The organism is Veillonella parvula (assembly GCF_018378075.1).
GTDB lineage: Bacteria > Bacillota > Negativicutes > Veillonellales > Veillonellaceae > Veillonella > Veillonella parvula_K.
Genome location: NZ_JAGZYE010000011.1, coordinates 1 through 45153 on the forward strand (window position 1 = coordinate 1; position 45153 = coordinate 45153).

42 protein-coding genes, 1 rRNA gene and 1 pseudogene are annotated in these 45153 nt (G+C 39.7%); 41 read left to right on the top strand and 3 right to left on the bottom strand.

Translation table 11 applies throughout. The features are described from left to right. The first annotated feature begins 409 nt into the window (after positions 1 to 409). The 11 genes from KH286_RS08860 to KH286_RS08910 all read left to right on the top strand — a co-directional run bounded on the left by KH286_RS08860 (position 410) and on the right by KH286_RS08910 (position 16044). Entirely contained in the window at positions 410 to 1222 is an 813-nt protein-coding gene (locus KH286_RS08860) for a Cof-type HAD-IIB family hydrolase (protein WP_038125899.1), read from the top strand. A 12-nt stretch (positions 1223 to 1234) separates the two neighbouring features. Next, positions 1235 to 2149: an RNase adapter RapZ gene (gene rapZ / locus KH286_RS08865; protein WP_008715762.1), complete on the top strand. Its 915-nt coding sequence runs from the start codon at positions 1235 to 1237 to the stop codon at positions 2147 to 2149. Positions 2150 to 2161: 12 nt separating this feature from the next. Continuing rightward, positions 2162 to 3511 (top strand): gluconeogenesis factor YvcK family protein, encoded by a 1350-nt coding sequence (locus KH286_RS08870; RefSeq protein ID WP_038125898.1) that lies wholly within the window; start codon positions 2162 to 2164, stop codon positions 3509 to 3511. A 15-nt stretch (positions 3512 to 3526) separates the two neighbouring features. Continuing rightward, positions 3527 to 4474: a DNA-binding protein WhiA gene (gene whiA / locus KH286_RS08875; protein WP_008715758.1), complete on the top strand. Its 948-nt coding sequence runs from the start codon at positions 3527 to 3529 to the stop codon at positions 4472 to 4474. 12 nt (positions 4475 to 4486) lie between these two features. Next, positions 4487 to 7480, top strand: coding sequence for an ATPase (locus KH286_RS08880; RefSeq protein WP_278617836.1), 2994 nt, complete (start codon positions 4487 to 4489; stop codon positions 7478 to 7480). Between the two features lie 352 nt (positions 7481 to 7832). Further along, complete coding sequence (locus tag KH286_RS08885; RefSeq protein WP_278617837.1) at positions 7833 to 8783, top strand: aspartate carbamoyltransferase catalytic subunit; 951 nt, start codon at positions 7833 to 7835, stop codon at positions 8781 to 8783. Then, complete coding sequence (locus KH286_RS08890; RefSeq protein ID WP_004695537.1) at positions 8767 to 10053, top strand: dihydroorotase; 1287 nt, start codon at positions 8767 to 8769, stop codon at positions 10051 to 10053. The genes KH286_RS08885 and KH286_RS08890 overlap by 17 nt, the downstream gene beginning before the upstream one ends. Next, positions 10053 to 11120, top strand: coding sequence for a glutamine-hydrolyzing carbamoyl-phosphate synthase small subunit (carA, locus tag KH286_RS08895; RefSeq protein ID WP_004695539.1), 1068 nt, complete (start codon positions 10053 to 10055; stop codon positions 11118 to 11120). The genes KH286_RS08890 and carA overlap by 1 nt, the downstream gene beginning before the upstream one ends. A gap of 1 nt (position 11121) precedes the next feature. Then, positions 11122 to 14322, top strand: coding sequence for a carbamoyl-phosphate synthase large subunit (gene carB, locus KH286_RS08900; protein ID WP_278617838.1), 3201 nt, complete (start codon positions 11122 to 11124; stop codon positions 14320 to 14322). 4 nt (positions 14323 to 14326) lie between these two features. Beyond that, the gene (locus tag KH286_RS08905) at positions 14327 to 15094 is read left to right on the top strand and encodes a dihydroorotate dehydrogenase electron transfer subunit (protein ID WP_008715751.1); all 768 of its coding nucleotides are present in this window, start codon (positions 14327 to 14329) and stop codon (positions 15092 to 15094) included. Beyond that, on the top strand, positions 15094 to 16044 hold the full coding sequence (locus KH286_RS08910) for a dihydroorotate dehydrogenase (RefSeq protein ID WP_278617839.1): 951 nt from the start codon (positions 15094 to 15096) through the stop codon (positions 16042 to 16044). The genes KH286_RS08905 and KH286_RS08910 overlap by 1 nt, the downstream gene beginning before the upstream one ends. A 188-nt stretch (positions 16045 to 16232) precedes the next feature. Here the strand turns inward: KH286_RS08910 and KH286_RS08915 are convergent, their stop codons facing one another. Continuing rightward, positions 16233 to 17123: a LysR family transcriptional regulator gene (locus tag KH286_RS08915; RefSeq protein ID WP_004695545.1), complete on the bottom strand. Its 891-nt coding sequence runs from the start codon at positions 17121 to 17123 to the stop codon at positions 16233 to 16235. Positions 17124 to 17318: 195 nt separating this feature from the next. On the opposite strand from KH286_RS08915, the gene KH286_RS08920 reads away from it, so the two are divergent. Beyond that, positions 17319 to 17504, top strand: a complete 186-nt coding sequence (locus KH286_RS08920; protein WP_004695548.1) for a hypothetical protein — start codon at positions 17319 to 17321, stop codon at positions 17502 to 17504. A 23-nt stretch (positions 17505 to 17527) separates the two neighbouring features. Here KH286_RS08920 and KH286_RS08925 read toward each other — a convergent pair whose 3' ends face one another. Continuing rightward, positions 17528 to 18181, bottom strand: coding sequence for a YigZ family protein (locus tag KH286_RS08925; RefSeq protein WP_215675935.1), 654 nt, complete (start codon positions 18179 to 18181; stop codon positions 17528 to 17530). 411 nt (positions 18182 to 18592) lie between these two features. Here KH286_RS08925 and KH286_RS08930 point away from each other — a divergent pair, with 411 nt between their 5' ends. Both KH286_RS08930 and KH286_RS08935 read left to right on the top strand, forming a co-directional pair. Next, complete coding sequence (locus KH286_RS08930) at positions 18593 to 20767, top strand: heavy metal translocating P-type ATPase (RefSeq protein WP_120055757.1); 2175 nt, start codon at positions 18593 to 18595, stop codon at positions 20765 to 20767. Positions 20768 to 20974: 207 nt separating this feature from the next. After that, positions 20975 to 21502, top strand: a complete 528-nt coding sequence (locus KH286_RS08935; RefSeq protein ID WP_008603416.1) for an ECF transporter S component — start codon at positions 20975 to 20977, stop codon at positions 21500 to 21502. A 188-nt stretch (positions 21503 to 21690) separates the two neighbouring features. Here the strand turns inward: KH286_RS08935 and KH286_RS08940 are convergent, their stop codons facing one another. Continuing rightward, positions 21691 to 23016, bottom strand: coding sequence for an FAD-containing oxidoreductase (locus KH286_RS08940; protein WP_278617840.1), 1326 nt, complete (start codon positions 23014 to 23016; stop codon positions 21691 to 21693). 299 nt (positions 23017 to 23315) lie between these two features. Here KH286_RS08940 and ylxM point away from each other — a divergent pair, with 299 nt between their 5' ends. The 27 genes and pseudogenes from ylxM to KH286_RS09080 all read left to right on the top strand — a co-directional run. Beyond that, complete coding sequence (gene ylxM / locus KH286_RS08945) at positions 23316 to 23651, top strand: YlxM family DNA-binding protein (RefSeq protein ID WP_004698456.1); 336 nt, start codon at positions 23316 to 23318, stop codon at positions 23649 to 23651. After that, positions 23641 to 24993, top strand: coding sequence for a signal recognition particle protein (gene ffh, locus KH286_RS08950; RefSeq protein ID WP_012864101.1), 1353 nt, complete (start codon positions 23641 to 23643; stop codon positions 24991 to 24993). Before ylxM ends, ffh begins: the two co-directional genes overlap by 11 nt. Before the next feature lie 60 nt (positions 24994 to 25053). Further along, positions 25054 to 25317: a 30S ribosomal protein S16 gene (gene rpsP / locus KH286_RS08955; protein ID WP_004695565.1), complete on the top strand. Its 264-nt coding sequence runs from the start codon at positions 25054 to 25056 to the stop codon at positions 25315 to 25317. A 21-nt stretch (positions 25318 to 25338) separates the two neighbouring features. Further along, positions 25339 to 25566, top strand: coding sequence for a KH domain-containing protein (locus KH286_RS08960; protein WP_004695567.1), 228 nt, complete (start codon positions 25339 to 25341; stop codon positions 25564 to 25566). Positions 25567 to 25580: 14 nt separating this feature from the next. Next, positions 25581 to 25988 carry a YlqD family protein gene (locus tag KH286_RS08965; RefSeq protein ID WP_004695569.1) on the top strand — a complete coding sequence of 136 codons (408 nt, stop codon included), beginning with the start codon at positions 25581 to 25583 and terminating at the stop codon, positions 25986 to 25988. After that, positions 25988 to 26485 (top strand): ribosome maturation factor RimM, encoded by a 498-nt coding sequence (gene rimM, locus KH286_RS08970; RefSeq protein WP_004698509.1) that lies wholly within the window; start codon positions 25988 to 25990, stop codon positions 26483 to 26485. Before KH286_RS08965 ends, rimM begins: the two co-directional genes overlap by 1 nt. A 120-nt stretch (positions 26486 to 26605) precedes the next feature. Beyond that, entirely contained in the window at positions 26606 to 27421 is an 816-nt protein-coding gene (gene trmD, locus KH286_RS08975; RefSeq protein WP_278617841.1) for a tRNA (guanosine(37)-N1)-methyltransferase TrmD, read from the top strand. Then, entirely contained in the window at positions 27418 to 28464 is a 1047-nt protein-coding gene (locus KH286_RS08980) for a DUF4178 domain-containing protein (protein ID WP_278617842.1), read from the top strand. The genes trmD and KH286_RS08980 overlap by 4 nt, the downstream gene beginning before the upstream one ends. 44 nt (positions 28465 to 28508) lie before the next feature. After that, the gene (locus KH286_RS08985; RefSeq protein ID WP_105087066.1) at positions 28509 to 29081 is read left to right on the top strand and encodes a hypothetical protein; all 573 of its coding nucleotides are present in this window, start codon (positions 28509 to 28511) and stop codon (positions 29079 to 29081) included. A 14-nt stretch (positions 29082 to 29095) separates the two neighbouring features. Then, positions 29096 to 30403, top strand: coding sequence for a glutathionylspermidine synthase family protein (locus KH286_RS08990; protein ID WP_278617843.1), 1308 nt, complete (start codon positions 29096 to 29098; stop codon positions 30401 to 30403). Positions 30404 to 30505: 102 nt separating this feature from the next. Further along, entirely contained in the window at positions 30506 to 31576 is a 1071-nt protein-coding gene (locus KH286_RS08995) for a hypothetical protein (protein ID WP_128114277.1), read from the top strand. 10 nt (positions 31577 to 31586) lie between these two features. Further along, a complete protein-coding gene (locus KH286_RS09000) occupies positions 31587 to 32018 on the top strand; it encodes a DUF350 domain-containing protein (protein WP_021147921.1) in 432 nt (143 codons plus the stop codon). Positions 32019 to 32029: 11 nt separating this feature from the next. After that, positions 32030 to 32590: a hypothetical protein gene (locus KH286_RS09005; protein ID WP_024060984.1), complete on the top strand. Its 561-nt coding sequence runs from the start codon at positions 32030 to 32032 to the stop codon at positions 32588 to 32590. Positions 32591 to 32648: 58 nt separating this feature from the next. Next, entirely contained in the window at positions 32649 to 33221 is a 573-nt protein-coding gene (locus KH286_RS09010) for an RNA methyltransferase (RefSeq protein WP_024060983.1), read from the top strand. A 9-nt stretch (positions 33222 to 33230) separates the two neighbouring features. Next, positions 33231 to 33968, top strand: coding sequence for a YebC/PmpR family DNA-binding transcriptional regulator (locus KH286_RS09015; RefSeq protein WP_004698429.1), 738 nt, complete (start codon positions 33231 to 33233; stop codon positions 33966 to 33968). A 203-nt stretch (positions 33969 to 34171) separates the two neighbouring features. After that, complete coding sequence (gene ruvC, locus KH286_RS09020) at positions 34172 to 34666, top strand: crossover junction endodeoxyribonuclease RuvC (RefSeq protein WP_004695586.1); 495 nt, start codon at positions 34172 to 34174, stop codon at positions 34664 to 34666. Next, on the top strand, positions 34666 to 35274 hold the full coding sequence (gene ruvA / locus KH286_RS09025) for a Holliday junction branch migration protein RuvA (protein WP_105087070.1): 609 nt from the start codon (positions 34666 to 34668) through the stop codon (positions 35272 to 35274). The genes ruvC and ruvA overlap by 1 nt, the downstream gene beginning before the upstream one ends. A gap of 2 nt (positions 35275 to 35276) precedes the next feature. Continuing rightward, positions 35277 to 36281 (top strand): Holliday junction branch migration DNA helicase RuvB, encoded by a 1005-nt coding sequence (gene ruvB / locus KH286_RS09030; RefSeq protein ID WP_004695590.1) that lies wholly within the window; start codon positions 35277 to 35279, stop codon positions 36279 to 36281. Positions 36282 to 36283: 2 nt separating this feature from the next. Beyond that, on the top strand, positions 36284 to 37933 hold the full coding sequence (locus tag KH286_RS09035) for a SpoIID/LytB domain-containing protein (RefSeq protein ID WP_278617844.1): 1650 nt from the start codon (positions 36284 to 36286) through the stop codon (positions 37931 to 37933). 11 nt (positions 37934 to 37944) lie between these two features. Next, positions 37945 to 38970, top strand: a complete 1026-nt coding sequence (gene queA / locus KH286_RS09040; protein WP_004695592.1) for a tRNA preQ1(34) S-adenosylmethionine ribosyltransferase-isomerase QueA — start codon at positions 37945 to 37947, stop codon at positions 38968 to 38970. Between the two features lie 8 nt (positions 38971 to 38978). Then, positions 38979 to 40094: a tRNA guanosine(34) transglycosylase Tgt gene (gene tgt, locus KH286_RS09045; RefSeq protein WP_008603393.1), complete on the top strand. Its 1116-nt coding sequence runs from the start codon at positions 38979 to 38981 to the stop codon at positions 40092 to 40094. 77 nt (positions 40095 to 40171) lie between these two features. After that, complete coding sequence (gene yajC, locus KH286_RS09050) at positions 40172 to 40462, top strand: preprotein translocase subunit YajC (protein WP_004695596.1); 291 nt, start codon at positions 40172 to 40174, stop codon at positions 40460 to 40462. Then, the gene (locus KH286_RS09055) at positions 40462 to 41028 is read left to right on the top strand and encodes a 5-formyltetrahydrofolate cyclo-ligase (protein WP_004695599.1); all 567 of its coding nucleotides are present in this window, start codon (positions 40462 to 40464) and stop codon (positions 41026 to 41028) included. The genes yajC and KH286_RS09055 overlap by 1 nt, the downstream gene beginning before the upstream one ends. A gap of 18 nt (positions 41029 to 41046) precedes the next feature. Next, on the top strand, positions 41047 to 42321 hold the full coding sequence (secD, locus tag KH286_RS09060; RefSeq protein ID WP_004695600.1) for a protein translocase subunit SecD: 1275 nt from the start codon (positions 41047 to 41049) through the stop codon (positions 42319 to 42321). Further along, positions 42318 to 43211, top strand: coding sequence for a protein translocase subunit SecF (secF, locus tag KH286_RS09065; RefSeq protein ID WP_004695602.1), 894 nt, complete (start codon positions 42318 to 42320; stop codon positions 43209 to 43211). The genes secD and secF overlap by 4 nt, the downstream gene beginning before the upstream one ends. Before the next feature lie 231 nt (positions 43212 to 43442). Then, positions 43443 to 44618: pseudogene (locus KH286_RS09600) on the top strand (MFS transporter). A 463-nt stretch (positions 44619 to 45081) separates the two neighbouring features. After that, a 16S ribosomal RNA gene (locus KH286_RS09080) occupies positions 45082 to 45153 on the top strand; the annotation flags it as partial.

A 45153-nucleotide genomic window follows, 5' to 3' on the forward strand; every position in this document is an offset into this window, starting at 1 on the left:
ATACCGACCCGTTTACGGGTGAGCCGGTAAAATAGGCAAAATAAAAGCCCCCGAGTAGGGGGCAGCCAGTGGTAATAGAGTGGTTGTCAGATCATTCAAAGCCCTCTTTAGAGGGCCACCACTAGAGAAAGACCCTTATAGGGTCAGAGCAAACCACCCGTTCTACGGGTGGTTATGATTAATATATAGATTCCTATAATTAATTGATATAGAATACCCTTTATTATGCTATTTTGATAATTTATTGACAGTTTTGTCGTTATATATAGCATAAATTGTATGATTTATAAATACTGTTATTGGGTTGTACAAATATTTTTATATTAGTGCATTACTGCATATTCTATCTATATAAGCACTATAAATGGTATAATAAAGAGTATTAGATTTTCTTGTGAAGGAGGTAAGAATGAATCCTTCTTTTTCTCATATAAAAATGGTAGCCATCGATTGTGATGAGACGTTAGTTCGAAGTGATAATACAGTTTCTGCGTATACAGTTGATGTATTGCATCGCTTGCAGCAGAAGGGAATTGGTATAATAATTGCAACTGGACGCATGTATCAAACGGCAAAACCAATTGGATTAGCATTACAACTTGGTAATGTTCCTATGATACTGTTCTCTGGTGGTTTAATCCAGGAGTTAGAAACGGGATATAAGCTATTTGAACAAACTGTTCCTATAGATGTAGTACATCGTGTTTTTCAACTCGGCCAACAATATAGTTGGCATATACAATCGTATGTAGATGATCATTTACTATGTCATCATAAAAATTGGCAATCCGATCATTATGAACAGCAAACAGGGGCTGTAGCTGAGTTTTTAGGTGATACAATTTATACACTTTCTTCAGAACCTAATAAGCTCATTGCTATCGATACAAAGGAAGGAATCGATATAATTATTGATATCTTGACCCCATTAGTTGGTAATCAAGTTACATTAGTGCGTAGTCAACGAGATTTTCTCGAAATCACTGCACCGAATGTATCAAAAGGGCGTGCATTAGCTCGATTAGCACTAGATAATAATCTTAGCTTTGAAAATATAGTTTCCTTTGGAAATGCAGAGAACGATATTTCTATGTTAAGTGAAACGGGATATTCGGTAGCCGTTTCAAATGCAACAGAACATGTAAAATCTGTGGCTAATGAAGTATGTGGTCATCATAATGAAGATGGTGTAGCTCACTGGATAGAAAAGAATCTTTTATAATGGAGTAAAACTATGGAAGCATTTCGTTTATTAATTGTTACAGGCATGTCTGGTGCCGGCAAAACTCAGGTTCTACAAGCATTAGAGGATATGGGCTATCTATGTATTGATAATATTCCTCCTATACTGATTCCTAAGCTAAGTGAAATTTGTCGACAAGGTGGAGAACGTACAAACCGTGTAGCTTTAGTTGTAGATATTCGCGGTGGTGAATTCTTTGAAGCCCTTTCATCATCTCTTGAAACATTAAGAGAAATGAAGGTAGATTATGAAATTGTCTTTATGGATGCTACAGATGAGACGTTAATTAGACGATATAAAGAAAGTCGTCGCAGCCATCCACTGGCTCCAGATGGGATGATCACTACAGGTTTGAAAGAAGAACGTCAGATATTAAATTCTGTACGACATAAAGCAGACTTCATTATTGATACAACGAATATGAAAACTGCGAGCCTCAAAGAGTATTTAAAAACTCGATTCACTCAAGTTGACGAAGGACATGGCATGTCTATTACAGTTGTAAGCTTTGGCTTTAAATATGGATTACCATTGGATGCGGATATGGTTTGGGATGTTCGATTTTTACCAAACCCATTCTACATTCCAGATTTTCGTCATAAAACAGGTCGTGTGAAAGCTGTAAATGAATATATTCATTCTTTTGAAGTTACAGAGGAATTTAAAAAGCGTTATTTTGATACTATTGATTTTCTTGTGCCTAATTATGAACAAGAAGGGAAGTCTCAATTTATCGTTGCTGTAGGCTGTACAGGTGGTATGCATCGATCTGTGGCTATGGCAGAAGCATTATATTCTCATCTATTAGAAAACGGCTATCGCGTTTCTGTAGAACATCGAGATATGATGAAAAATAATGTAGAAGAAGATTATAATCCTCATGAAATTAAAACACTTGGTAACTAGATAGGGGTTCATATGTTGCGAAAAAGATGGTTTCGGTGGCTTATTCCGGGCCTAAATATAAAACGTTGGCTTGCCCTTTTTAGTTGTGGTGTAGGTCTTTTAATCATTGGTATTTCATTGATGTTTAACTATCAATGGCTTGCCGTTCTTGAAGATATTGTATTAGCCTTTTCTTATAATATGACGGGCTTTTACAATTATAATGTGCTCATTGCTGTAGGCGTTGTTGTACTATCGATTGGCGCTGTTTTAATGTTAATCGGTACGAGTAAGGTTATTAAAACGATTATTCGTGCTGTATTACCTAATCCTGATAGTAAGGTGTCGGATATTATTTTCCAAAATATACGCCTCGATAAAGGTCCTAAGATCGTTGTTATCGGCGGTGGTACAGGGCTATCAAATTTATTACGTGGATTAAAAATACACACCTCTAATTTGTCTGCTATTGTAACCGTAGCTGACGATGGTGGTTCCTCGGGACGCTTGCGTAAAGATTTTAAAATGATTGCTCCTGGCGATTTACGAAACTGCTTGATTGCATTAGCTGAACAAGAAGGGGTTATGGAAAATCTTTTCCGTTATCGCTTTGAAGGAGAAAATGAACTATCTGGGCATAGTTTTGGTAACCTCTTTATCACAGCACTTGCTCAAGTATATGATGGCGATGTGGAGGAAGCGCTTGAAGCGGCTAGTAAATTGTTGCGTGTACGAGGTCGTGTAATTCCGTCGTCTACTGAGTTCATTAAATTAGTAGCGGAGATGACCGATGGTACTATCGTAGAAGGTGAAAGTAATATTCCTAATTCTGGTAAACGCATTCGCCATATGTATAGTGAGCCAGCACAGCCAAAACCAGAAGGTGCTGCGTTACGTGCTATCGATGAAGCAGATGTTATCATCTTTGGACCAGGTAGCTTATATACAAGTATCATTCCGAATTTGTTAACTGATAAAATTGCATCTCATGTACGCGCTAGCAAGGCAAATAAAATTTACATTGCTAATGTTATGACTCAACCTGGTGAAACATCGGGCTATACACTTAGTGATCATGTGGAGGCTCTCATTGCACATGGTGGTGAAGGCATTGTAGATACTGTACTTGCTAACGATGGACCACTACCAATTCAAATGGTAGAACAATATAGTGCTGTAGGTTCAGAGCCTGTAGTATTAGATACTAAGAAGCTACAAGCTAAAGGAATACGTACGATTCGGGCTACATTGATAAGCCCTAAAAAGCCGGCTGTTCATGATCCTGAACGGTTAGGTAAAGTAATTATGGATATTGTGCATGCTATGCAATCAGATACTGAACCACATATCCTAGAGTATTATCTCCAACGAGATGATCATTAATGAGAAGGGATACCTATGTCATTTGCTGAAGATGTAAAAAATGAATTATGCCAATATGAATCCTCTAGTGATGCAGATTTGGCCATGAAAATTGAAGCGTCTTGCTTATTGCGCATGGGTGGATCTATCATTCTGGGGATGAAGGGTGCTGTTGGTATTAGATTGGCTACTGCAAATAATGCAGTAGCTCGTCGCTTGTTAGGCATATTAAAAAAACAATATGAATTACCTACCAATGTATTAGTACGACAAGGACTAAACTTGCGTAAGAAAAATATGTATACTTTATCTGTAGAGCCATCTATAGAAGGGCGAAAGGCGTTAGAAGATCTTGCTTTATGGCCTGTAACTGAACAAATTCCTCGTAGTTGGCTTAAATCTATGGAGGCACGACGTGCTTTTTTACGGGGTGCTTTTTTAGGCGGTGGCTCTGTTAATAAGCCACAAAGTGACTATCATCTCGAGTTTATGACGGGGAATGAGAATTTTGCAAAGGAAATTATTCATGTATTGCGGCTCTTTCACATTCATGCAGGATTGACGGAGCGTAAAGAAGAATATGTGGTATACCTTAAAGAAGGCGACGCAGTCACGAATTGCTTGCAGATTATGGGGGCTCAATCAGCACTGATGGAATTTGAAAACGTGCGCATAATGAAAACTGTGCGAAATCAAATTAATCGACAAGTAAACTGTGAGACTGCAAATTTGCAAAAGGTTGTAGATGCTGCAGTACGCCAGGTGAAGGCTATTCGAATTATCGATAGAGAAATTGGTATTGATGAGTTGCCTGAAAAGTTGCGGATTGTAGCAAGATTGAGATGGGACAATCCAGAAGCGAGTCTGAAAGAACTTGAAGAATTGATGGATGGCGAATTATCTAAGTCGGGTATTGGACATCGTTTAAAGAAAATTGAAGCATTAGCACTTACGTATGACCCTATGGGGCTTGAAGAAATATAGAGGTATTAATATATGTTTTCTTATAAATCAAAATATTGTGTAGCCGCAGCGATGGCCGCCATGGCTGCTCTTACAGGCCATGTAGAGGCTCGTGATATAGATTTACAATCAATTGGATATTTTCAGTTTTCTCCGTTGCCACCAAGCTTGGTGTCTCAAACGGATACATTGCTATTATCAGATAGCCCTGAATATGTAGGACCAGTAGGCGGTACACTTAGTGCTGGTACTATTAATGGGAATGGCCGCATTTATTTTTATCACGTAAATGAAATGGATCAGCCCCATAAGATTGCTATCGTACTAGAAAATCAAACGGCATATCCTAATACTGTTCATGTAATGAGACAGTTAAAATCTGTGGCAACGCCAGACTATTTTGCTGCTGGTCGCGATTTATCCCGCAAGGATTTAGAGCATCCTTTAGATGAAAGTCCCAATGCGAGACCATTATACTCCCTAAGCATTCCTCCCCAAGGGCGCCAATTAATCTTTACTGATTTGGAAAATACACCGGTATATCAAGATGCGTTATTTACAGGCATTGTAGATATTAAAACAGAGGCGCCAATCTTTGCCCGCGTTATGATGCTACCTATGGGCATGGATGCCGTCGATGCATCACATTGGGCTAAGAACTTACCTATTGATGAAATTCAATTGCGCGGTACATATACTGGTTCAAAGCGTAATATGGAGGTTACTACACCTTTTGATACAGCCTTAGGCGGTGCTTTTGTTGAAGTTGGTAACGACCGTGAGGATGCCTTTATCAATGGTGTAGATGAAATGCAAAATAAAGCATTTGTTCGTGACCGTGGTAACTATGGTGTTTCATACACTTTAAAAATTCCTACAAAGGGTAATGAACCGTTTAGATTGTATTTTAACCCTCTTGGTGGGCCATATTCTGGCTCCTTTACGGTAAAAGCACTTCATCAACAAGGTGCCCGTAGAGGTCAAACCGATACGCGTACCTATCATATCGGTGGTGCTGATGGGATTACTGCACTAGGGGACGGTACTATATTAGATAGCCGTCTTATGGGTAATTATAATGCAGGCGATTTGTTAACATTAAATTTCATGCCGGCAGGTGCATCTAATTTGCCAATACGATTCTTATTGATTCCTGAATCTCTTGCAAATCCGCAAAAACATCAGACTATTGCGGTCAATGTACCAAAAGATGTAAAAGATAGTTTAGGTCATCCAACGCAAAGTGGTACACAAATTCCTGTAGGTCCTATCAATGGTAAAGATACTAATAAGGGAACTGTAGATACATCTAAATCTACTATGACTCCTGCAAAACAGGCAGAAACAATTGCTCACGAAGAAACAAAAAAATTGAGTGTTAAAGCTGCGGCAGATGCTAAAAAAGAGGCACAACTCAAAAAAGCAAAAGATGCAGAAGAAGCATTAGCGCGTAAGAAGGCTGAAGAAGCTCGTATAGCAGCAGAAAAGGCCGAATTGGCGCGTAAAGCAGCAGAAGCAAAACATGCTGAAGTGGAGCGCAAACTAGCAGAGAAAGCTGAGGCGAATCGCAAAGCTGCTGAATTGAAGGCGGCTCAAGAAGCACAAGCTGCAAAAGAAAAAGCTGCATTAGAAGCTAAAAAAGCTGAAGAAATGCGCCAAGCAGAAGAAGCTAAACGACTAGAAGCTGAAAGAAAAGCTGAGCTTGATCGAAAAGTAGCTGAAGCACGTAAGGCCGAAGAAGAACGTAAAGCTGAAATGGCTCGTATTGAAGCAGCACGAAAGGCTGAAGAAGCTAGACAAGCCGCAGAAGCCAAGGCTCGATTTGAAGCACAACGGGCAGCAGAAAAGGCAGCGTTAGAGGCAAAAAAAGCTGAAGAAGAACGCTTAGCAGCTGAAGCGAAAGCGCGTTTAGAAGCACAGCGAAAAGCAGAACAAGAAGCATTAGAGGCACGCCGCGCAGAAGAAGCACGTAAAGCTGCAGAGGCGAAAGCGGCATTAGAAGCACAACGTGCAGCTGAACAGGCTGCGTTAGAAGCGAAACGTCAAGAAGATGCTCGTAAAGCGGCCGAAGCAAAAGCAGCATTAGAAGCACAACGTATTGAAGCTGCAAGAAAAGCTGAAGAAGCACGTCGTGCAGAAGAAGCAAGAAAGGCTGAGGAGGCAAGAATCGAAGCGGCCCGTAAAGCAGAGGAAGCTCGTGTTGCAGCAGAGGCTAAACGTGCAGAAGAAGCGCGTAAGGCTGAAGAGGCAAGAATTGAAGCTGCCCGTAAAGCTGAAAAAGCTCGCGTTGCTGCTGAAGCAAAACGTCAGGAAGAATTGCGTAAAGCAGAGGAAGCTCGAATTGCAGCAGAAGCAAAACGTGCAGAAGAGGTTCGTAGAGCAGAGGAAGCACGCCGTATAGAAGAGGCTAGACGAACAGAAGAAGCGCGAAAAGCCGAAGAAGTACGTATAGCTGCTGAGGCACGTAAAGCAGAGCAAGTTAGATTGGCTGCAGAACGTGCAGAGGCTGAACGCCAAGCGGCAGAGGCAAAACGCATTGCTGAAGAACGTTACCAAGCTCACTTAGAAGCGGAACGTAAGGCGGAAGAAGCACGTCAGCAAGCTCTTGCGCAAGCCGAAGTTGAACGTAAAGCAAAAGAGCGAGCTGAAGCGATTCAACGTGTCAAAGAACAGCAAGAAAATGCTCGTCGTCGCGCAGAACTTGCACGTCAACAAATTGAGGCAGAACGTAAGGCAGCACAAGCTGCTAAAACAGGACCTTCCTTCGGCGAACTTGATGATGTACATGAGGATACACCAAGTGTAACTATTCCAAATGCTGTATCTATTGATGAGTTGACTAAACCTAGACCGACTGCATCTCAAAATACACGTCGTCGTGACCAACGGCAACCACAACAAAATCAACAATATGCACAGCAAAATCCAATGACTGATGGTCAACAAAGTCAAGCTCCTTATAGTTCACAGCAAGGTCAACAAAATGATGATCAAAATCCACCAAAATTATATCCTATGGGTCAGTAATATTAGCTTATAATAATGAAAATTATTTGTATCTAATTATAGATTGATTATAAGGAAACAATTGGTGAAGTATAGAGAGGACAAGCCACTTTTGAGGGTTTGTCCTCTTTTTAAAATACTTATGAACTTTTGCTTTCACATTGACTTTCAAGAGGAGATTCAGTACAATAAATAAAGAAAATGCATCCATGGTACGAGAGACCATTGCATATTACAAAACCTTTTAATTTAGTCCAGAGAGGCTGAGAAAGGAATATAGTTGAAGCGCCCCATAAGGGCTTCTTTGTGCAAACTATTTGACCTTTTGCCCTGGGCAAAAGGTCTTTTTTGTTACGTGAGTTAGGAGGAAATCATGGGACAAGTTAGCCTAAAAGGCAAACATTTATTAGGTTTGCAAAATGTGTCACCTGAAGAAATCAAATTGATTTTAAATGTGGCAAAAAAAATGAAGAAAATCGTTCTTTCTGATGACAAGAAGGTTCCACTTTTAAAGGGGAAATCCATTATTAACCTTTTTATGGAGCCAAGTACTCGTACCCGTAGTTCCTTTGAGTTAGCCGGCAAATACTTAGGGGCTGACGTGATCAATCTTTCTCCTAGTGGATCTTCCATGGGTAAAGGTGAAAGCTTCCGCGATACATTGTTAACTATGTCCTACATGGGCACAGATGCTATCGTAATGCGACACAGCGCAGAAGGTGCACCTTTATATGCTACGAAAGCCGTAGATCCTATTATCATTAACGCAGGCGATGGCGCTCATGAGCATCCAACACAAGCATTACTAGATATGTATTCTATCTTAGAGAAAAAGAAATCTATTGAAGGCCTAAAGGTGGTTATCCTTGGGGATATAATGCATAGTCGCGTAGCACGCTCCAACATTTATGGCCTTACAAAAATGGGGGCTGATGTACATCTAGCTGGTCCTCGTACAATGGTATATCCAGAATTTGAAAAATTAGGTGTTACCGTACACCATGATATTCGTGAAGCAGTGGCTGATGCAGATGTAGTTAACGTACTTCGCATTCAATTAGAACGCATTCATTCTGCATTGTATCCTACAAATAGAGAATATGCTCGTATCTTTGGTATTAACAATGATGTATTAAATTTAGCTAAAGATGATGTAATGGTAATGCATCCAGGTCCTATGAACCGCGGCCTTGAAATTGCACCAGATGTAGCATATTCTGATCAATCCGTAATTCAAGAACAGGTACGTAATGGCGTAGCTGTACGTATGGCTGTATTGTACTTAACTATTATCGGAGGTGACGGTAGTGAGCTTGCTTATTAAAAATGGTACGGTAGTTAATCCGGCAAAAAAACAAAACGAAGTAGCAGATGTTCTCGTAAAAGATGGTAAAATTGCAGCCATCGGTCAAAACTTGAGTGCTGAAGGTGCTGAAGTTTATGATGCAACAGGGCTTATCGTAGCACCTGGTCTTATCGATATTCACACACATTTGCGCGAACCAGGCCAAGAAGCTAAAGAAGATTTCCACTCTGGTACACAAGCGGCTGCTGCAGGTGGTTTCACACGTGTTGTCACTATGGCTAATACTAACCCAGTTGTAGATAATGCTGCACTTGTAAGAGGTTTACAAAAACAGGCTGAACTCACTGGCGTTGTGAAAGTAGAATTTATTGGCGCTGTATCAAAAGGCCTAGAAGGTAAGGAACTTGCTGAAATGGGCGATATGGCAGAAGCTGGTGTAGTAGCATTCTCCGATGATGGTCACTATGTAGAAAATGCTGCATTTATGCGTCGTGCCTTAGAATACTCGTCCATGTTTAATAAAATGGTTATCGACCATGCAGAAGATATTACATTGACTAAAAATGGCCATATGCATGAAGGTATTGTTTCTTATGAATTAGGTGTTATTGGTCGTCCTGCAGTAGCTGAAGATTTGGCTGTTGCTCGTGATATCTTGTTATCTGAAATGACAGGTGGTCATATCCATATCGCCCACGTAAGTAGTAAAAATACTGTAGATATGGTGCGCCGTGCGAAGGCTAAAGGCCTTAATGTAACATGTGAAGTTACAAGCCAACATTTATCTTTCACAGATGAATACCTACGCGAATATAACCCAGCATTCAAAATGGCTCCTCCAATTCGCTCTGAAGATCATCGTCAAGCATTATTAGAAGGCTTGAAAGATGGTACAATCGATGCGATTATTACAGACCATGCACCACATGCATATGAAGAAAAAGACCATGAATTCTGCTGTGCACCAAATGGTTTCAGTGGCCTCGAAACATCTTTGGCGGCGGTTATTACTAATGCATATGGTCCTGATAAACTAAGCATCGATCAAGTTGTGTACTATATGAGTACTCGACCAGCTGAGTTGATGCACCTTGATGCAGGTGTTCTTGAAGTTGGCAAGCCAGCAGATATTACCGTATTCTCCACGACTGAAGAATGGACAGTAGATCGAAATAAATTCTATACAAAAGGTAAAGTTAGCCCATTTGATGGTATGACTGTTACAGGTAAAGCTAAACTCACAGTAGTTGATGGCAAAATTGTTATGAAGGAGGGCGTAGTCTTATAATGAAAGGCAAGTTAGTTCTTGAAGATGGTTCCGTGTTTGAAGGTTCCTTATTAGGTGGCGCCCCAACGGTAGGCGAAGTTGTATTTAACACAGGTATGACAGGGTATCAAGAAATCTTGACTGATCCATCCTATGCGGATCAAATTATTACATTAACCTATCCTTTAATTGGTAATTATGGTACTTTAAATTCTATTACTCAAGGTCCTAAACCATATTGTAAAGGTTTTATTGTAGGTGAACTGTGTGACTTTCCATCTAACTGGCAAAATGAAGGCCTATTTAGTGAGTATCTTCGTTTGCACGGCATCCCTTGCCTTTATGATGTAGATACACGTGCGATTACACGTGTTCTTCGTAACCATGGTGTAATGAAGGGCGTACTAGTACGCTCTGATTACCCTATGGAGGATATTCAAAAATTGTTTAAACAAGACTTGCCAACAGATCAAGTTATGCGTGTAACTACAAAATGGCAAGGTATGCGTGGAGATAAAAATGCTGAATTCCACGTAGCGGTAATGGATTATGGTGTAAAGGAAAATATCCTTCGCTCTCTAGAAGCTGCAGGCTGTCGTCTTACTGTATTTCCTGCAGATGCTAAGGCCGAAGATGTGTTGGCAGCAAATCCAGATGGTATCTTTTTATCTAATGGCCCTGGAGACCCTCAAGATCTTGGCTATGCAGTAGAAGAAGTAAAGAAGATGTTTGGTAAGAAACCAATCTTTGGCATCTGTATGGGGCATCAAGTATTGGCACAAGCCTATGGTGGGACTACATTCAAATTGAAATTTGGTCACCGTGGTTCTAACCATCCTGTACAAGATTTACGTACTGGTCGGGTATATATTACATCTCAAAATCATGGCTATGCGGTAGATGATACTTCTTTGCCAGCTTTTGTAGAAATTACACATCGTAGTGTAAATGATGGAACCGTAGAAGGTATGCGTCATAAAGAATTGCCAATCTTCTCCGTACAATACCATCCAGAAGCATCCCCAGGACCTACTGATAACCTATATTTATTTGACGAATTTGAAGACTTAATGAGAAAGGGAAAATAATATGACCTCAGAAGCAAAAAAAGTACTTGTAATTGGTTCTGGTCCAATTATTATCGGCCAAGCTGCAGAGTTTGACTATGCTGGCACACAAGCATGCCGTTCCCTTCGAGAAGAGGGTTATAAAGTAGTATTGGTTAACTCTAACCCTGCTACTATTATGACTGATACAGATATTGCAGACCGCGTATATGTAGAACCGATTAGTCTTGAATTCGTAACAGAAGTAATTAAAAAAGAACGCCCTTGGGGCTTGTTGGCTACATTAGGTGGTCAAGTAGGCCTTAATATGGCCGTACAATTGTCTGAAGCTGGCGTATTAGAAGAATATGGTGTAAAACTTCTTGGTACAACTCTTGAAGCTATTAAACAAGCCGAAGACCGTGAACTCTTCAAAGAAGCGATGAAGGAAATTAATCAACCAGTTCCTGAATCCGATATCTTTAACGATCTTGAAGAAGCAGTAACCTTTGCTAATCGCATTGGGTATCCTATTATCATCCGCCCTGCATACACGTTAGGCGGTACAGGTGGCGGTATTGCCCATAACGAAGATGAAATGTATGAAATCACACGTCGTGGTTTGAAACTTTCACCAATTCACCAAATTCTAGCAGAACGTTCCGTTGCAGGCTGGAAAGAAATTGAATACGAAGTAATGCGCGATAGTGCAGATAATTGCATCATCGTATGTAACATGGAGAATATTGACCCTGTTGGTGTGCATACTGGGGACTCTATCGTTGTGGCACCAAGCCAAACCTTGAATGATATTCAATACCAAATGCTGCGTACCGCATCCGTTGAGATTATCCGTTATTTAAAAATCGAAGGTGGTTGTAACGTACAATACGCTTTGAATCCAAATAGCAACGAATATATTGTTATCGAAGTAAACCCTCGCGTATCTCGTTCCTCTGCATTGGCATCTAAAGCAACAGGTTATCCAATTGCGAAGGTAGCCGCAAAAATTGCAGTAGGCATGACATTGGATCAAATTACAAATGCTGTAACAGGCGAAACAAAAGCATGCTTCGAGCCTACACTCGACTATGTAGTAACGAAGTTCCCACGTTGGCCATTTGAAAAATTCAATTTGGCGGACCGCACATTGGGCACTCAAATGAAGGCTACTGGCGAAGTTATGGCTATCGACCGCTCTTTAGAAGGGTCTTTGTTAAAAGCAATTCGTTCCTTGGAGATCGGTTTAGACCATATTGAGCTTAAGAAAATCGCCCATGAATCCATGGAACAGCTTATCGAACGTTTACACTTAGTAGATGATGAACGTATCTATGTTGTGGCAGAAGCTCTTCGCAAGGGGATTAGTGTAGAAAAAATCCACTATATTACAAAAATTGATACATTCTTTATTGAAAAAATCAAAAACATTGTTAATGTAGAAAAAGCATTGGCTGAACAGGGCTTAACAGAAGATGTATTGCGCAAAGCAAAACGCTATTCCTTCACCGATTCTGTTATTGCTCGCTATGCTAATACAACTGTAGAAGAAGTTCGCGCAAAACGTAAAGAATGGAACATTCTACCAACATATAAATACGTAGATACATGTGCGGCAGAATTTGAATCTAAAACGCCGTACTATTATAGTGCCTATGCGCAAGAAGATGAAGTTAAACCACTAGGTGAAAAATCTGTAGTAGTACTTGGTTCTGGGCCAATTCGCATTGGTCAAGGCGTAGAGTTTGACTATTGTTCCGTACACTCATCTTGGGCACTCCGTAAAGCGGGTTACCAATCCATTATGATTAATAACAACCCAGAAACAGTTTCTACAGACTTTGATATTTCTGATTCTTTATACTTTGAGCCATTGACTGTGGACGATGTTATGGAAATCATTGATAAAGAACAGCCAGTTGGCGTTATCGCTCAATTCGGTGGACAAACAGCGATTAACTTGGCAGGCCCATTGGCTAAGCGCGGTGTAAAAATTCTTGGTACATCCGTGGATAGCATCGATATGGCAGAAGACCGTGAACGCTTTGATGAATTGTTGGCGAAGCTTGGTATCCCTCGCCCAGTAGGTGCTTTGGTAACCTCTGATGAAGAAGCACAAGAAGCAGCTAAAAAGTTGAAATACCCGTTAATCGTTCGCCCTTCTTATGTATTGGGCGGTCGTGCGATGGAAATCGTATACAACGATAAAGAGCTTGATGTATACATGAAGGAAGCCGTAGTAGCATCTAAGGAGCATCCTGTTCTTATCGACCGTTACATGGTTGGTATGGAGGTAGAGGTTGACGCTATTTCTGACGGTACCGATGTATGTATCCCTGGTATTATGGAACAAATCGAACGCGCCGGTGTTCACTCTGGTGACTCCATGGCTGTTTATCCAGCTCAACATTTGAGCCAAGAATTGATTGATCAAATCGTTGATTATACACGTCGTATTGCAGTAGGCCTTAATGTTAAAGGTGTACTTAATATTCAATATATCGTGGCTGATGGTGAACTTAACGTTATCGAAGTTAACCCTCGTTCTAGCCGTACTGTACCATTCATTTCTAAGGTTACAGGTATCAATATGGTAGAATGTGCAACACGCATTGCCCTTGGTGAAAGCTTAAAAGACTTAAGCTTACCACTTGGTCTTGTACCTAATAAACCATATGTAGCTGTAAAAGCACCTGTATTCTCCTTCTCTAAAATGGGCCTTGTAGAAATCGCTCTTGGACCTGAAATGAAGTCTACTGGTGAGGTTATGGGGATTGGTCGCACATATTCTGAAGCTTTATTCAAAGCTATCAATGGTGCCAACATGCGTATCCCAGAGGATGGTACAATCCTTATGACTGTTGCAGACCGCGATAAAGAGGAAGCTAGTCAATTAGCAAAAGGCTTTATTGATTTGGGTTATCACATTGAAGCAACTGGTGGTACTGGTAAATACTTCAAGGAACATGGCGTTGACTGCAAGGTAGTTAACAAAATCTCTGAAGGCGATGATAACTGTGCTGACCACATTCGTCAAGACAAAGTCGATCTTGTACTTAATACATTGACTGCAGGTAAACGACCTGAACGCGAAGGCTTCCAATTGCGTCGTCTTGCTGTAGAAATGGGTACACCATGCTTAACAAGTCTCGATACAGCACGGGAAGTATTGCGTGTTGTGGCGAATCGTAAAGATGATGCGAACTACACTGTAGAAGCATTACAAGATTTTGAATTGGAGTAAAATCATGAGTGGCTATGTAGAACAGGGCGAAGTCGTTCGCAATGAGCAAATAGGCTCTGATGTGTGGATTATGGATGTTCACGCACCAAAACAAGCAGCAGAAGCAAAGGTAGGACAGTTTTGTAATGTTCGCGTAGCGGATTCTACGGCACCATTGTTGCGCCGCCCTATTAGCTATGCTGGATTTGATGCCCGAAAGGGTACGATTACCCTTTTGTATCGCGTCGTAGGCAAGGGGACTGAAATTATGACACGTCTCGTGCCTGGTGATACATTAGATTGTTTAGGTCCTTTGGGCGAACCGTTTGTAACATCTAATAATATGCTTCTCGTTGGCGGTGGCGTTGGTATTGCACCGATGCTATGTATCGCATCCCATTTGCAAAAAGATGAAGAAGCACAAGTTATTCTTGGTTTTAGAAATGAAAGCGAAACCTTCTGGGCTGATTTATTTAAAGATACGCCTGTTCAAGTCCACATCACTACTGATGATGGTAGCGTAGGTACAAAAGGCTTCCCTACAGCAATCATGCCTGACCTAATTAATGCTAATTCGTTTACCTCTGTTATGACTTGTGGTCCTATGCCTATGATGAAAGGCGTAGCACAAGTGGCTAAAGAACTCAATGTGCCATGCCAAGTATCTTTAGAAGAGCGCATGGGATGTGGTACGGGCGGTTGCTTAGGTTGCGCTTGTGATGGTGCCGGTGGCAAACGTTATAAAGTTTGTAAAGATGGTCCTGTATTCCCAGCTGAGGAGGTGTTCTTTTAATGCGTGAACGCGATTTAAATAACACCGTTACGCCTAATCCAAAGCTCGCCATCGATTACTGCGGGATTAAGATGAAAAATCCTATTATCGCCGCATCTGGCACCTTTGGCAATGGCCCTGAGTATGCTGGGTATTTAGATCTTAGCAATGAGATAGGAGCTATCTCCGTAAAAGGTTTAACACCTAAGGGGCGTCACGGAAACCATGGAACTCGTATTGCAGAAACACCATCTGGCGTATTGAACTGTATTGGCCTTGAAAATCCTGGGGCTGAACATTTTGTTAAAGAAATTCTGCCGGATATTAAGAAATATGATGTACCTTTATTAGCCAATATGTCTGCGGGCACAATTGATGAGTTTACTTGGATGGCAGAGACGTTATCTGTAGATGGTATTGCAGGATTAGAAGTAAACGTATCTTGCCCAAATGTAGAATGTGAAGGCATGGCCTTTGGTGTAGATCCAAAGGTCGTTGAATCAGTAACTAAAGCGGTTCGTAAGGTAACGGATAAACCTGTTATCGTTAAGCTTTCACCAAATGTAACAGACATTGTAGAAATCGCAAAAGCCGTTGAAGCAGGCGGTGGCAATGGGGTAAGTCTAATTAATACCTTGTTGGGCATGGCTATAGATATTCACCGTCGTAAGCCTGTATTGGGTAATACTTACGGTGGATTATCAGGCCCAGCCGTAAAGCCTGTGGCTCTTCGCATGGTTCATCAAGTTTATAAAGGGGTAACTATTCCTATTATTGGTCTTGGTGGTATCATGACTGGCACAGATGCTATCGAATTTATGATGGCAGGGGCGCAAGCCGTTCAAGTTGGTACAGCTACGATGGTAGATCCAACAGCAATTTCACGTATTACCCGTGAAATGAGCGAATATGTAGAACAATATAATCTTAACAGCATCACTGATATTGTAGGTGCTGTTCATCAAGCTTAATAAAATCATATCTACGGTGAACTTAAGCAACCATAAGCATTGCCGTAATGTAAGATCTGATACAAAAAGACCTAGTACAAATTGTACTAGGTCTTTTCTTATGTATTGTATTGGCATCTATAATCAAATAGGTACCAATCATATGAGCTGTTAATGTCATAGTATGGTAATAGTATGTACAAATATGATTATACATAGGCTTTGTAAAAGTCAATAAATTGCTGTGCTACTGGGGAAAGTGCATGGCCTTTAAGTGTGATAAAAGCTTTTTTGAAATCCCCCGAGAATTCTGGCAATTTGATGCGGGCCATTTTGCGATGATTAATGAGTTCCTTAGCGTCCATTGGGACTAAAGAAACTGTACGACCAGAAGAGGCCCACTCAATAGCTGAGCTTTTTGTTGTAGTTATAGCTACCGCATTAAGTTGCTCCATATCTGTTAAGCTAGATTGCATAATCATTCGAACAGAGCCACCAGAAAGGGATAGAGGACATTTTTTTATGTCTTCCCACGTGATGGTATCATGCTCACGATCTGTCCAGAATACATCACGACGGAAAATAGCGTATAAATGCTCTTCTTGGGTAAGCAGGATATCGAATTTATCGATATCTACCATTTGAATATTGGCGATACCTAATTCGGCGCTACCGTTGATGAGTTGGGTCACTACATTTGTCATAAGTCCTTCATAAATTTCAAAATGGACAGATGGATATTTCATGGAAAAAGCTGGTAAATATTGCTGTACGATTGGCGTTGAACGAGATGCAGACGTCGCAATACGTAAAGTACCTTCAATGCGTGAATTCAATTGTTGTACAGCATTATATGTAGATTCTTCAATAGAGCAGAGTTGTTGTGCTTTTTCGTAGAAGATTTTACCAGCATCTGTTAATTGCAAGTTTGATCCTCGTTGGCCGCGTTTAATGTTGATTAATTGAGCCCCAAATTCAGCCTCTAAATATTTCAACTGCTTACTTAACGCTGGTTGTGTAATATGAAGAATCTCTGCGGCCTGTGTCATATTGCCCGTTTGAACAAGGGTAATAAAATTGTGGTAGTAAGATGTATCCATAGAATCTCCCTATTATACACATAATATGATAAATAAAAATTATAACGAACTAAGTAACGGTCATTTCACATTTAATAAAATGCTATATATACTAAATTCAACAAAGTAATAGAAAGTAAATTGAGTTTTAAAAAATCTTTCTATACTTATCACAAATTTTGATATACAACAAGAGTTAAGAAAGTAGGTACTACTATGGGCGTGGTAAAAAGAACCTTAGGTCAAGCAATTCGTAATTGGGAAGCACGTAGATTAATGACGGCTCGTAATAAAATTAGCCGGAAAAAACAATTAGAACGAGTATGGCCTTATCCTATGACTAAGGAAAAACGTCGTGAACTCGGTCAAGGCATAGCCGGTTTAGTTAATAACGGCAATTAAAAGTTTGGAATCTACTAACTAGATTAGTTATCTAGTGGTAGTACCACCTCAATAGAATCTAATACAGTACAAGTAGCAGCTCCATGACTTATGTCTTGGAGCGCTTTTTGTATGCGCTCTACATCAGTAGGTGGTATTAGAATTGTAATGTCTACATATTCACCAAAGCTTGCTTCATAATGTAAATTTTCGTCCTGTAAATATCTTTCTACTGCTCCATACAGCGAATAGTCAATCTTTGCTTGTACTCGGGTTCGTGTTGTATGTAGTTCTTTAGGGGCAAGACGTAAGGTTTCCGCAACAGAGTGTGAATAGGCCCGAATCAAGCCACCAGCGCCCAATTTAATACCTCCAAAATAACGCGTTACGACGACGGCTACATTGGTAATGCCAGTCTTTTTGAGTACTTCTAGCATTGGTTTACCTGCTGTACCTGATGGTTCTCCATTATCGGAAGATCGTTGTTGTTCTTGCTGTGGGCCTAATGCATAGGCTGTACAGTTATGGCGCGCATCCCAGAATTCTTTATTGATGCGGCTTATAAAGGTTTGGGCTTCCTCTTCAGTCTTGCAAGGATATACAGTTGTTATAAACCGTGATTTTTCAACAACATATTCATGGCGAAATTCTTTTGCTAGAGAAATAAATTCCACCGTAGGGCTTATTGATTCAGACATATATTCACCTCCTTTGGAATCAAAGTTTATGTTTATTCATCATCACTTTATTATAATCTATTTATGAAGGCTATGTATAGGTAAAAGAGGTTAATTCCCTTGTAAAAATGAAATAACCCTCTATATTTGGTAGGATATTGACGTAATGAGAATTTATGTTATTATTAAATATAGATATATGAGTAGTTACTCATGAAATATGTTCAATATTGAAGTTTTAGAGTATATTAAACATTCTTAGTGAACCTGTTTATGGCTATTTTATTTACAATAAGGTATATATCATTTTTATAGACCGATGTTTAGACGTATATTTAAGTATATAGATACAAAATATAGTACGGATTTGTAATAATATAGTAAGTTGTAAGATAAGATATATGTATCTACAGAGTAGAAAGGCCTGTGAATATGAGCGTAAAAAAACAAGAATTTGATATTACAGGTATGCACTGTGCAGCCTGTGTAAAACGTGTTGAAAATGTTGTTTCTAAACTTGATGGCGTAGAATCTGTTAAGGTTAACCTCTTAACTCGAAAGGGGAGCGTTGAATATAAAGACGGGGCTGCTGTAGATTCACAACAGATTATTGATGCCATTACGAATATCGGCTTTGGTGCTGCAGAAGCAGACGAAACAAAGCAAGAAATAGAAAAGGTTAACTTAAAACCTCATATTATACGACTTATTATTGCTGCTTGTATGGCGGTACCGATGATGATTAATATGACCTTACATCGATTTGGTATTCAGGCATTGCCTGTATGGGTAGAGTTTGTTCTTGCTACTATTGCTCAGTTTGGTCCTGGTCTCATGTTCTATAAGAGCGCCTGGAGTGCAGTGAAAAATGGGGCGCTTACGATGGATGTACTCGTAGTAATGGGCACGACGGTAGCTTATCTATTCAGTATCTATAACTGGCAATTTCACCCTGAATTAGGCCCTCATGGAATATATTTTGAAACCTCTGCGTGGCTCATTACCTTTATCCTTCTTGGTAAACTCTTAGAAGAGATTGCAAAAGGCCGTACCTCCGAAGCACTTCAAAAATTGATTGCCTTACAACCTGCAACGGCTCATGTGTTGCGTGATGGAGAATTTATTGATATCCCTACATCTAAGGTGGTAGCGGGTGATATTTTACAAGTTCGTGCAGGTGAAAAGATCCCCGTTGATGGCACGATTACTGAGGGATATTCCACAGTAGATGAGGCTATGCTGACCGGTGAAAGCTTACCGGTAGAAAAACAAGTTGGTTCTGAAGTTATTGGTGCTACTATAAACCTAAGTGGTGCTTTTACCATGGAAGCCAAGCGTATCGGTTCCGATACGATGTTGTCTCAAATTATCAAGGTTGTAGAAGAGGCACAAACCTCCAAGGCTAGTATTCAACGTATTGCAGATATCGTGGCTCAATATTTCGTACCGACCGTTATTGGCCTTGCTGTTTTGACAGGTCTTGTGTGGTACTTCATTATGGGAGATTCTATTAACGTTGCTCTCATTAATGCAACAGCGGTACTGGTTATCGCATGTCCTTGTGCGCTTGGCCTTGCTACACCAACATCTATCATGGTTGGGTCTGGCCTTGGTGCGGAACACGGTGTGCTCATCAAGAGTGCAGAATATCTTGAAAAAGCGGGTAAACTCGATGCCATTGTTATGGATAAAACCGGTACCCTTACACAGGGTGTATTGGATGTGACGGCTTTCAAAAATTATAATGGTGATGAAAGTACTAATATGTCTATTATGATGGCTCTTGAAAGTGGTACATCTCATCCGATTGCAAAGGCCATGGTTTACTATGGTGAAGATCATGGCTATAAAGGTAAAGCTGTTGAACTTGAAAGTTTTGCTGATGTACCAGGTAAAGGGTTACAAGGTGCATACCAAGGCGTATCCGTACAACTTGGGCACAGTCGTTGGATGAATGAACTAGGTTATGATTTAACAGCGGTTCAAGAAGATATTTTACAATTTGAAGAACAAGGTGCTTCCGTATCTGTTCTAGCTGTAGATGGCGTTGTTAGTGCTTTGTGGGCTGTAGAAGACGAATTACGTCCAGAAACTATTGAGGTTGTAAAAGAGTTACATGCTCAAGGTATTGATGTATGGATGCTTACAGGTGATAATCGTCGAACTGCTCAATATATTGCTAAGCAAGCAGGTATTACTCATGTTATAGCTGAAGTATTGCCTCAAGACAAGGCTAGTAAGGTAAAAGAATTACAAGATAAAGGTCTTGTAGTGGGGATGGTTGGTGACGGTATCAATGATGCTCCTGCTCTCGTTACGGCAGATATTGGTTTTGCTATTGGCAGTGGTACAGATATTGCGGTAGAAGCAGCCGACATCGTCCTTGTACGAAATGATTTACATACCTTGGTACAAGCAGTACGACTCAGCCGTAAGACAATGACCAATATTAAACAAAACCTATTTTGGGCATTGATCTTTAACTGTATTGGCATTCCTTTGGCCGCTATTGGTGCGTTAAATCCTATGATTGCTGGTACAGCGATGGCATTTAGCTCTGTTACAGTTGTAAGTAATTCACTTCGTTTGAAACGAGCTAAAATTTAAGATTATACATATAATTGAATACTATAAAGCACCTATACAGAGGTATAGGTGCTTTATTATATCTACAGACATATAGTTAAGTATATATTTATATCTTATATTGAGACGTGAAATGAATATTTAATTCCTACGATAATGGTGTTTTTAGACGGCTTATGATTTGTTATACTGAATATAGTAATTGATTTAAAAGAGAGGTTCATGATTATGAAATTAAGTACTCGAGACATTGTCTATATTGGTTTTATTGCCGCGTTATGTGCAGTGGCTACTACAATTCGCATTGAAATACCAGGTGGCGCTATGGTTCATTTAGGATCGGCTGCACTCTTTACAACATCTATACTTTTTGGTGGATTATATGGAGGCTTGGGTGCGGCAATTGGATCTGCACTATTTGATCTCTTTGGTGGTCATACACAGTACATCGTATTCTCTTTCTTTATTAAAGGAATTGCAGGACTTATCGTAGGTGGTATGACTGCAGGCTATTTGCCACCCTCTATTACAAAACCAACTGCATCCTTTGGTCGTATTTTAGTAGCCCTTATTATTGGTGCTGTTTGGACCGCTTTTGGCTACTTCCTTGCGTGGTGGTTCGTTCTTGAAAGTGCGGTCGTGGCGGCTAGTAAAATTCAATACTCTTTGATTACAAGTGCCGCAGGAATTGTGGTTGCTATTGTATTAACCCCTAAATTACAAACGATAGTGCGCAGATTGTTTACTAAAAATTAATTGCTACAATGTCTTAGCATGTTTTAGTTAGGCACTGCTAAAAAAGCTATAATAATCTGATACATTGATAAATAAACTATCATATCGATAAATACAAAAGCCTTTAGTTGCTAAATTAGTTTAGCGTCTAAAGGCTTTTTGGTTAGGTTATTATTTTATAATTAGTGATTGTATTAGCTATTAAATTATTAGAAATTACAAAGGTCGTTTAAGTTTTCTGCCATTGTAGGGTGTGTGAAGATTTGATTTTTGAAATATGTATATGGAATGTTATTATCCATAGCCATTTTAATTAAGTTAATCAATTCTTCTGCGCCTTGGGAATAGAGTGTAGCGCCCAGGATTAAGTCGTTATCCGCATCCACAACAATTTTAAAGGCGCCTTTTAAATAGTCGTTTACATGTGCTCTAGGCATGGTAGCTACGAGCATTTCTTTCGTTTTAACCGTATATCCTTGGTTGATTGCATCTTCTTCTGTAAGACCTACACGAGAAAGTGGAGGTGTTAAGAAGGTAGTATAAGGAATATTTTTACGATCTTTTAAGGTATACTGGCTGTTACCAGTAAGTGCGCCAAATACGATACGGAAGTCATCAAGAGATATATATGTGAATTGAGGACCACCGTTTACATCACCGACTGCGTATACACCAGGGACGGAGCTTTCACAAGTATCATTAACTACAATAGCACCGCGTTCGTTAGTAGCGATGTCCGTATGTTCTAAACCAATATTAGCCGTATTGGCTTTGCGACCTGTAGCGTATAGAACAGCATCAAAAGTGTAGTTTTGATTATTAGTGGTGATAACTGGTTTGTCTCCATCATTGGATACAGATTCTAATGTTACATTATTAAGAATGGTAATGCCTTGTTCAGTTAAGTACTCGTTAGCTAGTTCTTGAACGATAGGTTCTTCGCGTTTTAAGATGCTAGATTCGATGTTGAATACAGTTACCTTAGCACCAAGTTTTGCATATAGGCTGGCAAATTCAAGACCGATAGGACCAGCGCCGATAACACCTAATGTACTAGGTTGAGTAGGTAATTGTTGAATTTCTGTACTATTATAGAAACCTATAGCCGTATCAATGCCAGAAATATTAGGTTTAATCGCTACAGCACCAGTGTTTATAACGATAGTGTCAGCAGATAATATAATCTTATCCTCGCCAGCGGTAACGGCGATTTCTTTATTGCTAATAAATGCACCATGCCCAGTATAGACATCGACATGTTCATTTGTATCTAACATACCGAAGTTTTTATTGCGTAAGCGAGATGTAACAACTTCACGTTGGTTTAATACTTGATCGTATGATAAGCCTTTTGATGCGGCAATGATCATCGTCTTAGTAGGGATACATGCGATATTAATACATGTACCACCGTACATTAGAGGATTTTCTTCAATCATGGCTACAGATTTGCCCATAGAGCCAAATTTTGCGGCTAAGGTTTTACCAGCTTTGCCGAAACCTAAGACGATAATGTCATATTGTTTGGTATTCATACAATACCTCCTATCTTTTATATTGAAAATATTAGATATTGATATTATAGCATATTATTATAAATATAAAAGTAGAAATTAGAATTAATTAGCATTGATTATGAATTAAATTTGTCTAGAATGATTATGTTAAGGTAGTCAATTAGTTTATTGGTTTTTTGTTAAAGGGGATGAGATAGCTTGTATATCTGTGATTATATCAATAAATTAAGTGTGTTAAGTATTTCTACTTGACACATTTCTTTATGTACGGTAGTATATGTAAAGTAATATGACTTGACAGTGATGGAGGTGGCGAAATGGAAGAACGAGTGCTCATAAGTTTGCTCTTAGATTTCTATGGGCCATTGTTGACGGACAAGCAACGCATGTCCTTACAACTTCACCACGAAGATGATATGTCCCTTGGCGAGATTGCTGAGGAATTAGGCGTATCACGACAGGCTGTACACGATAATTTACAGCGTGCTCGACACATTTTAAATGATTACGAATCAAAATTGCACTTGGTGGCACAATATGAACAACGGGAAGGCTTGCTTTCACAGTTGAAAGCAACATTGCCTAAAGAGGTGTTGTCCGAAACTAAGGTGCAACAAGTATTGGCGCAAATGGAGGGATATTATGGCATTTGATAGCTTGTCAGAAAAACTGCAAGAAGCCTTTCAATCCTTAAAGGGGAAGGGCAAAATTACAGAAGATGATGTCAATCTTGCGTTGCGTCAGGTACGTACGGCTCTATTAGAAGCGGACGTTAATTTTATGGTAGCGAAGGACTTTGTTAAGTCCATTAAGGAAAAGGCCCTCGGTGAAGAGGTGTTCGGTTCCTTGAATCCAGCTCAAACGGTTATTAAAATCGTAAATGATGAGTTAACGGCTCTCTTAGGTGGTACACAAAGTCGTATCATGATTTCTAGCAAGCCACCAACGATTATTATGCTCGTTGGTTTGCAAGGTGCTGGTAAAACCACAACAGCTGGTAAACTAGCTGTATACTTACGCAAACAAGGTAAACGTCCGATGCTTGTCGCTGCCGACGTATATCGTCCAGCTGCGATTACTCAGTTGCAAGTTGTAGGTAAGCAAATTGATATTCCAGTATTTTCGGATGAAACACCTGGTGCAAATCCAGTAGATATTGCGCGTCGTGCCGTAGAGCAAAGCACGCATATGTTGAAAGATGTTGTTATTATCGATACAGCAGGTCGTTTGGCAATTGATGAAGTCCTCATGGATGAGTTGTCCAATATCAAAGCTGCTGTTCGACCTCATGAAATTCTACTCGTTGTAGATTCTATGATCGGTCAAGATGCGGTAACAACAGCGCAAACATTTAATGAAAAATTAGGTGTTGATGGTGTTATCCTTACTAAACTTGATGGTGATGCGCGCGGTGGTGCTGCATTATCTATCAAAGCTGTAACAGGCTTGCCAATCAAGTTCACTGGTGTGAGCGAAAAAATGGATGGTTTCGATGTATTCTATCCAGATCGCATGGCTTCTCGTATCCTAGATTTGGGCGACTTTAAAACGTTGATTGAAAATGTTCAAGGTGCCATCGATGAAGAAGAAGCTCGTGAAATGGCAAAGAAAATGGCTAAAAACAATTTCACTTTGGATGACTTCTTAAAACAGATGAACCAGGTGAGAAAGTTAGGGCCATTACAAAATATTATTGGCATGTTGCCAGGTATGGGGCAAATTAAGGACCAATTAAAGGACCTTGATTTGAATAGTAAAGAGGTGCGTCGTATTGAGGCTATCATTACATCCATGACGGCGGCAGAGCGAGAAAATCCAAGTATTCTTAATGGTTCTCGCCGCAAGCGTATTGCATTAGGTTCTGGTACACAGGTTCAAGATGTAAATCGCTTGTTGAAACAATTTGAAGAAGCGCGGAAGATGATGAAGCGCATGCAAGGTTTACGTGGCGGTAAGGGCGGTTTCCCTGGAATGCCTAAATTGCCGTTTATGTAATACATGGGCAGGGGCGCTGAACTTGTCCATCCACATCAGTATAAGGAGGTGAATTTCACAATGTTAAAAATTCGTTTGACTCGTTTAGGTGCTAAAAAAGCTCCTTTCTACCGTATCGTAGTTGCTGACGCACGTGCTCCACGTGAAGGTCGTCCTGTTGACACAATTGGTCAATATGATGCTACTAAACAACCAGCTATCGTTAATGTAGACGAAGAAAAAGCTTTGGCTTGGTTAGCTAAAGGTGCTCAGCCTACTGACACTGTTCGCTCCTTGTTCAAAAAACAAGGCGTTATGCAAAAATTTGCAGACGCTAAAAAGTAATTAATAGAGAGGCATACTGTGATGATAGAATTAATTTCATTAATTGCGAAATCATTAGTGAAGCAGCCTGATGCCGTTTCTGTTACCATGGTCCAAAAGGGGAATGTGGAAGTTTACGAACTTCATGTAGCCCCAGAGGATATGGGTAAAGTCATCGGAAAGCAAGGTAGAATTGCTAAAGCGATTCGCTCTGTGGTGAAAGCGGCGGCTATTAAAGAGAACAAAAAGATATCTGTTGATATTGTTTAAAAGGGAGTATTCCAATGGAAGAAATGACATTACGTGTCCCTGTAGCAGTAAAAGCAAAAGTAACAGACGACTTGAAAGCGAAAATTGTATCCGATCTTGAAACTCGCCTTGATATGGTAAATAAAGATTTGGAAGCAATTGAGTTTCAAGCCCAACGTATTTTGGCTGATGCAGCTAAAGTTGATGCTACAAGTCTTACTGCTATTCGTCAACAAATCGACGAAGAAAAAAATAAACGCTTGGCTTTCAAAGAAGAAGTAACAGCTAAATTGAAGGATGCTAAGGAGTTGTCTTTAGGAACTGAAATTCCTCAAGGTACATTAGAGCAAACAGTTACCGTTAAAATCGGGGATAATTTGGATGCCTTGATGGGCGCTGAAATCCTATTAGAAGACGGTAAGATCGTTGCGTTTCGTCAATAATGAAGCATAACGATTTCATCACAATAGGTGTTATCATCGCCCCGCACGGTGTGCGGGGTGATCTTCGTATTATGCCTCAAACCGATTTTCCAGAACGGTTTATGCATATGGATGCCTGTTACATCGATGGTAAAGAATACCACGTTGCATCCGCACGATTTCACAAGCAATTTGTTTTAGCATCTTTTAAGGAAATTCCTGATCGCAATACGGCTGAACTATTCAGTAAGAAAGCAATTCAAGTTCGTCGTGAAGATTTAGTGGAATTGCCAGAAGGTCGTTACTATATTTTTGATATCATTGGTCTTGAGGTACAAGATACTATGGGTAACGTGCTTGGCACAGTTACTGATGTATTACAACCTGGTGCTAATGATGTATATGTGGTCTCCAAAGATGGGGAACCAGATCAATTATTTGCAGCCATTGAAGAGGTCGTTAAAGACATCGATGTGGAAAATAAATTGATGATCGTAGATCCGCCTGAATGGATATAATCCTTTGGGCGGTTTTGTTTTATCTACATATAGGTATATTAGCGTAAAAGTTATATAATATAGCTATATATAGATAATACTAATGGGTTAATGTGAGTTAATAAGTACAGGGGACGGTTTATGCGTATTGATATTGTATCTTTATTTCCAGATTTTTTTGATGCGTTTTTTAATCATTCCATCATAAAACGAGCTATTGAGACAGAACGTCTATCTGTGGGTGTAACGAATCCTCGAGATTTTAGCCATAATAAGCATGGCCAAGTAGATGATACACCATATGGTGGTGGGGCTGGTATGCTCATGATGGCACCTCCTATTTTTGAAGCCGTAGAATCCGTTATTGCTCAATATGATAGTGATATTAATGATACTTATACCACAGATGAAATGTGTGATGAAATGAGTCTTATTGGTAATCCTAATGAAAGTATACGACGTCGTATTATCTTTATGGGACCTACAGGACAGCCTTTTACACAGGAGAAGGCTCGTGAATTGGCTAGCTATGATCAAGTGGTCCTTATTTGTGGTCACTATGAAGGTGTAGATTATCGCGTAGAGAAACATCTTGTAGATGAAACGATTTCCATTGGTGATTATGTATTGACCGGTGGTGAGTTGCCAGCCATGGTAGTTACTGATGCAGTGGCTCGCATGATACCTGGTGTATTAGGTGCGGCCAGTGGGGCACAAGAGGACTCTTTTTATGAGTCTCTTTTGGAGTGCCCGCAATATACAAAGCCTCCAGAATTTAGAGGGTGGGCTGTTCCAGATGTATTGCGCAGTGGCCATCATAAAAATATTGCCGCATGGCGTCAAAAGGAAGCACTAAAACGGACACGATTATTACGGCCTGATTTATTGGAACGACCATTAACAAACGAAGAAGTTAAGCTTTTAAAAGAAATTATTGCAGAAGAGCCTGAGATATGAATTTTAAGTGTTATGATGTTGTAGAGATTCAGGGAAAACGATACGTAGTCGGGGAGGTCATTTCTTATCAAGAGTTTATCGTTGATAAAACAATACGTTATGATCTTAATGATGAAAATTATAAAAAAGAACTAGGTGTTTCCAAAGGAGCTCAGTCTTGGACCGAATATGGTCTTATGCCCGTTAATGGGACGGATAAAAAATGGCTTACCATTGTAAACGGTGAAAAAGAATATTGCACTTTTTCTGAAACAGTTTTACGTTCAACCCCTCCTGCAGGATATAGACTACATGATAAAGGTATAGAACGTGTCGTAGCTGTGGAGGGGCAATCGAAGGCTAGAAGTGGCGACGAAGCAGATTATAAAGAATATAGAGCGGTTCAAAAGGATAAGACCTTTGTATTTTTTATAGAGAACTGGCGTGGTGGTTTAACAGATCAGGCTCAAGGCGAACGGATTCGTTTGTCTGATATACATCGACGGAGAGATCAGGCTGCACAAGTGGCGAGTAAAAAAGTGCGAAATGCAGCGCGTAGAAAAGAATGGACTCAATTGGGTCTAAGTTGGGGAATTATTTTACTCTTTTTGGGGTATTTGTTTATAGGAGATTTGTCTTGGCACGAGCTTCGTGATGAAGTGGGCTTTCCCTATACTATGGAGGAGCGCATTAAGGATTCCTATTATTATGAATCACAAGGTACAAAAGACGGTTTAAAGGTGTATACGTCAAAACAAGATCCTAATGCAACGGCTATCGATCTTATCGATGCCGTGTATGGCAAGGTTTATACCATTAAACAAGACACAAAGTCTCCAGAGAAGTGGATTGTTATTTATACAACGAATGAGGTATCCGTTATTAGTACGGTTAATGATACTACTTATGTTGAGGTCGGATCGCTTAAAAATTTGCCTGATTCAGAGGATACACGATTAGCGAATATTAGAAACGACAGTGACATATTGTTGCGGTATGCGTATATGGTGGAATTAAAGAATAAGCAGGGACGTCAGACTTTATTAAAAGAAATAAAAGATTGAAATAGTATTGATTCCAGTCACGAAATCAAACGAAGGAATATTTTATGTATGAACCAAGTAAGAATACTGTTTACATAGCCATAGCCTTTACATCTATAGCAGCTCTAGTAGGCGCTTATTCGTATTGGGATGATGTTAGCTATGCCCTATGTGATGTGGTTAAACCAGAATTAAATAATGGTGAAGTACGGCTCGTTGATGATGAAGGTAAAAGCTATACCTTGATTAATCATGGTGATGGAAAAGAAACGGCACTTTATGATGATGCTGAGAAGTCTGTTACCTTTCATCGCGATGAGAAAGGCAATATTATATGGGATGCAGGCTTAGCCAGCTTGATTCCGACTCTGGCTGTAGGGTATTATGCGTTTCATGGATTTTCAGCCCCAATGGCATATATGGATGCACCAAGTATGACTTATCGCGTTACGTCGCCTCTTACACCTTTTGATGCAAATACAGGCGCTAGTAAATCTAATAGTGAAAGAGTGGCTAGAACTATTAATGAAATGACTAGAAATCGTTACAATACTAAAACGAGTAATCGAGCACATAGAATTGGTGAAAAATATGGCTTTGGTAGTGTAGGCGCCCGAACTTCAAGCGGGACCTCCTGATGAAAGGATAAACAATGAAATCCTATATTGATGAGCTGGATAGAAATATATTTAATTTTGTGGAATATGAAGGATATGATGATCGGTATCCTTCATTGTCTATGCAGGCCTTTTCATCCGACTTTTACGATGAAATTCGCCATGCTTCACGTAGATTATTTCAAATATTTTGTAAAGCAGCAAAAGTATTTCAAATGGCACCAGATGACTTTGCTCGAAATATGGATATGCCAGACAATTTAATTTCTTACTTACATAAGTCTAATGCCTTAGGTTTACCGACGTGGTTATCTCGTTTTGATTTTGTTCTCGATGTAAATGGCAATTTGCGCATGGTAGAACTTAATGCGGATACGCCATGTTTTCTCATTGAAAGCTATTATGCCAATGAAATTGCAGCTAATTATGTAGGACGAAAACATCCTAATACAGAATGCCGAAAAGAATTACATACATTTTTAAAGCGCATGTATGATGCTGTTTTATCTGCTAAGTATGGTAGAAATCAATATAAGTCTATGCTGGCAAATAGAGAAAGACTACGTAAGGATCCCTTTGTATTCTCCTGCTTCCATGATTATTTTGAAGATTACGGAACAACACAGTTTCTTATGAATGAGCTAAAAACGGCCTGTCCTGAGGCTGACACGCGCTTTATATCCTTTTATGATATGAAGATTGATGATGAGGGCATTCCTTTAACAGATGGTAGTCATGCGACTCTATTGTATCGATTACATCCCATGGAGCTTTTGATTGATGAGCGGACGCCTGATGATGAACCTTTGGGTGAGATGTTCTTAGATCTTTACGAGGAGAATACATTTGCTCTTTTTAATCCTCCAGAGTCAATTATTTTACAAAATAAATCCTTTATGTCCTTAGTATATGCATTGTATTTAACAGATCAATTTTTTACGAAACCAGATCGAGATATAATCGAACAGTATTTGGCACCATCCTATTTTGAAAATGACTTTTCCGCTCTTGATGATGGACTTTATATTCAAAAGGAGATTTGGGGCCGTGAAGGAAGGCATGTACAAGTTGTTCAAAAACGTGGTGATACATCTGAGCTTTACATGGAAAAGCTAGTTGATAACTATGATGATATCATCTGTCGCGACAGTAAAAAGGTTATGTATCAAGACTTTATACAGCAGAAACGTTTTACTCATACAGTGGATTGTGGAGAGAAAGATGGATTTTTAACCTTATCCTGTTTTATGCTTGGTGATCAAGCTTCCGCGGTAGGATGCCGTTTTTCTCCAGAAGAGATAGCTGGTACAGAAGCATACTTTGTACCATTATTAATAGAGTAAGCGAAATATTATGAAATTTGTGACCATATAGTATGGGCAAACGAATGATAATAGGTGTATTTAGCAGCAGTCGTGCTTATGTCTACTTTAGCGAGGGTGCGTATGGAGTTTAAATGTTATGATGTCTTAGAGGTTCATGGCAGCCGCTATGTAATCACTGAGAAAATTAAATACATAGAGATTATTCCAAAAGCAGATAAGGAACAATCCTATAGGGGCCAGCCGTCTATGACAAAATCACCAGGTGATTATTGGCATGAATATGGACTGGAGGCTGTTGAGGGAATTGATAAGATATGGCTAACTATTGAGTATAATGATAATGAATGGTGTACCGTATCTAGAACATCCTATCATACACGGCCAGGTAAGGATTTTACATTACATCAAATCGGATTAGAAAAGGTTGTCGATGTCGATGGTGAAAGTGGTGCCTCCGTAGGGGACCGCGCAGGATATCGAGAATATCAGCTGCCTTGTGAAGGTGGTGCTAGTGTATTCTTTGAAGAAGAGTGGTTTGAAGGTAAAAAAATGTTTGCCGAAGGGTCACGAGTGCCTTTAGTGAATATTCGCCTTTGTAATGATGCAGCTGCTCAAGCCATTAAGCAAAAGATGCGTAACAAATTTATGAAAAAGAGGTTTGGCTCTATTGCTGTTGGTGTGGGGTATACTGTACTATTTTTACTATTTCTGTTTTGGTCGGACAATGATTTGTCTTGGCATAGTATACGCGCTATGTTTGGAGTGCCTTATACGGCAAAAGAACATATGCATGACACATCTGCATATTATACAAAAACAGATTCGGATAGTGACTATGTATACACGTCTACACTAGATCCTGTTAGCACCGCATTAGACTTGATTGATTCTGTGAATGGTGATATTAAGAATGAGCGGGATAACTTAGAAGAGGGACATGAAGTTATTGTATTTTATTCTGGGGACTTGGTGTATATCATTACCAATACGGATGGACAAACTAAGGTTAAGGTATGTGAACAATCAAAATTGACACAAGAGGATTGGAAAATTATTGATCGTACATTAATCAGCTCTCATATACTCGATAACTATGCGACCATGGTTCGCCTAGGGGATAATACGGGACGCGAACGATTGTATCCTACTACCAATTCTGGCAACACATCCAATACAAAATTATATTATTAGGAGGCTTATTATGATTTATATACCAGATGTATTATTGACAATTTTTTATGCTTGCTTTGGCATTATACTGATGTTAACGGCGAATACGGTTATCGATTTCTTCGTGCCTGGAAAATTTAGTGAAGAAATTAAGCGTGGTAACTGTGCTGTGGCGTGGCTTTCAGCGGGATCATTTATCGGTATCGGTGAAATTTTGCGCGCTGTTATTATGTCACCAGCCGTGACTACAGCTGATACTTCTTTGTTACATGGTATCGTAGCCAGTGTTGTATATGCTGTGCTTGGTATTGTATTATTTGTTACTGGCTATATGTTTATAAATATTTGGCATCGTAAATATAAATTATCCGAAGAAATCATGAGAGGTAATACAGCGGCAGGCATTCTTGTGTTTGGCATCTTCGTAGGTCTTGCCCTTGTTATTAGCGGTGCTGTGCACTAAGGGAGTGTTCTATGTATAAGCCAAGTAAGAAAACCATATACCTTACAGGTGCTTTCGCTGCCGTTGCTGGTCTTGTAGGTGTATATTCCTACTGGAATGATATCTCCTATGCTGTGTGCGACAAGGTTTACCCAGAAGCCAATGAAGGAGAGGTTCGATTAAAGGATAATCAAGGAAACCGATATTCTTTATTAAATCATGGTGATGGTAAAGAAACAGCCTTATACGACGATAATCGATCCGTTACCTTTCACCGAGATAATAGTGGCAATTTGGTGTGGGATGCGGGGCTAGCAGGGCTCTTACCAAGTATTGCTGCAGGATATTATATATTTCACGGTTTTAATCCACCTACTGCGCGCATGGATGGACGAACCATGACATATCGCATAGCAGCACCATTACAAACGTATGAGGAGCCCTATGTATATACCGCATCAGGGTCGAATGTACATAGCGCTATGGGGCGGAGCCTTTATAGAAGTTATGAACGCAATAGAAGCAAAAAGGCGTCTTCCATAGGACAGAAATCTGGATTTGGTAGTGCTGGTGCACGGTCTAGTGCTTCATAATGGATATGATGGCAATGTATGTTAATGAAGATTAGTTTAGAATTTAGGAGATATAGTATTGGCTAATTTATATATCGGACTTGTTCATTATCCTATTATGAATAAACATAAAGAGGTCATTACGACGGCTATTACAAATTATGATATACATGATATTGCACGAGCATCTATTACCTATGATGTGTCTAAATATTTTGTCATTCATAATATTCCAGCTCAACGTGAGTTGGTAAGTACGATTATGGAACATTGGAAATCTGGATTTGGCTCTACTTATAATCCTGATCGCAAGGATGCTTTCACAGGTGTGGAATTGGTAAATTCAATTGCGGTAGCGGTGCGAACAATTGAAGATATAGAAGGGACGAGACCGATTGTAGCTACAACAGATGCTCGCACCTATGATAATACGATTTCCTATGCACGGATGCGTGAACATCTTGAAAATGAGGGGCGCCCTGTGTTAGTATTATTTGGTACCGGTTATGGTATGACAAAAGAAACGATGGAAAGCTTTGACTATATTTTAGAACCTATATATGGCCATGGTGAATACAATCATTTATCCGTGCGTAGTGCCGTATCAATCATCTTAGATCGGCTGCGGGGCGAAGCATGGTGGAATAAATAGGAGGCGTCTATGTCAGGACATTCTAAATGGGCAAATATTAAACATAAAAAAGGTAAAACTGATGCATTAAAAGCTAAATTGGCTACAAAAATCGGTCGTGAAATTACCGTTGCAGCACGGATGGGTGGTGCAGATCCAACTGGTAATATGCGTTTGAAATTGGCTTTGCAAAAAGCTCGTGAAAATAATATCCCTAAGGATAACATTCAACGTGCTATCGACAAAGGTATCGGTGCTACGGACATGAATGCATATGAAGAAATCGTATACGAAGGTTATGGTCCTGCCGGTGTTGCCGTTACTGTTGAGGTGATGACCGATAATCGTAATCGTGCTGCTGCAGACGTGCGCCATGCATTCTCTAAACAAGGTGGTAACCTTGGTGAAAGCGGCTGTGTAGGCTGGATGTTCAAATCTAAAGGCGTATTTGTTATCGATAAAGAAGGTCATGATGAAGATGAGGTAACTATGCTGGCTCTTGAAGCTGGAGCAGAAGACCTTAAGGCTGAAGATGATGTATTTGAAATTTATACAACACCAGAGGATTTTGATGCAGTAGAAGCAGCGCTTGCTGATGCGGGTATCGAAACTGTAGTAGCTAAAATCACGATGATTCCAGATACAACGATTGAGTTGACTGGTGATGATGCTGTGAAAATGCAGAAAATGCTTGACGTATTGGATGATCTTGATGATGTACAAAACGTATATCATAATGGTATTTTGCCGGACGATGAAGAAGAATAATAATAAAGGGGGCACTCTATGGGGTGCTCCTTTTCTATTGAAATTAAACTCGGATATTTATTAATGTTAAGAAAATTAATATGTCTCATATATAATTCATAGGGGAATTCATGAACTTCGATGTGAAATTATGCTATAATAAAATAGATTATGTAATGGAGGTAGGCGGTAGCTTATCTCATTTTTAAACTAAGGGGGTTGGGGTGCGAATTATAGGAATTGACCCAGGCACGGCTATATGCGGGTACGGCATTATTGACGTGAAGGGTAGCAAACTAACACCAGTAGCCTATGGGGCTATTACAACTCCTAAGGAATTAACTGATTCACAGCGACTGGAAATTCTATTTAATGATCTTAGTGATTTATTGGAGGAATATAGGCCTGATAAGTTCGGTGTGGAGGAATTATTTTTTAACCGCAATGTAACAACAGCCATTAAGGTAGGGCAAGCACGTGGTGTTATTTTATTGGCTGCTGAACAACAACGGATTCCTATTTATGAATATACACCATTACAAATTAAACAAGCTGTCACAGGTTATGGTAAAGCTGATAAGAATCAGGTCATTTATATGACGATGAATATTTTGGGGATTCGTGAGAAAATTAAGCCTGATGATACGGCAGATGCATTAGCTGTTGCTATCTGTACGGCTCATAGTTCTCACAATGATAGATTAAAGAGGTTGGTATAATGATAGGGTATGTGCGAGGTATCGTAACACATCTTTTTAAAGAATCGTGCTATGTTGATGTACATGGCGTAGGGTATCGCGTATATGTGCCGACCACTACGCGTCAACAGCTGATAGAGGGCCATGAGGCGACGCTATTCACGTATCTTAATGTACGAGAAGATGCGATGCAACTTTATGGCTTTTGGACGGAAGAAGAATATGAGTTGTTTATACTCCTCATTTCTGTTTCTGGTATCGGGCCCAAGGTGGGGCTTGGCATCTTGTCAGGCATGACACCTGAGGCTTTCAAATTAGCGATTATCAATGGACAGGTACAGCAATTAACTAAGTTACCTGGCATTGGTAAGAAGTCTGCGGAGCGACTTGTTTTAGAGTTAAAGGATAAAATCGCTAAGATGACACATATTTCTTCGGAATCACCTGCGACTATTCAGCCTATTGGCGTTGCTGCAAACGGTGCTGCAGGAGAAGCTATTGAAGCCCTCGTATCCTTAGGATACTTGGAACGGGATGTAGCAGATATTGTAGAGTCTTTAGATGATGGTAAACGTGATGTATCTGAGTTGATAAAAGTCAGCTTAATTGAGCTTGGGAAAGGACGATAAGGATGAATGAGGAAGTACGCCTTGTCGGCAATGGCGAGCACGAAGAGGATATATGGCAATATAGCCTTCGACCTAAGCTTTTTAATGAGTATGTAGGTCAAGAAGAGGCTAAAGGTAATCTAAATGTGTATATTCAAGCTGCAAAACAGCGTGGGGAAGCATTGGATCACGTGCTGCTCTATGGGCCTCCAGGCCTTGGCAAGACAACATTAGCAGGGATTATTGCAAATGAATTGGGTGTTAATTTTCGTATAACTTCTGGTCCGGCTATTGAAAAGTCTGGTGACTTAGCTGCAATATTAACAAATTTGGACGACCATGATGTATTATTTATCGATGAAATTCATCGCTTGTCTCGTAGTGTAGAGGAAGTGTTGTACTCTGCTATGGAAGACTATGCTATTGATATTATCATCGGTAAGGGCCCAAGTGCTCGAACTGTGCGTATTGACTTGCCAAAATTTACTTTGGTAGGTGCCACGACTCGAGCGGGTGCTTTGGCAGCACCATTACGGGATCGATTTGGTATTATTAATCGGTTGGAATATTATAAACAGCCAGAGTTAGAATTTATTGTGTCTCGAGCCGCAGAAATACTTAATATTGGTATTGTGCCGACTGGGGCAAGCGAAATTGCGCGTCGTTCACGAGGAACACCGCGTATCGCAAATCGTCTGCTTAAACGGGTACGCGACTTTGCACAAGTCATTGGTGATGGGGTTATCACTCAAGAAATTGCAGACGAAGCATTACAACGTTTATATGTAGATAAAATGGGACTTGATCGAATTGATCGACGTGTGTTGGAATGTATTATTGAAAAATATGATGGCGGTCCTGTAGGGATTGATACCATTGCGGCGGCCATCAGCGAAGAGAGAGATACCATCGAAGATGTGTATGAACCATATTTGATGCAATTAGGATTTTTAGGACGCACACCGCGTGGGAGGGTAGCTACTAAATTAGCCTATGAGCATTTAGGTATTTCACAGACAGGGAAATAACAATGAAAACAAAACGATTACAATTGATGATAATGGCCACTTTGTTTTTAGGTGTAAACATTGGCGGTGTTTCTATAGCACATGGAGCGACGCTGCAAAATAAAGGTACAGTGGTAACGAAAAAGCCAACGCCAAAATCAACAGTATCTAATACAACTGTATCGAAAGTAAATACGACGAAGAAATCTAGTTTTCGTCCACTTGCTACTAAACCAGCTGCAAAGCCGGTTACAATAACTAAAACGGTTTCTAAGTCAACAGCTACGAAATCAGCCACTACAGGTAAAGCTACAATGGCTATAAAACCTGCGGCTTCTGGTACTTCGAAGCCAACTGCTAAACCTGCAGTTACTGATGAAAAGCCTGTAGTACAAAAGAGAGCTACTGAAAAAACTGCTACTAAAAAGGTAGTAAAAACAACGGATGCGAATAGCATTCAAGCCAATACAGCAGTTATTACTCGCAACAAAGTGGGCTCCGTAGTGACGCCTACTACAGAACGCAAAGAAAACATGCCAAATGTACGTGTTCTACTAGGTAGTCGTAGCTCTGATGCTACTGTTACATCTACAGCTAATATGGTTGTGTTGAACAGCGGTAATGGTCAAGTTAGCACAATCAGTGCTAATCGTGGTACATCTATTGGCGTTCGCGGCGGCAAGATTGCTGTAAATGGAAAGACTATTGATAGTGTGGTTACATTGAAGCCTGCGAATAGTGATGCACCATTTTTGTTCGAAGGTAAAGGTTATCGTGGTGGGCTCACATTACGTGCCAATAATGGAACCATGATGGTCATTAACGCTGTGCCTCTTGAGGATTACCTGTATGGTGTTGTTCCACAAGAGGTAGTACCGTCTTGGCCGGCTGCTGCATTAGAGGCACAAGCCGTAGCAGCTCGTACTTATGCTCTTCATACGATGGAACAAAATAAAGGTAAATTCTACGATGTGAGTAATTCCACGGATCATCAAGTTTATAGTGGTGTGAGTGGTGAATCTCAAGCTACCACAAATGCAGTAAATAAAACTAAAGGCGTAGTTATGCTTTATGATCAACGTCCTATTAATGCCTTATTCCATTCTGATGGCGGTGGCTATACAGAGGATAGTGTAAATGTTTGGGGAAGTGATGTGCCATACTTGAAAGGGGTAAAAGACTTTAGTACTGGTACATCTACATCGAATTGGACTGTTACTACCTCTCGTCAAGCTCTTGAAAGTAAACTTAATGCGGCAAGTAAAGGGGTAGGTAAATTGAAGAGCATTCAGTTGACTCCTCTTGGTAAGCCTGGGCAACAAACATCGGACCGCGGTGTATCAGGTCGTATAAAGAGTGCTACTTTCATAGGTACCTCTGGAAAAACTACTGTAGATGGCGATGCATTGCGTAGTATTTTAGGTTTAAAATCTACACTATTTGATTTCTATGTAAATCACAACCCTGCTAAAGGCACGGGAAAGGCATATCATAGCTTTACTGGCAAGAATGATACTGTTTATATTAAAGGCCACGGTTGGGGTCATGGCCTTGGTATGTCTCAATGGGGCGCTGCGGAAATGGCAAAGCGTGCTAATCCTGGAGATATAAATTATTACCAAACTATTTTGCGTCACTACTATAGTGGCATTACATTGAAGAAAATGTACTAATAAGGATTACGATGAAAGTTACAGATTTTGATTATGAATTGCCAGAGGAACTGATTGCTCAGCATCCTGTAGAACCTCGTGATACAGCACGGCTTTTAACCTTAGATAAGGTAAGTGGTGAAGTTAAACATAAAGGGCATTTTTATGATTTGCTAGAAGAACTCCATGAAGGAGATGTGCTTGTATTTAATAATACGAAGGTTATCCCTGCGAGATTATATGGACATCGTCAAGGTTCTGGTGGCAAGGTGGAGGTACTTCTACTCACACCATGTGGTGAAAATCGATGGGAATGCCTTGTTAAACCGGGGAAAAAATGTCCTATCGGGCAAGTTATAGAGTTTGATGACCGCCTAAGTGGAGTTATTATAGATAAAACAAATTTTGGAGGCCGTATCATTCAGTTCACATGCAACGGTGTGTTTGATGATGTGATTCAAGAAATTGGTGAAATGCCATTACCTCCATACATTCATGAAAAGTTAGAAGATAAAGACCGTTATCAAACGGTATATGCTAAGGAGAAAGGCTCTGCTGCGGCACCAACTGCAGGACTTCACTTTACACCTGACCTCTTAGAAAAGATTAAAGCTAAAGGTGTAGAGCTTGAGTTTGTAACCTTACATGTTGGACTTGGCACCTTTAGACCTGTATCGGCAGAGACTATTGAAGACCACGAAATGCATAGTGAGTTCTTTGTTGTACCTCAAGATACGGCGAATCGAATCAATGCAGCCAAACAAAAAGGGTCTCGTATCATTGCCGTAGGTACTACATCGGTGCGTACTCTTGAGTCTGCTACGAATGATGATGGTGTATTACAAGGTATGAGTGGTTGGACTCAAATTTTTATCTATCCTGGCTATAAATTTAAGATGATTGATGCGTTGGTAACGAATTTTCACTTGCCTCAATCTACATTGTTAATGTTGATTAGTGCACTAGCTAGTCGTGAACACTGTTTGGCGGCCTACGAAGAAGCTGTACGTGAACGTTATCGTTTCTTTAGCTTCGGCGATGCTATGTTTATACGTTAGGAGGGACTATGCCGAGTATTATTTATGAATTACAAAAGACATGTCCTCATACGGGGGCACGGGCAGGTTTATTGCATACGCCACATGGTACCTTCCAAACACCGATGTTTATGCCTGTAGGCACGCAAGCGACAGTTAAAACTATGACACCAGAAGAGCTAAAGGCTATGGGTTCTCAAGTTATTTTGAGTAATACCTATCATTTATTTCTTCGCCCAGGGCCGGAGCTTGTAGAAGAGGCTGGGGGCTTACATAAATTTATGAATTGGGATCAAGCGATTCTTACTGATAGTGGTGGATTCCAAGTATTTAGTTTAGGCGATATGCGCAAAATTACTGAGGATGGTGTTACATTTAGATCCCACATTGATGGATCAAAACAGTTTCTATCTCCTGAAGTGGCTACAAAGGTACAAGAGCAATTAGGTTCTGATATTGCGATGGCTTTTGACGAATGTATTCCGTATCCCGCGGATCATGATTATGCGAAACGCTCTACGGCGCGTACCACGCGTTGGGCGCATCGTTGCCAAGAGGCTCGTAAAGCTCATGACCGCCAAGGCATGTTTGGTATCGTTCAAGGTGGCATGTACAAAGACTTGCGCAAACAAAGTGCGGAAGAACTTGTAGCTATGGATTTTGAAGGTTATAGCATCGGCGGTTTATCCGTTGGGGAACCTCATGATTTAATGAATGAAATCTTAGAATATACAACCCCATTATTACCGACAAATAAGGCTCGTTATTTGATGGGCGTTGGCACCGCAGATTGTCTGGTAGAAGGTGTAGCACGTGGAGTTGATATGTTTGATTGTGTATATCCAACTCGTGTTGCTCGAAATGGGATGGCCATGATCTGGAATGGTCGCCTTAATATTCGAAATGCTCAATTTGCTCATGATTGGGGTCCTTTAGAAGAAGGTTGCCAATGTTATACATGTAAAAATTATTCCCGTGCATATATTCGTCACTTATATAAGGCAGAAGAGATTTTGGCATTACGCCTTGTAACATATCATAATCTCTATTTCTTATTAGAGTTTATGCGTCAAATGAGACAAGCTATCTTAGAAGATCGGTTCCCACAATTTAGAATGCAATTTTGGGATAGCTTTAAAAAATAGTAATTAAGTCTAGTCAAATTTATATTAGGTGGCTATACTAGAAAAGAAATACATATTTATTAACCTAGGAGGATAACATGGGAGATATTCAACAAATCTTGCAAACTAGCTGGCCTATTTTGTTAATGGTAGTGATTTTTTACTTTTTATTGTGGCGTCCACAAAAGAAACAACAAAAAGAGCGTGCTAGCTTGTTAGGTAGCTTAAAAAAAGGCCAAAAAATCGTTACTATTGGTGGTATTTATGGCGAAATTGTTGAACTTGATGATGAAAAAGTCAAGGTACAGGTATCTGAAAAAGTTGAATTAACATTTGCTCGTACAGCAGTTGCTAATGTACTGTCTAAGAAAAACAAGGAAGAAAAATAATGAATACAAAGGAAGCAGTGCGCCAGGCGTGTAAGTCTCAGCGCGCTGCTTTATCCGTTGCTGATTGTAGGTCGTGGACGCCGATGTTGACGAATCAAATCGTTAATAGTCCTGAGTATATATCGGCAAAAAACATTATGGCCTATTTGGCGATGCCTAAAGAGGCCAATTTAGACGATGTGATTCGTCATGCTTTAGAACATGGTAAATCTGTATACGTTCCAGTATGTACTGATAAGACGACTATGATTGCAGTTCGTCTTAAGTCTCTAGAATCTATCACTCGGGGTGTGTTAAATATACGTATTCCCGCTGAGCCATACGATATTATTGATCCGTGTGACTTGGATTTGATTTTAGTGCCTGGTGCTGGCTTTGACCGTCAAGGTGGTCGTATGGGAATGGGGAATGGGTATTATGATCGATTTCTCAAGGAACTTTCACCAAGTACATTTATGGGCGTATGTTGGACTATACAATTATGGGAGACACCAATCCCAATGGAAGCATTAGACCAACGAATGAGTAAAATTGTGACAGAGCAAGGCATTATACATTGTGTATAGCAGAAGGGAGCAACTATTTTGAACGGTAAAGCTATTATCAAGTTTTTAGTAGTCATTGCTGCCATCATTGGATTATTTGCGTATTTTATTCAACCATTAGCAGGCTCTTTGAAACAAGGCCTAGACTTGCAAGGTGGTACGCATATCGTATTGGAAGCAGAGGACTCTGCGACTGGTACAGCTGACAATGATGCAGTGGAACGGGCGAAGCAAATCTTAGAGCGTCGTATTAATGAAATGGGTTTATCTGAACCATTGGTACAACGTGAAGGTGCTCGTCGTATTATCATTGAATTGCCAGGTGTAAAAGATCCTGACGAAGCGATTAAACGTATCGGTAAAACAGCGGTCTTGGAATTTAAAAACGACCAAGGTCAAACCGTTATGACTGGTGATGACTTAAAAGATGCTAAAGAAGAGTTAGGTCAAAATAAACAACCACTCGTTGCTATTGAATTAAGTGATGAAGGGGCTAAGAAGTTTGCTGATTTAACATCTAAAAATATTGGTCGTCGTATTGCCATTACATTGGATGGTAAAGAATTGACTAATCCTGTAGTACAACAAGCAATTACAGGTGGTAAAGCCACTATTTCTGGTAGTCAAAGTTTAGAAGAAGCTAAAGACTTAGCTATTTTATTACGTTCCGGTGCATTGCCTGTTAAAATTAATGTATTGGAAGTGCGTACAGTAGGTCCTTCTTTGGGGCAAGACTCCAAGGATAAATCTGTTGTAGCCTTCAGTGCTGGTATTGCAATGATCATGATTTTCTTGGTTATCTTATATCGTTTTTCTGGCATCGTAGCTAATATAGCATTACTTGTATATGTTATGCTCTTATTACTCGTGTTGGGCAAGGGCTTTAATGCGACTATGACATTGCCAGGTATTGCTGGTATTATCTTATCCATGGGTGTTGCGGTAGATGCAAATATTCTTATCTTTGAACGTTTTAAGGAAGAGGTATTTTCCGGCAAATCTATGCGTGTTGCTATGGAAGCAGGCTTTAGCCGTGCGTTAGCCACAATTACTGATGCAAACGTATCCGTTATCATTACAGCTGGTATCTTAACTATTTTAGGCTCTGGTCCTGTAAAAGGCTTCGCTATCAGCTTAGGCGTAGGTGTTGTGGTGAGTATGTTCACTGCGATTACTGTGAGTCATTTCTTATTGCGCTTATTAATCGATTGTAACTTTACAAACCATCCATTCTGGTTTGGTGCGAATATTTCTCCGAGCACAAGTGCTGACGCATTTGCACCTAAATCTTTGAAAGGAGGTAAACGCAAATGACATTAGACGTAATTAAACATCATCGTTGGTGGTTTGCTATTTCCTCCACACTTGTTATAATCAGCTTAATTTCCATATTTACTAAAGGGTTTAACTTTGGTATTGATTATACTGGTGGTACGATTGTTGAAGTTGTATTTGATCAACCTGTAGAGGTTAGTCAAGTTCGTGACGTTCTAAAAGAATATAATCTTGAAAATGCACAAATTCAGCTTTCCGGTGATACTACTGGTGATACAGCGGGCGAAGACGTAATGATTCGTACACGTAATCTCGAGTCTAGTGAAAGTGCCGCTGTTGTTGATTCTTTGACTAAATCTATTGGTAATAATACAGTTAAACGTATTGAAACTGTAGGAGCTGTAATTGGTTCTGAAGTTACAGAACATGCGTTATTGAATCTTGTTATAGCATTTGCAGCATTAGCTCTATATATTTCTTATCGTTTTGAATATAAGGTTGCCATTTCTGCGTTAGTTGCCATTTTCCATGACTTGATTATGGTTCTTGGTGTTTTCTCTTATTTCCAACTAGAAATTGATGCATCCTTCTTAGCTGCCATTCTTACGGTTGTAGGTTACTCCATGAATGAATCTGTAGTTATCTTTGACCGTGTTCGTGAAAATACGCATACACATAAACGTTCTGATACATTTGCAGATTTGGCGAATGCGTCTATTACACAAAGTATTCACCGCAGTTTCTATACATTGGCTACCGTTATGTTTGCTTGTGTATCCCTTTATCTATTCGGTGGGGACACTACAAAGAACTTTGCCCTTTGCATGATCATCGGTTTTGCTAGTGGTGCGTACTCCTCTATCTGTGTAGCTACATCCTTGTGGGTTATGTGGAAGAGCCGTAATAAAAATGACGTACGTAATCAATAATAAGTTATAAATTATTATTATTGTGTTAATGATTAAAGTATAAGAACCTCTCTAGATTTATTTTTAGAGAGGTTCTTTTATTTTGCTATCTTTTATTATGTAAAATGGTATAGGTATTTTACAGATAACAGTCATTTTTAACTATATAAAATTTAAAAAGGCTTGTTCTTGAATTCTATAAGATAGAGGCGTAAAATGGCTAGGTGACACGATACAAAAGGAGATACAAATATGGATTCAAATAGATTATGGAGCCCTGCTTTTACTAATTATGGTATTAGTAGTGGTATTTTATATATGACTCAATATGTTCTCGTAGCGGCATTGCCAATTGTAATAACGTCTGAGCTGGCTGGCAGTGATCTTGATGCGGGTTTAGCGATGACATATTTCCAAATTGGTACAATTTTATGTAGGATTTTTGCAGGACGATTAATAGATGGTTTTAATAAGCGTATTGTTCTATTAATATCAACAGCCTTGTTTTTCATTATTATGGGATTATTTAATTTTACTACATCCTTAGAGGCTGTTTTCGTACTACGTGGGTTACATGGTGTTGTGTTTGCCCTTGGAACAACTGTAATGGCTACTCTAGCAGTATTAGTATTACCTCCTAGTCGAAAAGGTGAGGGAGTTAATATGTTTGCTATCTTTTCAAATATAGCAATGGTATTAGGACCTGCTATCGGCCTATATGCTTTATCGTCATACGGTAGTATGGCATTGTACATATTTTTAACGGTTATGACTGGATTGGCTATGGTCTTAAGTAATATTATTCCCCTATCAAAGGAGTTAGCATTACCTAAACAATCAAAATATAAAGGTTGGCATATTTCCCAGTTTATAGAAAATAAAAGTTTACCTTGGGCTTTAATGGGCTTATTTATTGGTTTTACTTATTCTGGTGTTTTAGTTTTTATACCCATAGAACTTAATAGCATGGGGGCAGGAATATAAGGAAGTGCTTTCTTTGCTATTTTTGCGTTGATGATTATTATTAGTCGACCTATAGTAGGAAAAGTATATGCTCGATATGGTTCAAAAATTATTATCTATACAGGATTAGGATTATTTATACTAGGCTTATTTGTATTGGGATTAGCTATAACCCCATTAGCTATTCTATTCACCGCTCCGTTGTTGGGGTTAGGCTATGGTGCAGCACAACCTGCATTTCAAGCGCTGGCTATACAATCAGCTCCTATTGAGCGTGCGGGTGTATCAACAGCAACTTATTTTCTAGCCTTAGATATAAGTGTCGGTGCTGGATCGGTTATACTTGCAGTATTAGCTAGTGCGTGGGGCTATCAATATTTATATATGTTCACTGCATTGGTTATGGTGATAGCGCTTGCTTTGTATCATATATGGGTAAAAAGATATACTCCTTTAGAACTATAGTTGTTTAAGGTAAAAATTGGGTAAATAAATATTAAACAAGTTAAAATGGCTTCTAATGAGATATTATGTATAGGATGCAATAAAAATAATGAAAGAAAGATGAATTTTTTAGGATAACAATTTTATATATTGACGTTTATTATATTTATGCTATACTTATACAAGTCATTAGGACACAGCTCAAATGATAAGTATGAAAAACTTCTTAGAAGTTAAAAAAAGCACTTGACGGAATGAGCTGGACTTGATACAATAATCAAGTCGCCAGTTGATGAAACACTTTGAAGAAAGAGTGTGTAGACTGGTACAGATCTTTGAAAACTGAACAATGATAGGTAATCAATCATAACGATTGAACATATGCCAGAGTGCGGGTTTTGACATAGTCAAAACCAACCATAATTCAAAGCTACTTAATGGTAGCGACAACAAAACAAATGAGCTATTCAAATAGCTTCAAGATATCTTGGAGAGTTTGATCCTGGCTCAGGACGAACGCTGGCGGCGTGCTTAACACATGCAAGTCGAACGAAGA

Coding starts and splice junctions, on each gene's coding strand:
- KH286_RS08860 (WP_038125899.1), top strand. CDS start 410: ATGAATCCTTCTTTTTCTCATATAAAAATGGTAGCCATCGATTGTGAT.
- rapZ (WP_008715762.1), top strand. CDS start 1,235: ATGGAAGCATTTCGTTTATTAATTGTTACAGGCATGTCTGGTGCCGGC.
- KH286_RS08870 (WP_038125898.1), top strand. CDS start 2,162: ATGTTGCGAAAAAGATGGTTTCGGTGGCTTATTCCGGGCCTAAATATA.
- whiA (WP_008715758.1), top strand. CDS start 3,527: ATGTCATTTGCTGAAGATGTAAAAAATGAATTATGCCAATATGAATCC.
- KH286_RS08880 (WP_278617836.1), top strand. CDS start 4,487: ATGTTTTCTTATAAATCAAAATATTGTGTAGCCGCAGCGATGGCCGCC.
- KH286_RS08885 (WP_278617837.1), top strand. CDS start 7,833: ATGGGACAAGTTAGCCTAAAAGGCAAACATTTATTAGGTTTGCAAAAT.
- carA (WP_004695539.1), top strand. CDS start 10,053: ATGAAAGGCAAGTTAGTTCTTGAAGATGGTTCCGTGTTTGAAGGTTCC.
- carB (WP_278617838.1), top strand. CDS start 11,122: ATGACCTCAGAAGCAAAAAAAGTACTTGTAATTGGTTCTGGTCCAATT.
- KH286_RS08905 (WP_008715751.1), top strand. CDS start 14,327: ATGAGTGGCTATGTAGAACAGGGCGAAGTCGTTCGCAATGAGCAAATA.
- KH286_RS08910 (WP_278617839.1), top strand. CDS start 15,094: ATGCGTGAACGCGATTTAAATAACACCGTTACGCCTAATCCAAAGCTC.
- KH286_RS08915 (WP_004695545.1), bottom strand. CDS start 17,123: ATGGATACATCTTACTACCACAATTTTATTACCCTTGTTCAAACGGGC.
- KH286_RS08920 (WP_004695548.1), top strand. CDS start 17,319: ATGGGCGTGGTAAAAAGAACCTTAGGTCAAGCAATTCGTAATTGGGAA.
- KH286_RS08925 (WP_215675935.1), bottom strand. CDS start 18,181: ATGTCTGAATCAATAAGCCCTACGGTGGAATTTATTTCTCTAGCAAAA.
- KH286_RS08930 (WP_120055757.1), top strand. CDS start 18,593: ATGAGCGTAAAAAAACAAGAATTTGATATTACAGGTATGCACTGTGCA.
- KH286_RS08935 (WP_008603416.1), top strand. CDS start 20,975: ATGAAATTAAGTACTCGAGACATTGTCTATATTGGTTTTATTGCCGCG.
- KH286_RS08940 (WP_278617840.1), bottom strand. CDS start 23,016: ATGAATACCAAACAATATGACATTATCGTCTTAGGTTTCGGCAAAGCT.
- ylxM (WP_004698456.1), top strand. CDS start 23,316: ATGGAAGAACGAGTGCTCATAAGTTTGCTCTTAGATTTCTATGGGCCA.
- ffh (WP_012864101.1), top strand. CDS start 23,641: ATGGCATTTGATAGCTTGTCAGAAAAACTGCAAGAAGCCTTTCAATCC.
- rpsP (WP_004695565.1), top strand. CDS start 25,054: ATGTTAAAAATTCGTTTGACTCGTTTAGGTGCTAAAAAAGCTCCTTTC.
- KH286_RS08960 (WP_004695567.1), top strand. CDS start 25,339: ATGATAGAATTAATTTCATTAATTGCGAAATCATTAGTGAAGCAGCCT.
- KH286_RS08965 (WP_004695569.1), top strand. CDS start 25,581: ATGGAAGAAATGACATTACGTGTCCCTGTAGCAGTAAAAGCAAAAGTA.
- rimM (WP_004698509.1), top strand. CDS start 25,988: ATGAAGCATAACGATTTCATCACAATAGGTGTTATCATCGCCCCGCAC.
- trmD (WP_278617841.1), top strand. CDS start 26,606: ATGCGTATTGATATTGTATCTTTATTTCCAGATTTTTTTGATGCGTTT.
- KH286_RS08980 (WP_278617842.1), top strand. CDS start 27,418: ATGAATTTTAAGTGTTATGATGTTGTAGAGATTCAGGGAAAACGATAC.
- KH286_RS08985 (WP_105087066.1), top strand. CDS start 28,509: ATGTATGAACCAAGTAAGAATACTGTTTACATAGCCATAGCCTTTACA.
- KH286_RS08990 (WP_278617843.1), top strand. CDS start 29,096: ATGAAATCCTATATTGATGAGCTGGATAGAAATATATTTAATTTTGTG.
- KH286_RS08995 (WP_128114277.1), top strand. CDS start 30,506: ATGGAGTTTAAATGTTATGATGTCTTAGAGGTTCATGGCAGCCGCTAT.
- KH286_RS09000 (WP_021147921.1), top strand. CDS start 31,587: ATGATTTATATACCAGATGTATTATTGACAATTTTTTATGCTTGCTTT.
- KH286_RS09005 (WP_024060984.1), top strand. CDS start 32,030: ATGTATAAGCCAAGTAAGAAAACCATATACCTTACAGGTGCTTTCGCT.
- KH286_RS09015 (WP_004698429.1), top strand. CDS start 33,231: ATGTCAGGACATTCTAAATGGGCAAATATTAAACATAAAAAAGGTAAA.
- ruvA (WP_105087070.1), top strand. CDS start 34,666: ATGATAGGGTATGTGCGAGGTATCGTAACACATCTTTTTAAAGAATCG.
- ruvB (WP_004695590.1), top strand. CDS start 35,277: ATGAATGAGGAAGTACGCCTTGTCGGCAATGGCGAGCACGAAGAGGAT.
- KH286_RS09035 (WP_278617844.1), top strand. CDS start 36,284: ATGAAAACAAAACGATTACAATTGATGATAATGGCCACTTTGTTTTTA.
- queA (WP_004695592.1), top strand. CDS start 37,945: ATGAAAGTTACAGATTTTGATTATGAATTGCCAGAGGAACTGATTGCT.
- tgt (WP_008603393.1), top strand. CDS start 38,979: ATGCCGAGTATTATTTATGAATTACAAAAGACATGTCCTCATACGGGG.
- yajC (WP_004695596.1), top strand. CDS start 40,172: ATGGGAGATATTCAACAAATCTTGCAAACTAGCTGGCCTATTTTGTTA.
- KH286_RS09055 (WP_004695599.1), top strand. CDS start 40,462: ATGAATACAAAGGAAGCAGTGCGCCAGGCGTGTAAGTCTCAGCGCGCT.
- secF (WP_004695602.1), top strand. CDS start 42,318: ATGACATTAGACGTAATTAAACATCATCGTTGGTGGTTTGCTATTTCC.